Source organism: Serratia sp. A07, from assembly GCF_058725505.1.
On sequence record NZ_JBZXDO010000029.1, the window covers coordinates 1 to 53,384 of the forward strand.

Consider the following 53,384-nt stretch of genomic DNA (forward strand, 5'->3'; position numbering starts at 1 on the left):
GGGCTCTATGAGTCCGAACTTAGAGCGCCCCTCTGGGGCGTAGTCAAAGCCGCCTTCTATGAAGGCGGATTTTTACTTTTTGACGCCCGGCCAAACGTTAATGAAGCGTGTTGTTCCGGCGATAAAAAAGCAACGGTGAGGTTAATATCCTTATGAGTTTGCTGGTTTTAGCCGCGCAGACTGACGATTAAAGCGATAGTTTGCCTTTCGTTATTGAATATGATTGCTATTTGCATTTAAACTTGGCGAACCAGAGGAAACAGAATCATTATGCCGCTAAAAAAGATGTTCCTTAATCGCCGTATATCCGTGCCTTTCGTCTTGTCCGTAGGCCTGCACAGCGCCCTGGTGGCGGGATTGCTTTACGCTTCGGTAAAAGAAGTGGTGGAGCTGCCGAAGCCAGAGGACGCGCCGATCAGCGTCATGATGGTCAACACCGCCGCGATGGCCGAGCCGCCACCACCGGCGCCGGCCGAGCCGGAGCCACCGCAGGTCGAACCTGAGCCGGAGCCAGAACCGGAACCTATCGTGGAGCCGCCGCCGAAGGCGATCGTGAAACCCGAGCCGGTCAAGCCGAAACCGAAGCCTAAGCCGAAGCCGAAGGTCGAAAAACAGGTTAAACCGGAGCCGAAGAAGGTCGAACCGCGCGAGCCGTCGCCGTTCAACAACGATTCACCGGCCAAACCGATCGATAAAGCGCCGGTGAAACAGGCGCCTGCCGCGCCGGTGCAGGGCAACTCGCGCGAGGTCGGGCCAAGACCGATCAGCCGCGCCAATCCGCTCTATCCGCCGCGGGCCCAGGCTTTGCAGATCGAAGGCAACGTGCGGGTACAGTTCGATATCGACAGCGACGGGCGCGTCAGCAACGTGCGCATCTTGTCGGCCGAGCCGCGCAATATGTTCGAGCGTGAAGTGAAGCAGGCGATGCGTAAATGGCGCTATGAGGCCAAAGAAGCGAAAGATCGCACCGTCACCATCCGCTTCAAGCTGAACGGCACGACCGAAGTGAACTGAGTTCGGTCACCACCCAAAAAGAAAGGGTCGCCTCGGCGACCCTTTTTGCATTTGCGGTACAGCCGCCGGCTTATTCTTCGAAGCCGACGCGGAAATTCATTTTGCCCTCAGGCAGCGCGCGCGAGTTGCCTTCCGCATCGACCGCCACATAGGTGAACACCGCTTCGGTCGCCCGGTAGCGCTGGCCGATCGGCGCGGAGGAGACTTTCTTGACCCACACTTCGATATTGATGGTGATCGAGCTGCGCCCGGTGCGGATGCAGTGCGCATAGCAGCAAACCACGTCGCCTACCGCCACCGGTTTCAGGAAGGTCATGCCGTCCACGCGCACGGTCACCACGCGCCCTTCGGCGATCTCTTTGGCCTGGATGGCGCCGCCGATGTCCATTTGCGACATCAGCCAGCCGCCGAAGATATCACCGTTGGCATTGGTATCGGCCGGCATGGCCAGCGTGCGCAGCACCAGCTCGCCGCTGGGTAAAGGTCGTTGTTGTGTCATAGCAGTCTGCTTTTAAAAGGAGGGAATAACATCATACTGCCCGCGGCAAGCGCCGCAGGCATTAACAATTTTGTAACTATTTTTTCTGTTCTTCCGGCATGTGCCGGTAAATATAGATACCGCTGAGGAGGGTGAAGACCAGCGTCAGCACCGTCAGGCCAAAGACTTTGAAATTGACCCAGACGCTTTGCGGCAGCCAGAAGGCGACATAGATGTTCGCCAGGCCGCAGGCCAGGAAGAAGACCGCCCAGGCCAGGTTGAGGTTGCTCCACACTTTGTCCGGCAGCGTCAGCTCTTTGCCCAGCATGCGTTGAACCAGCGGTTTTTTGAGCACCCATTGGCTGATCAGCAGCGCCAGCGCGAACAGCGCGTAAATCACCGTGACCTTCCATTTGATGAACAAATCGTTGTGGAACACCAGCGTCAGGGTGCCGAACACCAGCACCATCAGGAAGGTGATCAGCGTCATCTTCTCGACCTTGCGGTATTTCACCCAGGTGAACACCAGCGCCAGCGCGGTGGCGACAATTAACGCGCCGGAAGCGACGTAAATGTCGTACAGCTTGTAAAAAGCGAAAAAGACAATTAGCGGGAGGAAATCAAGAAACTGCTTCATAAATCAATCCATCATCTGTTCATCGGCCGACTATACCGGATTCGGCGAGCTCTGTGTACCGCCGGGCGTTGCCGATTATCGGCGTTTGGCCGGCGGATTTCTGCCGCGAAAGCAGGAATTTGCATAAACTTACGCAAGAAAGCGCGGGCACATTGCCAGTGCGGGCCGCAGGCCGCATAGTAAGTGTCATAATAACCAGATAATTTACCGCGGAAAACAGCATGCAGTGGAAATCTCTCCAGGCCTTGACGCCGGGTTTGACGCATTTATTGGGGTATCAACGCAGCTGGCTCAAGCCGGATATTCGCGCCGGCCTTTCCGTCGCCGCCGTCGCCTTGCCGGTGGCCATCGCCTATGCCGAGCTGGCCGGGGTCAGCCCGGTGGTGGGGCTCTATTCCTGTATCTTGCCGATGGTGGCCTATGCGCTGTTCGGCTCGTCGCGCCAGCTGATCGTCGGGCCCGACGCCGCCACCTGTGCGGTGATCGCCGCGGTGGTGACGCCGCTGGCGGCGGGTAATATGGAGCGCCATTGGCAGCTGACCATCATGATGACCGCGATGATGGGCGGCTGGTGCCTGCTGGCCAGCCGGTTCAAGCTGGGGGCGCTGGCGGATCTGCTGTCGCGGCCGATCCTCAGCGGGCTGCTGAACGGGGTAGCGATCACCATCATCGTCGATCAGATCGGCAAGGTGTTGGGATTCACGGTGCGCCCGGCGCAGCTGATCGAGCGCATCTACGCGCTGCCCGGCAACCTGCTGCACAGCGACTGGTTGACGATGGCGGTGTCGTTGTTGACGCTGGTGACGCTGCTCGGATTTAAAAAATGGCGGCCTAACTGGCCGGCGCCGCTGTTTGCCATCGTGCTGGCGGCGTTCGTCACTTGGGCCGGCGGCCTGCAGCAGCATGGCGTGGTGACGGTGGGCGGTTTCAGCGGCGTGTTGCCGATCGTCCAGTGGCCGGACTTCCAGCCCGGCTTGCTGCGCGACATGGTGATCCCGGCGCTCAACCTGGCGGTGGTGAGTTTTGTCAGCATGATGCTCACCGCCCGCAGCTTTGCCGCCAAGAACGGTTATGAGGTGAACGCCGACGCCGAGTTTCGTGCGCTGGGGCTGGTGAATATCGTCTCCGCGCTGTCGCAAGGTTTCGCCATCAGCGGTGCGGACTCGCGCACCGCGGTGAATGACGCCAACGGCGGCAAGAGCCAGCTGGTGTCGGTCATCGCCGCTGCGGTCATCGCCTTCGTCTTGCTGTTCCTGATGGCGCCGCTGCAGTTTATTCCGGTGGCAGGATTGGGCGTGGTGCTGATGTATGCGGCCTGGTCGCTGCTGGACATTCGCGGCATCTGGGTTTTGCGCCGCCGCAACGCGCAGGCGTTTCGCCTGGCGCTGTTTACCTTCCTCAGCGTGCTGCTGGTGGGAGTGATCAGCGGCATCGGGCTGGCGGTGTTGCTGGGGCTGATGCAGTTTCTTCGCACCGTCTTCCGGCCGACGGAGCAGCTGCTGGGCGTCAACGACGAAGGCATGATCCACTCCATGGGCAACAACAATGGGGTGAAGGCGGTGCCTGGCGTCATGATGTATCGCTTCAATTCGCCGCTGACCTATTTCAACGTGGCGTACTTCAAACGCCGTATTCTCAATTTGGTCGACGGCACGCCGTTCCAGCCGCGCTGGGTGGTGGTGGATGCGGTAGCCAGTTTTACCCATGCCGATATCAGCGTGCTGGCGGCCATCGACGAGCTGAAACGCGACCTGTTACAGCGTAATGTTAAGCTGGTGCTGGCGGGGCGCCGCACCGAGCTGACGCGCTGGTTCCGCATCAACCGCTTAGGGCGCGACAAAGAGCTGATTTTGGTGCCGGACCTGTATCTGGCACTGAAGCTGATTCAGAGTAAGGAGCAGGCGGAAGCCGCCACGGTGGGGTAAATAAAAAGGGGCGCGCCGAAGCGTGCCCCTTGGGTTTTGGTTGCGTCGGCGTTAGCCGCGCAGCAGCATGTACAGGCGGAACAGGTAGATCAGCAGCAGGGCAGACACCAGGTTGCTCAACGCGGTCAACACCACGCTGGCGACGTTCGGCGTCAGCACCGACAGGTGGCTCACCAAAAACAGCACCAGCAGCTTGGCCGCCAGCCACAGCATCATGGCCGGCACGATCACGCGCGCATTGGCGAAGGCCAACTTGCTGCTCAGCTTGAGCGAAGCGAACACGCCTTTCTTGTCGACGGAGGCGATCACCGGCGCCAGCGCGAAGGCGATCGCCATGAGCACGCCCGGCACCACAAACAGCGTCAGGCCGAGCTGGATCAGCAGGGTGCAGATAAACAGCAGCAGCAGCAGACGCGGCAGATCGGGCGCCGAGGCACCGAGCGCGCGCAGGGCGCTGGTGCGTTCCCCTTGCGACACCAGACGGATCAGCGTCAGCATCCCGCCGACCAGCAGCACGTTGCCGACCAGCGCGGAGAAGGTGGCGGCCGCCGACACTTTCAGCAACACCATCTGCTGTTCCGGCGTCATCTGCTGGATCACTTCCTGAATGCCCATACCGGTAGACGAAGCGAAATCGCTGGTGGTGGCAGCGAGCGTCGCCAACTGTTCGGCATCGGGGCTGAAGGCCTGATTCAGCAGCACGGAGATAAACGCCGCCAACAGCGCCAGCATCAGGATGCTGGCCAGTTGGTTGCGTAAAAAGTTAAAACTGTCACGGTACAAAGCGTTGGCCGTGATAGGCATGCAGACTCCTTGGCGTCGGGAAAACAGAGATAAATCAGTGGGTGATTGTACCCTGTTCCACGCCGCTGTGGCACCCCGCGAATTGCACTACGCCTATTTCTTCAACGATCGTCGTCTCAGGCAGCGAGAGCGGCAGGGGCACCGGCAGGGGCGGCAGCCCGTAGCGTTCCCGGGCGCGATCGCAGGCTTCGTTGCGCAGGCCGTTTTCGCCGGACTGATCGAACTCTCTGCACGGGCTGGGCCGATTGAGGTAGATCGAGCAGGACACGGCTTTGCCTATCTCGCCGTCCAGCGCGTTGCAGCGGGGGGACTTGCTGTTGGTCCCCTGCATGCAGCGCAGGAACGGGCTCAAAGGCTCCGTTAAGGAAAGGGGAACGGTGCCGCCGCCGTCTTCGGCTTCGGCCCAATAGAATGACACTCGAAAATAACCGCAGCATGCGCCGCAGCTGACACAGGGATTAAGGATTTCGCTCATCTTGATTGCCCACCGACTCCTTACGGCACCAACCAAAACCAACACGGAAAATGAAATTACCTCAGCCGCATTTTTCTCCGCAACCGAAATTTGAACATGTAGATAATTTGCAACAAAATCGATTTTTTGATGCAGATCAATCCTTGATTTATTAAGCGGTTAGGTAACCTTGTTTTTAGTGGGATTTTAAATTTTTACACATAAGATGTGATCCCGATGGGATCACAAATACCCGAAAGTAGGTATATTCCCCCTCGAGTGATTAACCACACAAATGGAATGGATAATGAAAAAGACAACTCTGGTGGTATTGGCGACGATGATGGCGCCTATGTTGGCAAGTGCGCATCAGGCCGGTGATTTCCTGTTCCGCGCGGGCACCGCGACGGTGCGTCCAAATGCGGGTTCGGACAACGTATTGGGGTTGGGTTCGCTGGATGCGAAAAACAACACCCAGCTCGGTCTGACCTTCGGATACATGGTGACGGACAACATCGGCGTTGAGTTGTTGGCCGCAACGCCATTCCGCCACAAGGTTACGCTGGGCGGCACCGATCTGGCGACCGTTCACCAATTGCCACCTACGCTGATGGCGCAATACTACTTCGGCGACAAGCAGGACAAACTGCGGCCTTACCTGGGCGTCGGCGTTAACTACACCACCTTCTTCGACGAGAAGTTCAACGACTACGGCAAAAGCGCCGGGTTGAGCAACCTCGACCTGAAAGACTCCTGGGGTGTGGCGGCGCAGGCCGGCCTGGATTACAACCTGGATGAGCACTGGATGCTGAACATGTCGGTGTGGTGGATGAACATCGAAACCAAAACTCGCTTCAACGATGCGAATGGCGGGCACCACAGCTTCGATACGCGTCTGGATCCGTGGGTGTTCATGTTCGGGGCGGGTTATCGCTTCTGATGATGGCCACAAACAGGGAGGCGTTGCGCCTCCCTGTGTCGGTATTATTTAACCTGCATCACGTTTTCAACCGATTTCACGCCGGCCACGCCACGAGTGACCTGCACCGCACGGTTGGCGTCGTCGCTTGACGTCACGAAGCCGCTCAGCTGAACGCGTCCTTTAAAAGTTTCCACGCTGATCTCGCGCGACTTGATGTTTTTATCCGCCAGCAACGCCGATTTCACTTTGGTGGTGACTACGGTGTCATCGATATAACCGCCTGTTCCCTCAGATTTTGCCGTCGGCGCGCAAGCGCTCACCGCGACCGCCACAACGGCTGCCATGCACAAGGCTGAAAGGGTTTTAAACAGCTTCATAAATTACTCTCCATGCAATGTTATGGTTGAAATTCGCTACGGTTTTTCGCCGCAGCGAGCGCATTCCCCAAATCAAACGAAGAAATGCATAGCGAACAAAGTTCATTGTGAGACAAGACCTGAGTTTGTTCAAATTTTTGCTGTAAATAAATGGAATAAACTTTGAGGGGAAACAAGCTGTTAAAGCGAGCGCCGGCGGGGCGCTCGCTGGAGAGGATCACGCCCGGGTGGCGCGCTTCATACTGCTGACGAAGGCCGCCAGCTTGGTCAGCATCTCCGCCGGGTTGGCATGGTGCTGTTCGATGATTTTGACGATTGCCGAGCCGGAGATCGCGCCGGCGGCCCCGGCCTGCAGCGCGGCCTTCACCTGCTCGGGTTCGGAGATGCCGAACCCCTGCAGCGGCGGCGCGGCGTGATACTCGCGCAGCTTGTTCACCAGGTGATGCAGCGGCAGCTGAGCCCGGCTTTCGGTGCCGGTCACCCCGGCGCGCGACAGCAGGTAGGTGTAGCCGCGGCCGTGCGAGGCGATTTCACGCAGCAGATCGTCATCGGCGTTCGGCGGGCAGATGAAGATCGGTGCGATACCGTGGCGCGCGGCGGCCGCGCGGAACGGCGCAGACTCTTCAAAGGGCACGTCGGCGACCAGCACCGAATCCACACCCACTTCGGCGCAGCGCTGGTAAAACGCATCGATGCCTTTATGGAACACCAGGTTGGCGTACATCAGCAGGCCGATGGGAATGGTCGGGTGCTTCTGGCGGATGGCCGCCAACATCTCGAAGCACTGGGTCGGCGTGACGCCGGCGGCGAAGGCGCGCAGCGTCGCGCTTTGGATGGTCGGGCCATCCGCCAGCGGATCGGAGAAGGGGATGCCCAGCTCCAGCGCGTCCGCGCCGGCTTCGATCAGGGTGTCGATAATCTGCAGCGACAGCGCCGGATTAGGATCGCCCAGCGTCACGAACGGGACGAAGGCGCCTTCCTTGCTGCTTTCCAGACGCGTGAACAGTTGCTGATAACGTTCCATCAGATTTCTCCCCGTGCTTTCAAAATGTCGTGGACGGTAAATATGTCTTTGTCGCCGCGGCCGGACAGGTTGACTACCAGGATCTGCTCTTTCTGCGGCGTTTCACGGATCATTTTCAGCGCGTGAGCCAGGGCGTGTGAGGATTCCAGCGCCGGGATGATGCCTTCATGGCGCGACAGTGCCTTGAACGCTTCCAGTGCTTCGTCGTCGGTGATCGACACGTATTCGGCGCGGCCGGTGCTGTTCAGGTAGGCATGCTGCGGCCCGACGGACGGGAAGTCCAGCCCGGCGGAAATCGAATAGGACTCTTCAATCTGGCCTTCGGCGGTCTGCATCATCGGCGCCTTCATGCCGAAGTAGATGCCGACGTGGCCGTGCTTGAGCGGTGCGCCGTGCTGGCCGGTTTCGATGCCCAGACCGGCGGGTTCCACCCCGATCAGCCCAACGTCGACGTCATCGATAAAGTCGGCGAACATGCCGATGGCGTTGGAGCCGCCGCCGACGCAGGCGATAACCGCATCCGGCAGGCGGCCTTCGCGCTCCAGCACCTGCGCTTTGGTTTCTTCGCCGATCATGCGCTGGAATTCACGCACGATGGTGGGGTACGGGTGCGGGCCGGCGGCGGTGCCGAGCATATAGTGCGCGGTTTCATAGCTGCCGGACCAGTCGCGCAGCGCTTCGTTGCAGGCGTCTTTCAGGGTGGCGGAGCCGCTGTGCACCGGGATCACTTCCGCGCCCATCAGCCGCATGCGGAACACGTTCGGCGACTGGCGCTCAACGTCTTTGGCGCCCATATAGATGCGGCACTTCAGGCCGAGCAGCGCGCAGGCCAGCGCCGACGCGACGCCGTGCTGGCCGGCGCCGGTTTCCGCGATGATCTCGGTTTTGCCCATGCGCTTGGCCAGCAACGCCTGGCCCAGCACCTGGTTGGTCTTGTGCGCGCCGCCGTGCAGCAGGTCTTCACGCTTCAGATAAAGCTTGGTGTTGCTGCCGGCGGTGAGGTTTTTGCACAGCGTCAGCGCCGTCGGGCGGCCCGCGTAGTTCTTCAGCAGATCGATAAATTCTGCCTGAAATGCCGGATCGCGCTGGGCGCTGACAAAGGCTTCTTCCAGTTGTTTCAGGGCCGGCATCAGAATTTGCGGCACGTATTGGCCACCAAATTCGCCGAAATAGGGGTTAAGCAGCGTCATGAGAGTTCCCGTTATTATCCGTTATTAATATAGAGCCGTATTCAGTAGGCGCGCAGGGTCTGGAAGACCGAGGCCAGGCGCGCGGGATCTTTGATGCCCGGTTCGCTTTCTACGCCGGAGTTGAAGTCCAGCCCGGCGCAGCCGAGCTTGGCCGCTTCGACGCTGTTGTCGGCGCGCAGGCCGCCCGCCAGCATCACGTTAGTCAGATCTTCGCCTTGCAATACCGACCAGTCGAAGCGTTGGCCGGTGCCGCCCGCGCCGTTGTCGAGCAGATAACGGTCAACATGCTGCAGATCGCGTGCCGGTACCCGATCTTTCACGCTCAGCGCCTTCCAGATGCGGCAATCGGCCGGCAGGCGGGCGCGCAGGGCGCTGATATAGGCCTGGTCTTCCGCGCCGTGCAATTGCACCGCATGCAGCCCGAGGCGCTCAACGGTCAACGCCACGGTATCGACCTGGGCGTCGCAGAACACGCCGACGTACTTCAGCGGCGCGCCGGAGATCACTTCGCGGGCGCGGGTGATGTCCACATAGCGCGGTGAACGCCCAACGAAAATCAGCCCGCCGTAGATGGCGCCGGCCTGATAGGCGGCGGCGGCGTCCTGCGGACGGGTCAGGCCGCACACTTTGTTGTCGCCCAGGATCACGCGGCGCACGGCGGCGCGCAGATCGGCTTCCGACATCAGCGCGCTGCCGATCAGGAAACCGTTGGCGTAATGGCTCAGCTCGCGGATCTGCCCGTAGTTGTTGATGCCCGACTCGCTGATCACCGTCACGCCATGCGGCACGCGCGGCGCCAGTTGACGGGTGCGGTTCAGATCGATGCTCAGATCGCGCAGATCGCGGTTGTTGATGCCGACCACGCGCGCTTCCAGCGCGATCGCGCGCTGCAGCTCTTCTTCACTGATCACTTCGGTCAGCACGCCCATGTTCAGGCTATGAGCCACCGCCGCCAGTTGGCGGTACTGCTCGTCGGTCAACACCGATAGCATCAGCAGGATGGCGTCGGCCTGATAGTAGCGTGCCAGGTAAATCTGATACGGGTCGATGATAAAGTCTTTGCACAACACCGGTTGGCTGACGGTTTTACTGACCAGCGGCAGGAAATCGAAGCTGCCCTGGAAGTATTTCTCGTCGGTCAGCACCGAGATTGCCGAGGCGAAGTCTTTATAGACCGTGGCGATCTCCACCGGATCAAAGTTCTCGCGAATCAGACCCTTGGAAGGCGAGGCCTTCTTGCATTCAAGAATGAAAGCCGTCCGGGTGCCCTGCAGCGCGTGGTAGAAGCTGCGTTCGCTCGGTACGATGTCATTCTGAAAGCCGGCTAGGGGCTGTTGCTGTTGTCGCGCCGCGATCCATTGCGCTTTGTCGCGGACAATCTTGTGTAGCACGGTTTCCTGCATCATTTATCCTCTTGCCGCCAGTGCGATGACACGCTCATAGGCCTGCCCGCTGTTGATCATATCCAGTGCCTGCCGCGCATTTTGGCGCAGGTCTTCATGTCCGAATAACTTCAGAAGCAACGCGACGTTGGCCGCGACCGCCGCGGCGTGCGCCGGCTCGCCTTTACCTTGTAACAGCCGCGCCAAAATGTCACGGTTTTCTTCCGGCGTGCCGCCCAGCAAGGCTTCCAGCGGATAGGTTTCCAATCCGAAGGACTGCGGCGTGAGCTGGTAGCTGCTGATTTCGCCGTTGTTCAATTCCGCCACGTGCGTCGTGGCGTGGATCGCCACCTCGTCCATGCCGCCGCCGTGAACCACCGCCGCACGCTGATAACCCAGCACGCGCAGGGTTTCGGCAATCGGCAGCACCAGTTCCGGGCTGTATACGCCGATCAGCGCCAGCGGCGGACGCGCCGGGTTGATCAGCGGGCCCAGCACGTTGAACAGCGTGCGGGTTTTCAACTGCTGGCGCACCGGCATGGCGTGGCGAAAACCGGTGTGGTACTGCGGCGCGAACAGGAAACACACGCCGAGATCGTCCAGCGCCTTGCGCGCTTCTTCCGCCGGTAGATCCAGACGGATGCCGAACGCCGCGAGCAGATCTGAGGAGCCGGAGCGGCTGGAAACGCTGCGGTTGCCGTGCTTGGCGATCTTCGCGCCGCACGCCGCCGCCACGAAGGCGCTGGCGGTGGAAATATTGATGCTGTTGGTGCCGTCGCCGCCGGTGCCGACGATATCGGCGAACGGGTAGTCAGGACGCGGGAACGGCTGAGCGTCGTCCAGCAGCGCTTTGGCGGCGCCGGCAATCTCTTCCGGGCGCTCGCCGCGGACTTTCATGCTGATCAACGCCGCCGCCAGTTGGCTCGGCTCCAGTTCGCCGCGCACGATGGCGCTGAACAGCTGTTGGCTTTCCTGCTGGCTCATCGACTCGGCGCGGTACAGTTTCTCAAGAATAGGTTGCATCGTCGTGTTCCTTATATTACTTCGCCAGCGCCCAGGCCAGGGTCTGCTCAAGCAGGCGCGCGCCGTGGGTGGTCAGAATCGATTCCGGGTGGAACTGGAAGCCGCACACGCGGCGACGGTCGTCGCGCACCGCCATCACCATCTCGCCGAAACGGGCGTTGACGGTAAGATCGGCCGGGATATTGCTGCCGACCAGCGAGTGGTAGCGCGCCACCGGCAGGGGGTTAGCCATGCCGGCGAACATGCCTGCGCCATCGTGAACGATTGCCGAGGCTTTGCCGTGCAGGATCTCGCCCGCCTGGCCGACCTGGCCGCCGTAGGCTTCGACGATCGCCTGGTGACCGAGGCAGATGCCGATGATCGGCAGCCGGCCGCGCAGGCGCTGCAGCAGTTCCGGCATGCAGCCCGCTTCGGACGGCGTGCCGGGGCCGGGCGACAGCATCAGCACCGGCTGGGTCATGTGTTCCAGGCGTTCGATGATCACCTCGGCGGCGATCTGGTTACGGTAAATCACCACCTGGTGGCCGCTGGCGCGCAGCTGATCGACCAGGTTGTAGGTAAAGGAGTCGACGTTGTCGAGCAACAGGATATCGGCCATCAGAACACCTCCTTGGCATGGTGCGCAGTGGCGATGGCGCGCAGCACGGCACGGGCTTTATTACGGGTTTCGTCGGCTTCTGCCTGCGGGATGGAATCCAGCACCACGCCGGCGCCGGCCTGCACGGTGGCGATGCCGTCTTCAACGTAGGCGGAACGGATGACGATGCAGGTATCCAGATCGCCGGTGGCGGTGAAGTAGCCCACCGCGCCGCCGTAGCTGCCGCGGCGTGTGCCTTCGGAGGCGGCGATCAGCTGCATCGCCCGCACTTTCGGCGCGCCGCTCAGGGTGCCCATGTTCATACAGGCCTGGTAGGCGTGCAGCACGTCGAGATCGGCGCGCAGAGTGCCCACCACCCGGGAAACCAGATGCATGACGAACGAATAGCGGTCCACCTTGGTCAGGTCGGCCACGTAGCGGCTGCCGGCCTGGCAGATGCGCGCCAGATCGTTGCGCGCCAGATCGACCAGCATCAGGTGCTCGGCCAGCTCTTTGTGGTCGGTGCGCATTTCCAGCTCGATGCGGCTGTCGAGATCCAGATCCAGCGAACCGTCCTTACTCCGGCCGCGCGGGCGAGTGCCGGCGATCGGGTAGATTTCGATTTGGCGATTGCCCGCGTCGTATTTCAACGCGCTCTCCGGTGAAGCGCCGAACAGGGTGAAGTCATCATCCTGCATGAAGAACATGTACGGGCTGGGGTTGTTGTCTTTCAAGGTCTGGTAGGCCGCCAGCGGCGCCGGGCACGGCAGGGAGAAGCGGCGCGACGGCACCACCTGGAAAATCTCGCCCTGACGGATAGCCTCTTGCAGCCCGCTGACCACCGCGCCGTACTCTTCGTCGCTCTGGTTGCAGCTCAGCTGCATGTTCTCCAGCGTTTGATGCGGGATCGGCTGCGGGGTTTGTTGCAACTCGGTCTGCAGCTGTTCCAGACGTTGCTGCAAACGCTGCGCTTCACTCGCCTGCTCGCTGAAGACGCTGGCCTGCAGACGGGCCGTACCGCGTTGGTGATCCAGCACCAGCAGGGTTTCCGCCAGATAGAAGCAGAAATCCGGGCAGCGCTGATCCTGGCGCAGCGCCGGCAGGTCTTCGAAACCGGCGACCAAATCGTAGGCGAACAGGCCGCCCAGCATCACGGCTTCGCGCTCGTCCGCCGGGGAGTCCACCAGGGTCAGCAGCGTGCGCAGCGCATCGAACACCGACAGTGAGCGCAAGCGGGCGTCTTCGTCCTGCACCGCGTCGATCGCCGGGAAGGTCAGTTCGCGGCCGTTGGGGCGCGCCTGATTGCGCACCTCGGGCGGCAGCGCTTCGTCCAGCAGCGGCAGCAGCGCTGCGCCGTTGGCGGTCAGCGCCTGCACGCTGACGGTATGACCCAGTGCGGTAATGCGCAGCGCGCTGTCAATCACCAGCAGGCTCTGCAGATTCTGTTTACTGTTGATTTCCGCCGATTCCAGCAGCAGGGTGGCCGGACGGGCACCGCACAGCTGGTGGAAAATGGTGGTGGGGTCGCCCCGGTAGCTGGCTTGCGCCTTCAGCAATGTCAGTTGTGGTTTGGTGTTCATCATCGGTGGTTCCAGTGAATTCTGTCCATAAAAAAGCCCGCATCAGGTGCGGGCTCAGGAAATCTGCATTGTCAGATGACAGCTATGCGCGATTACACCGCCCGCAAGAGGGAGGTACGCCACCAACCGTGAAGAGAAATATAGTTGTTCATTTGCCGACTCTCTCTGTTAACGCTCATCTGACACGGCCGTTGCCGTGAACTTGTGTACTAGTTAACTGGTTCGTGGCGGCAAAGTCAACCCTCTTTTTGCACAATGTTTTAGCGGTCAGCGTGAATTCTATTCATCATCCGCCCGGCGCCTGCGGCCAGGGCAGAATAGATTTCCGTCCGGCCGCCGATCGCAGGTATGATAGAAATCCAAGCCATTGCCGGATAGCCGTTTTGACAGACAGTAACCCCCAATCCACCGCTTTTACTCTGTACGACCTCCACAGCCACACGACCGCCTCCGACGGCTACCTGACGCCGACGCAGCTGGTGCAGCGGGCGGTCGAGATGCGCGTGGGCGTGCTGGCGATCACCGATCACGATACCACCGCCGGGTTGGCCGAGGCCGCCGCCGCCATTGCGGAGCAGGCGTTGCCGCTGCGGTTGGTCAACGGGGTGGAAATCTCGACGCTGTGGGAAAATCATGAGATCCATATCGTTGGATTGGGCATGGACGTCGCGCACCCGGCGCTGGTGGCGCTATTGGCGGAGCAAACCGAACGCCGCAATCGCCGTGCGCAGGAGATCGGCGCGCGTCTGGGTAAGGCGCGCATTCTCGACGCCTATGCCGGCGCCCAGCGGTTGGCGGGGGCCGGTGCGGTGACCCGCGGCCATTTCGCCCGTTACCTGGTGGAGATAGGCGTGGCGGACAACATGGCGCAGGTGTTCAAGAAATACCTGGCCAAGGGCAAAACCGGCTACGTGCCGCCGCAGTGGTGTACAATAGAACAAGCCATTGATGCGATTCATCAATCGGGCGGTCAGGCGGTGATGGCACATCCCGGCCGTTACGATCTGACCGCGAAGTGGTTGAAACGTTTGCTGGCGTATTTCGCCGAACACGGCGGCGACGCCATGGAAGTGGCGCAGTGTCAGCAGGCGCCGCATGAGCGCTCGCAATTGGCGAAATACGCCCAGGACTACCGCCTGTTGGCCTCGCAAGGCTCTGATTTTCATCAGCCTTGTTCGTGGATCGAACTGGGCCGCAAACTGTGGCTGCCGGGCGGCGTCGAGCCGGTGTGGCGCGATTGGCCGCAGCTGGGCGAGGCGGTCTGATTTTACGCGCGTGGCAACGCGCGCGGGCATCATTTTAGGAGCAAGTCATGAGTCAGCTTTTTTATATTCACCCGGACAACCCGCAGCCGCGTTTGATTAACCAGGCGGTTGACGTGCTGCGCAAGGGCGGGGTGATCGTTTATCCCACCGATTCCGGCTATGCGCTGGGTTGCATGCTGGAAGAGAAGGCGGCGATGGAGCGCATTTGCCGCATCCGTCAGCTGGACGGCAACCACAACTTTACCCTGATGTGCCGCGATCTGTCCGAGCTGTCGACCTATGCGCACGTCGATAATACGGCGTTCCGCCTGATCAAAAACAATACGCCGGGCAACTACACCTTCATTCTGAAAGCGACCAAAGAAGTGCCGCGCCGTCTGATGAATGACAAGCGCAAAACCATCGGCCTGCGCGTGCCGTCGAACCCGATCGCATTGGCGCTGCTGGAGGCGCTGAACGAACCGATGATGTCCACCACGCTGATGCTGCCGGGCAATGACTTTGCCGAGTCCGATCCGGAAGAGATCAGCGATCACCTGGGCAAGGTGGTCGATCTGGTGATCCACGGCGGCTTCCTCGGCCAACAGCCGACGACGGTTATCGATCTGACCGAATCCTCGCCGGAAGTGGTGCGTGAAGGGGCGGGTGACGCGGCGCCTTTCCGTTGATGTCAATTGTTGCCACCTTGCCCATTGTCTGAAAATCGGCTGAAGCGACGCTATTTCGCATGAAAGCCGCTATTCTTGAATACTTCAGAATTGATAATGGGCAGGATGCGCAGCAATGATTAAACAGGTTTCTTTTTTAGCGGCCTTATTATTTTCCTCAATGGCAAATGCGGGGTTTTATTCGGGCAGCGGTTTGCTGGCGGAATCCGGCGGTTACGTAAAAAATAAAAGCGGTGAAGCCACCGTGGCCGAAGCGCTGAATGGCGGCATGTTCATGGGATACGTCGCCGGCGTATTCGATACCTACTCCATGCAGGGCAATCGCAATATTTGCCCCGAAGCCGGGATGAGCATCGGCGTAGCCGCCGACGCGGTGATGCAGTATTTGAACGAGCATCCTGAGCAGCTGCATTATTCCGCACCGTCGGTGATCATGCTGGCGTTAAGCGCCGCCTATCCCTGCGTCCGCCATTAAGTTCCTATTCCAATTCGTGCGCATTTTTTCATAAGGTGCGCTCGGACTCTTTCCGCACGAACTTCAATAGATCAATGCCTGCTGCGCTGTCACCTTATCCCCGTCGGTATTTCCCGAACGGGTCGGGGAGAGACGCGCAGGAGGTAATATGACCGCATTTCACAGCGCCAACATGATGCTCGACTATCAGGATATCGGCTCAGGGCCGCTCACGTTGGTGTTGCTGCCCGGCTGGTGCGAGCCGAAAACCGTATTTGAGCCGTTCATCGCTCTGGCCGCCGAACGCTATCGGGTGATCAGCATCGACTGGCGCGGCCACGGCCTGTCGTCAAAAGCGGCGGGGATGTCGCTGGCGGCGGACGATTTGCTGGAAGATGTGCGTCAGCTGCTGACGGTGCTGCGTTTGGACAACGTGATCACCCTGTCGGTGGCGCATGCCAGCTGGCTGGCGGTGGCGTTGGCCGAAGCGTTGCCGCAGCGGATACGGGGCATGGTGTTTCTCGACTGGATCATGACGCAGCCGGAACCGGCGTTCTTTACGGCGGTGAGCCGTATGCAGCAGCCGCAGCAGTGGCTGGCGGCGCGCGACGCCTTGTTCGACTTCTGGCAGGGCGGCATCCGCCACGATCGGGTCAAACGCCATCTGGAGGTCGAGATGGCACAGGAAGATTACCGGCTCTGGCGTGCCGCCGGTGTGGCCATCGAACAGGCCTACCGGCAATTCGGCTCGCCGCTGCAACGCCTGGCGGGAATGAGCGCGCCGCCGCCGTGCCGGCATATTTACTCGTTGGATCGCCGCGACGACTATCTGCGGCAGCAGCAGGCATTTGCCGCCGAGCAGCCGTTTTTCTCCGTGGTACGGTTAGGGGAGGCTCGTACTCACCTCGGCATTCTGGAACGGCCCGACGCGGTGCTGTGGGCGGTGGAGGATTTTTTGTCCATCGCCCTAAAATAACAGGATGGCGCTATTATACTGGCTGTCGAAATCGTTACGGCACCCCTGAATTAAGAGGTCATAATGTCATTGAAAAAGCACTTGGAGCAACTGTTCAATTATAAGCAATGGGCGGATGCGGAGGCCTTCGCCGCCATTCGAAAAGTGGACGCCGATGCTTGGCCTAAGCAGCGTCATTTGATGCTTCGCTTGATGAATCATATCTATGTCGTCGATCAGATTTTTATCGCCAATTTGCAAGGACAACGCCATGGCTATACGGCGTTGAACACCCAAGAAACCCCAACGTTGGAAGCGCTGGAAGAGGCGATGTTGGCCAGCGATCGTCGCTACCTCGCGTATATCGCTTCGCTGAGCGAAGCGCAACTGGATGAGCGCATTCATTTTACCTTCGTCGACGGCGGCCCTGGGGATATGCTGCGACGGGAAATGTTGGCGCACGTTGAACACCATGGCTGCTACCACCGTGGTGCGGTGGGATGGCTGATTACTGAAAGTGCTGTCAAAGCGCCACAGGATGTTTTGACCGTGTTTGTACGCGATGGGGGTGTAGCTTAATCGTCGAACGCTATACCAACATAACGCAGACAGGAGATGCGGTGGCCGAAACCCACCGATAAAGTGGGTTTCAACACCTTAGAAAGCCTGTATAATGCGCTGTTCGATCCTGATAAACGTATTATTACCGTGGTGGCGCTTGGCCGCGGCGGTTATCCCCCCGACGCCTGTGAAGGCGACATTAGAGGTTGCTCAATGAGCGAAAAGTTACAGAAAGTTTTAGCGCGCGCCGGGCATGGCTCGCGTCGTGAAATCGAAACCATGATTGAAGCCGGGCGCGTCAGCGTCGACGGCAAGGTCGCCAAGCTGGGCGATCGCGTTGAAGTGACACCGGCGATGAAAATTCGTCTGGACGGTCATGTCCTGTCGATCAAAGAATCCGAAGAGGTGGTTTGCCGGGTGCTGGCTTACTACAAACCGGAAGGCGAGCTGTGTACCCGCAGCGATCCTGAAGGCCGCCCGACGGTGTTCGATCGCTTGCCGAAGCTGCGCGGTTCGCGCTGGGTGGCGGTAGGGCGACTGGACGTCAACACCTCCGGTCTGCTGCTGTTCACCACCGATGGCGAACTGGCCAACCGTCTGATGCACCCGAGCCGTGAAGTGGAGCGCGAGTACGCGGTACGCGTGTTCGGCCAGGTTGACGATGCGAAAGTGAAGCAGCTGAGCAAGGGTGTGCAGCTGGAAGACGGCCCGGCCGCCTTCCGCACCATCAGCTTCCAGGGCGGAGAAGGCCTCAACCAGTGGTACAACGTGACCCTGACCGAAGGCCGTAACCGTGAAGTGCGTCGCCTGTGGGAAGCGGTGGGTGTGCAGGTGAGCCGCCTGATCCGCGTGCGCTACGGCGACATCGATCTGCCGAAAGGCCTGCCGCGCGGCGGCTGGGCCGAGCTGGATCTGCCGGCGATCAACTACCTGCGCGAGCTGGTGGAATTGAAGCCGGAAACGGTCAGCAAAATGCCGGTGGAGCGTGAACGCCGCCGCGTGAAGGCCAACCAGATCCGCCGCGCGGTCAAGCGCCACTCTCAGGTGGCCGGCAGCGGCCGCCGCAGTGCGCCAGGCAGCAAGCCGGGTAAACCGGGCAAGCCAAGCAAACGCAGCTAATCCCTCATTCTGGCCCCGTTCGGGGCCAGAACTTTTTGTTACCAATCGATCCCCTGTTGCGCCTTCACGCCTGCATCGAACGCGTGTTTCACCGGCCGCATCTCCGTGACCGTATCCGCCAGTTCCAGCAGATCGCGATGGCAACCGCGCCCGGTCAAGATCACCGTTTGGTGCGCAGGGCGCTCCAGCAACGCTGCCTTCAGCTCTTCCAGTTCCAGATAGCCGTAGGTCAGCATGTAGGTTACTTCGTCCAGCAGCACCAGATCCAGGCTGCTGTCGGCCAGCATGCGTTTGCCATGCTGCCACACCGCCTGACAGGCGGCGGTATCACCGGCTTTATTCTGCGTCTCCCAGGTAAAACCGGTGGCCATCACCTGGAATTCAACGCCGTGTTGCTGCAGCAGGTTTTTTTCGCCATTGGGCCACTCGCCCTTGATGAACTGGATCACCCCGGCGCGCATGCCGTGGCCAACCGCCCGGGTGACGGTGCCGAAGGCGGCCGTGGTTTTACCCTTGCCGTTGCCGGTAAACACCAGCAGCAGGCCGCGCGTGTCCTGCGCGGCGGCGATGCGGGCATCGACCTGTTCTTTCAGGCGCTGCTGGCGCTGTTGATGACGATCTTCCGCCATGAAACGCTCCATATTATTCGGCCGCGCCGGGTTTACGGTTCGGCTGCGCGTCGAAGCTCATGCCGGTTTTGCGGCGGCTGTCTTCGCCCATCAGATACAGATACAGCGGCATAATATCGGCCGGGGTTTTCAGCTTGTTCTTGTCTTCGTGCGGGAAGGCAGATGCGCGCATTTTGGTGCGGGTGCCGCCCGGATTGATGCAGTTCACCCGCAAGTTGCGGTTTTTATACTCGTCGGCCAACACCTGCATCATGCCCTCGGTGGCGAACTTCGACACCGCATAGGCACCCCAGTCTGCGCGGCCGGTGCGCCCGACGCTGGAACTGGTGAACACCAGCGAACCGGCGTGGGATTTCAGCAACAGCGGCAACAGCGCCTGAGTCAGCATAAAGGTGGCGTTGACGTTAACCTGCATCACCTCTTGCCACATGGTCATCGACAGGTCGGCCATCGGCGCGATGTCGCCGAGCAGGCCGGCGTTGTGCAGAACGCCGTCAAGGCGGGGGATCTGGCTCGCCAGATCGTCGGCTATCTGCCGGCATCGCTCCGGAGTGGCGTGCAGCAAGTCCAGCGTCACTACCCGGGCCGGGGCGCCGCCCTGGGCCGCTATCTCTTGTTGTACCGCCAGCAGCTTGCTCTCGGTGCGCCCCAGCAGCACCAGCTGAGCGCCGAAGCGCGCGTAGGTCAGCGCCGCTTCACGGCCGATGCCGTCGCCAGCGCCGGTGACCAAAATGATACGTTGTTCGAGCAGATCTTGTTTGGGTTGGTAATGCACGATAAATCCTCGCCTGGGTGGCTGTTCTCCCGCGAATATCGGGGAGCAAGGGTGAAACGCGCGGCCGGGGCGGGAGCGAAGGCTCGACCGTCTGCGGGCCGCGCAGCGAATCCGTCTCATCGTATTGATGAATAATGGGTGTTATATGCCTTAATCCGTGGGCATTTTCAATGCGTAGCAGGCTGAAATGGCATTCTTTTGTAACAAAAGCACGGCGGCGGCGCCTTGGTTCGGCCTTGAATCGTCCCCATAGTGATGATCCGTGCGCAATGAATTTTCATTTAGCCGCGACAGCAGCCGCTGCGGTTGGCTAAAATGGAAAGAAGCATACTAACAACCTGTAAATAAAGGCGGAATCTGTGGAGTTTATATCTGTTTATGGCCTGTTTCTGGCCAAGGTCGCCACGGTGGTGCTCGCCATCGCCGCGTTGGCCATCCTGGCGGTCAGTTTGGGGCAACGCAAGAACCGCCAGAAAGGGGAGCTGCAGCTGACCGATCTCGGTGAACAGTATCGCGAGATGCAGCGTGATATGCGCCTGGCGCGTATGGATACCGCCGAGCAGAAGGTCTGGCTGAAACAGTTCAAGAAGCAGACCAAGGCCGACGACAAGCTGAAGAAGCAGCGCGCCAAGTCCGGCGCGGTGGAAGTGACTAAGCCGTGCCTGTATGTGCTGGACTTCAAGGGCAGCATGGACGCGCACGAGGTGACCTCGCTGCGCGAAGAGATCTCGGCGGTGCTGGCGGTAGCGTCGGCGCAGGATGAAGTTCTGTTGCGCCTGGAAAGCCCGGGCGGGGTGGTGCACGGCTACGGCCTGGCGGCCTCGCAGCTGGAGCGCCTGCGCAAAGGCGGCATTCGCCTGACGGTAGCGGTGGATAAAGTGGCGGCCAGCGGCGGCTACATGATGGCCTGCGTCGCGGATCGCATCGTGGCGGCGCCGTTCGCCATCATCGGCTCCATCGGCGTGGTGGCGCAGATCCCGAACTTCCACCGCCTGCTGAAGAAGAACGACATCGACGTGGAGTTGCACACCGCCGGGCAGTTCAAACGCACGCTGACGCTGTTTGGCGAAAACACCGAACAGGGGCGCGAGAAGTTCCGCGAAGATCTGAACGAAACCCACGAGCTGTTCAAGCGCTTCGTGCATGAGCAGCGCCCGTCGCTGGACATCGACAGCGTCGCCACCGGTGAGCACTGGTTCGGTTCACAGGCGAAAGAGAAGGGGCTGATCGACGCCATCGGCACCAGCGATGACTTGCTGATCGCCGAGCTGGATAACCACGAAGTGATCGCCGTGCGCTATACGCGCCGCAAACGCCTGATGGATCGCTTCACCGGCAGCGCGGCGGAAAGCGTCGATCGCTTGCTGTTGCGCTGGTGGCAGCGTGGTGAAAAGCCGCTGCTGTAACGGCGGCGATAGCGTGAATCAACGGGGGCCAGCTGCCCCCGTTTTCTTTTCTCAATCGACCAGGTGGTATTTTTCCGAAAGCAGATGGGCCAAGTGTTTAAACATATTAAATACCGCGGTGGTTTTGGCGGTGGGCAATCCATCGGCATCCAAAAAGTATTCGCCGCGGAAAACTAAAACGCCGCTTTTTTGTTCAACGTCGGTGGCGATCATGCCGTGCAGATAATCTTCGTGTTGGCGGATGATGTTATTTGCTTCCGCCAGCAGGGCCTCGCGGCCGATAGGGGCAGTATTTGTGCGCATTTATTAGACTCCAAACTAAAAACTCTGCGCATATTCTAACGCCGGTTCGCTTTTATCCGCAAACCGACTAAGGTTTATTTGCCGTCTGGATGGCCATGGGCGGCCGCCGGTTGGCGAAATCGGTCTTTCCGTGCTAATTAGGTTGCGTGACGCTTTTTATCAGGTACAGTGTGGGATTTTGCGGCGTCGGGTGGAAGGTTTTGTTTACGCCATGAATAAAACTCACACAGCCATACTTCTGGGGCATGGGTGAATAGCAGGCAGGATCAACAACTTGCGTTCAGGTTGAGCAGTTGGGCAACCAAAAGAAAAAAATCTGTTGATCTCTTGCCAGACTGCCGCAATATAAAAAAAGAGACACGAATTGCCGCGGCACGGCGAGATAAAAGACTTCTTTTTAGAAGAAATAAATTAGGTAAAGGTAAATATGGGTAAAGCTCTCGTAATAGTTGAGTCCCCGGCAAAAGCCAAAACTATTAATAAATATTTAGGAAGTGACTACGTGGTGAAGTCCAGCGTCGGTCATATCCGTGATTTGCCGACCAGTGGCTCAGCCAGCAAAAAGAGCGCTGACTCAACCGAAGACAAAGCCAAGAAAAAAGTTAAAAAAGATGAGAAGGCGGCGCTGGTAAATCGCATGGGCGTCGACCCTTACCACGGCTGGAAAGCGCATTATGAAATCCTGCCGGGTAAAGAAAAAGTGGTCGCCGAGTTAAAATCGTTGGCGGAAAACGCCGACCACATTTATCTCGCAACCGACCTTGACCGCGAAGGGGAAGCCATCGCCTGGCACCTGCGGGAAGTGATCGGTGGGGATGACAAACGCTTTAGCCGCGTGGTGTTTAACGAAATCACCAAAAACGCGATCCAGCAGGCGTTCAAACAGCCGGGCGAGCTGAACATTGACCGCGTCAACGCGCAGCAGGCGCGCCGGTTCATGGACCGCGTGGTGGGCTATATGGTCACGCCGCTGCTGTGGAAGAAAATCGCCCGCGGCCTGTCCGCCGGCCGCGTGCAGTCGGTGGCGGTGCGCCTGGTGGTCGAGCGCGAACGCGACATCAAGGCCTTCGTGCCGGAAGAGTACTGGGAGCTGCATGCCGATCTGCTGGCGAAGGGCGAAACCGCGCTGCAGATGGAAGTGACCCATGCGCACGACAAACCGTTCAAGCCGGTCAACCGCGAGCAGACTCACGCCGCGGTCAAACTGCTTGAAAAAGCCCGTTACACGGTGCTGGATCGCGAAGACAAACCGACCAGCAGCAAACCGGGCGCGCCTTTCATTACCTCCACGCTGCAACAGGCCGCCAGCACCCGCCTGAGCTTCGGCGTGAAGAAAACCATGATGATGGCGCAACGGCTGTATGAAGCCGGCCACATCACCTATATGCGTACCGATTCCACCAACCTGAGCCAGGATGCGCTCAACATGGTGCGTGGCTATATCGGCGACAACTTCGGCGACAAATACCTGCCGAAGGCGCCAAATCAGTACAGCAGCAAAGAGAATTCGCAGGAAGCGCATGAAGCGATCCGTCCTTCGGACGTGAACTTGCTCGCCGAACAGTTGAAAGACATGGAAGCGGACGCGCAGAAGCTGTATCAGCTGATCTGGCGACAGTTCGTCGCTTGCCAGATGACGCCGGCGCAATACGATTCCACCACGCTGACGGTGAAGGCCGGCGATTATCAGCTGCGCGCCAAGGGCCGTACGCTGCGCTTTGACGGCTGGACCAAGGTGATGCCGGCGCTGCGCAAGGGCGATGAAGATCGCACCCTGCCATACGTCGAAATCGGCAGCGAGCTGGATCTGCAGAAACTGATCCCGAGCCAGCACTTCACCAAGCCGCCGGCGCGCTATAGCGAAGCCTCGTTGGTGAAAGAGCTGGAAAAACGCGGTATCGGCCGTCCGTCCACCTACGCCTCCATCATCTCGACCATTCAGGATCGCGGTTATGTGCGGGTGGAAAGCCGCCGCTTCTATGCCGAGAAAATGGGTGAGATCGTCACCGATCGCCTGGAAGAAAACTTCCGCGAGCTGATGAACTATGACTTCACCGCGCGCATGGAAGACGGCCTCGATGAGGTCGCCAACAACCAGGCCGAGTGGAAAGCGGTGCTGGACGAGTTCTTCGTCGACTTCAGCGAGCAGCTGGAAACGGCGGAGAAAGATCCGGAAGAAGGCGGCATGCGGCCTAACCAGATGGTGATGACCAGCATCGACTGCCCGACCTGCGGCCGCAAGATGGGTATCCGTACTGCCAGCACCGGCGTGTTCCTCGGCTGTTCCGGCTATGCGCTGCCGCCGAAGGAGCGCTGCAAAACCACCATCAATCTGGTGCCGGAAGCGGAAGTGCTCAATATCCTCGAAGGCGACGACGCGGAAACCAACGCGCTGCGCGCCCGCCGTCGCTGCAAGAAATGCGGTACGGCGATGGACAGCTACCTGATCGACAACCAGCGCAAGCTGCACGTTTGCGGTAACAACCCGGCGTGTGACGGCTATGAAATCGAAGAGGGCGAGTTCCGCCTGAAAGGCTACGATGGCCCGGTGGTGGAATGCGACAAGTGCGGCTCGGAAATGCACCTGAAAATGGGGCGTTTCGGCAAGTACATGGGCTGTACCAACGAGAACTGTAAAAACACCCGCAAGATACTGCGTAACGGCGATGTCGCGCCGCCGAAGGAAGATCCGGTGCCGTTGCCGGAGCTGCCGTGCGAGAAGTCCGACGCCTATTTCGTGCTGCGTGACGGCGCTGCCGGCGTGTTCCTGGCGGCCAACACCTTCCCTAAATCGCGCGAGACCCGTGCGCCGCTGGTGGAAGAGCTGGCTCGCTTCAAGGATCGCCTGCCGGAGAAGCTGCGCTATCTGGCCGATGCGCCGGTGGCGGATGCCGAAGGCAATAAAACGCTGGTGCGTTTCAGCCGTAAAACCAAACAGCAGTACGTCTCTTCTGAAAAAGATGGCAAGGCGACCGGTTGGTCCGCGTTCTACGTGGACGGCAAGTGGGTCGAAGGCAAGAAGTAAGGCCGCTGTCCTGCCAGTAAGATGAAAAACCAGCCCCGGCGGCTGGTTTTTTTATTGGTGAAAAGGGACAAACGGATCTATCCTTTGCTGTTTTTATCCCTCCGCCACCGCCGTTTCACGTTGATACCAATGCAAAATAATCGTTATCATAGTGTGACGCGGATCTATACTTGAAGCTGCAACGTGGTATAGTGGTTATATAAAAAGTTTTTTTATTATTAAAGCTTATTAACAACGGCGTTTTCTTCACCATCAGGGTAAAACACGGTGTTTATGGCTTGTGACTTTCAGCATACCGGGGCGACACCGATATACCTGGCTGCGGGTAAGCCGCAGTGTTTAACCTAGGATGGTATAAGATATGAAATTGCAGCAGCTTCGTTACATTGTGGAAGTGGTTAACCACAACCTGAATGTCTCCTCGACGGCAGAAGGGCTCTATACCTCGCAACCCGGCATCAGTAAACAGGTGCGCATGCTCGAAGATGAGCTGGGCATCCAGATTTTCGCCCGCAGCGGCAAACACCTGACCCAGGTCACCCCGGCCGGCCAGGAAATCATTCGCATTGCACGTGAAGTGCTGTCCAAGGTCGACGCCATTAAAGCCGTCGCCGGTGAACACACCTATCCGGACAAAGGCTCGCTGTACGTCGCCACCACGCATACCCAGGCTCGCTATGCTTTGCCTAACGTAATCAAAGGCTTCATCGAGCGTTACCCACGCGTCTCGCTGCACATGCATCAGGGTTCGCCGACGCAGATCGCCGAAGCGGTCTCCAAAGGGACCGCCGATTTCGCCATCGCCACCGAAGCACTGCACCTGTACGACGATCTCATCATGCTGCCGTGCTACCACTGGAACCGCGCGGTAGTCGTGAAGCCCGATCATCCTTTGGCGGGCAAAAGCAGCATCAGCATTGAAGAGCTGGCGGCTTACCCGATCGTCACTTACACCTTCGGCTTTACCGGGCGTTCGGAGTTGGATACCGCCTTCAACCGCGCCGGCCTGACGCCGCGCATTGTCTTTACCGCCACCGACGCCGACGTGATCAAAACCTACGTGCGTCTGGGATTGGGGGTGGGGGTGATCGCCAGCATGGCGGTGGATCCGGTGCAGGATCCGGATCTGGTGACGGTGGATGCGCGTGATATCTTCACCTACAGCACCACCAAGATCGGTTTCCGCCGCAGCACCTTCCTGCGCAGCTACATGTACGACTTCATTCAGCGCTTCGCGCCGCACCTGACGCGCGATGTGGTAGACAGCGCGGTGGCGCTGCGCTCCAACGAAGAGATCGAAGCGATGTTCAAGGACATCAAACTGCCGATTAAGTAACCATCGACGATATCAAATCAATCCCGGTTAGGCGCCTGCCTAACCGGGTTTTTTTAGCCCGGAAATCCGTACTGATTACCGTAAATGCGTGGTATCACGATGAAAAAAAGTCTCTGGATTGTTCTGTTCTTGTTGCTCACCCTTTTGTTGCTGCGCTACCTACCAGACGGCATTTTCGACAGCTTCGTTTCCAACAACATAGAAATTAGCGGTGATGGTGAAATAGGGATGAATAATTTCGACTCGGTTGTCATTGCCATTAAATTGGGTGTCTCTGCCATCATTGCGGCGGTTGTCCTAATAGTCTGTCGCCGCCTGGTGCGTAAACCCCGCTAAAGCCGCGAAATCTTCCCAGCCAAAACGCCGCCTCGTCGCGGCGTTTTTGTTGGCGCATTGCCTAACCCCTTGGCGGCGCTCGCACTTCCTTCCCGCTGATTGTTCCCGCCTATCGTTGTGATCAAATCGTGTTGTTATCAAAACGTTAACTTATCTTTGTGGTATCTTTAAACAAGACCTCACTGATTACCCTGTTTTAGTCACAATAAGAAATGGAGGAGCTATGTCGTCCGATCTTCGTGAAACAAGTCTGGATAAGCTGGTTGCGCTGAATAGCGAGTATTACTACTACAGCCTGCCGCTGGCGGCGAAGCAGCTGGGTGATATCGACCGGTTGCCGAAATCAATGAAAGTGCTGTTGGAGAACCTGCTGCGCCATGTGGATGGCGACACCGTGCAGGTTGACGACCTCAAGGCCATCGTTGCCTGGCTGCAAACCGGCCATGCTGACCGTGAGATCGCCTACCGTCCGGCGCGCGTGCTGATGCAGGATTTTACCGGCGTACCGGCGGTGGTGGATCTGGCGGCGATGCGCGAAGCGGTACGGCGGCTGGGCGGCAACGTCGACCAAGTGAACCCGCTGTCGCCGGTGGATCTGGTGATTGACCACTCGGTTACCGTCGATGAATTTGGCGATGACAACGCCTTTGAAGACAACGTGCGTATCGAAATGCAGCGCAACCACGAGCGCTACACCTTTTTGCGCTGGGGGCAGAAAGCCTTCAACCGCTTCCGCGTAGTGCCGCCGGGCACCGGCATCTGCCACCAGGTTAACCTTGAATACCTTGGCCAAACGGTCTGGCATAGCGACGAAAGCGGCCGCCGCGTGGCTTATCCCGATACGCTGGTGGGCACCGATTCCCACACCACCATGATCAACGGCCTCGGCATCCTCGGCTGGGGCGTCGGCGGCATCGAAGCGGAAGCGGCGATGCTGGGCCAGCCGGTGTCGATGCTGATCCCGGACGTGGTCGGCTTCAAGCTGACGGGCAAGCTCCGCGAGGGCATTACCGCCACCGACCTGGTGTTGACCGTGACCCAAATGCTGCGCAAGCACGGTGTTGTCGGCAAGTTCGTCGAGTTTTACGGCGACGGGCTGGCCGATCTGCCGCTGGCGGACCGGGCAACCATCGCCAACATGTCGCCGGAGTTCGGTGCCACCTGCGGTTTCTTCCCAGTGGATGACGTTACGCTCGGCTATATGAAGCTCAGCGGCCGCAGCGCCGAACAAATCGCACTGGTGGAAGCCTACGCCAAAGCGCAGGGCATGTGGCGTAACCCGGGTGATGAACCGGTCTTCACCAGCTCGCTGGCGCTGGACATGTCAACCGTGGAAGCCAGCCTCGCCGGGCCGAAACGCCCGCAGGATCGCGTTGCGCTGCCGAATGTGCCGCAGGCGTTCAAGGCCGCTACCGAGCTGGATATCGGGGGGCACAAAGCCAATACCGACAGCAAAACCTTTACGCTGGACGGGCAGCAGCACGAACTGCGCGACGGCGCGGTGGTGATCGCGGCGATCACCTCCTGCACCAACACCTCCAACCCGAGCGTGATGATGGCGGCCGGCCTGCTGGCGAAAAATGCCGTCAAGAAAGGGCTGCGTAGCAAACCCTGGGTAAAAACCTCGCTGGCGCCGGGATCCAAAGTGGTAACCGACTACTTCGACAGCGCCAAACTCACCGCCTATCTGGAAGAGCTGGGGTTCAACCTGGTGGGGTATGGCTGCACCACCTGTATCGGTAACTCCGGCCCGCTGCCGGATCCGATCGAGCAGGCGATCAAAGAGGGCGATCTGACCGTGGGCGCGGTGCTGTCGGGCAACCGCAACTTCGAAGGGCGTATTCACCCGCTGGTGAAAACCAACTGGCTGGCCTCGACGCCGCTGGTGGTGGCTTATGCGCTGGCGGGCAGCATGAAGATTGACCTGACCAAAGAGCCGCTGGGCGAGGGCAACGACGGTCAACCGGTCTACCTGAAGGATATCTGGCCGAGCAGTCAGGACATCGCTCAGGCGGTGGAAGAAGTGCGCACCGAGATGTTCCACAAGGAATACGGCGAAGTGTTCGACGGTGACGCCAACTGGCAGGCGATCCAGGTGGCCGGTTCGGCAACCTATCAGTGGCAGGAGGATTCTACCTATATCCGCCATCCGCCGTTCTTCAGCACCATGAAGGTGAAACCGGATCCGGTGCAGGACATCAAAGACGCGCGCATTCTGGCGATTCTGGCTGATTCGGTGACCACCGACCACATCTCGCCGGCGGGCAACATCAAGCGCGACAGCCCGGCGGGGCGCTACCTGAGCGAGCACGGCGTGGCGCCGCAGGATTTCAACTCCTACGGCTCGCGCCGCGGCAACCACGAAGTGATGATGCGCGGCACCTTCGCCAACATCCGCATCCGCAACGAAATGGTGCCGGGCGTGGAAGGCGGTTATACCCGCCATATTCCGTCGCAGCAGCAGCTGTCTATCTACGACGCCGCCATGCAGTATCAGCAGGAGAAGGTGCCGCTGGCGGTGATCGCCGGTAAAGAGTACGGTTCCGGCTCCAGCCGCGACTGGGCGGCGAAAGGGCCGCGCTTGCTGGGCGTGCGGGTGGTGATTGCCGAGTCCTTCGAGCGTATCCACCGCTCCAACCTGATTGGCATGGGGATTTTGCCGCTGGAGTTCCCGCAAGGGGTGACGCGCAAAACCTTGGGGCTGACCGGGGATGAGCAGATCAGCGTCGGCGGCCTGCAGCAGCTGCAGCCGGGCCAGACGGTGCCGGTGCATATCACCTATGCCGACGGGCGTAAGGAAGTGATCGAAACCCGTTGCCGCATCGATACCGGCAATGAGCTGACCTACTACGAAAACGACGGCATCCTGCACTATGTGATCAGGAAAATGCTGTGATTAAGCAATAAAAAAGGGCGCCGCAAGGCGCCCTGATTGTATCCGCCGCGGCGGCGATCACTTCTGGTCGAGCAAATGGCCCATTTTGGCGGCCTTGGTCGCCAGATAGTGTTCGTTCTTCGGGTTGCGGCCGACGATCAGCGGCACGCGCTCGCTGATGTTGATGCCGGCTTCGGTCAGGATCTCGACCTTTTTCGGGTTGTTGGTCAGCAAACGCACCGCGTCGACGCCCAGCAGTTTGAACATGTCGGCGCACAGGGTGAAGTCGCGCTCGTCGGCGGCGAAGCCGAGCTGGTGGTTGGCTTCCACGGTGTCTGCGCCCTTATCCTGCAGGGCATAGGCGCGGATCTTGTTCAACAGGCCGATATTGCGGCCCTCCTGGCGATGATAAAGCAGGATGCCGCGGCCTTCTTCGGCGATCTGCTCCAGCGCGGCTTCCAGTTGAAAACCGCAGTCGCAGCGCAGGCTGAACAGAGCATCGCCGGTCAGACATTCGGAATGCACGCGCGCGAGCACCGGCGCTTCGCCGGAAATATCACCGAATACCAGCGCCAGATGGTCATGCCCGGTCGCCAGTTCTTCGAATCCTACCATCAGGAAATCGCCCCAAGGTGTCGGCAGTTTAGCCTCTGCCACCCGTTTAAGCTGCATGTCACTCTCCACAAAAGCGTACGATTCAATCATTGTCGCGCATCCTAAGTCCGGTTCGGTAAATTGACCAAGACTAAAACGTGCTACGCCGATCTCTATTTCGTTAATTATCGGCTATTTTGCCACAACTTCTTGCCGGGCGGTGCTCAGCAAACCAGCAGATGGCGTTTTCTGGCCACCTATTATTGCGATAGGTTGCCTATCTGTTTAATTTTTCGCGTGTTATCAATATTGCACTCTTGTTACACTGCTGCCTGATTCACGCAGAGGAAGAATAGAATGTATGAGATAGCAAAACGCACGGCGGGCGGCGCACTGCTGCTGCTGTTGATGCCGCTGGCGGTCTGGGTATCCGGTTGGCACTGGCAACCCGGCGGCAATGAGCCGCTGCTCAAAGCGCTGTACTGGGTGACCGAAACCGTGACCTCGCCATGGGGCATTCTGACCAGCGCTATCCTCTGCGGCTGGTTTTTGTGGTGCCTGCGCTTTCGCCTGAAGGCGGCTATCGGTCTGGCGCTCCTGCTTTTCGCCGCGCTGGTGATCGGGCAGGGGGTCAAGTCGTTAATCAAGGATCGGGTGCAGGAACCGCGGCCGTTCGTGGTATGGCTGGAGCAAACCCACGGCGTGGACGGCAAATACTTCTATTCGCTGCATCGCAAAGAGCGCAGCGCGCTGGTGCGCGAGCAATTGCAGGATCAGACGCTGGTGCCGAACTGGCTGCGCAAGCACTGGCAGTTTGAAACCGGCTTCGCTTTCCCGTCGGGGCACACCATGTTCGCCGCCACCTGGGCGCTGTTGGGCGTAGGGCTGCTGTGGCCGCGCCGCCATTATAAAACCGTCGCGCTGCTGATGGTGTGGGCGACCGGCGTGATGGGCAGCCGTCTGCTGTTGGGCATGCACTGGCCGCGCGATCTGGCGATGGCCACGCTGATCAGCTGGCTGCTGGTGGTGGTTACCTGCTGGCTGGCGCAGCGCTGGTTCGGCCCGCTGGCGCCGCTGCCGCAAGAGCAGCAGGAAATCGCGGCGCGCAAGCCGGAATAAGCACGCTTCTCGCAGGCGCCAGTCAGGCGCCTGCCATCAACACCTTCACCCCTACCTTCTCAAAGGCCTGTATGGCGGTATCGCTGATACCGTCGTCGGTAATCAAATAGTCGATATGCTGCCAGTCACAGGGCAATGCGAACATCGACACCTTATCGATCTTGCTAGAGTCGGCAACCACATACACCGTGTTGGCTGCGTTGATCATCGCCATTTTCAGTTTGATGTCGGTTTCGCTTGGGAAACTGAGTCCGTGACGGGGTGAGATACAGGCCGTTGCGAGGAACAGTTTCTGGGCCAGCACGTTTTCGAAGAAGCTGGCGGCTTTATCCCCGGAAGTGGAGAGCGTCGGAAATTTGAACGAGCCGCCGGTCAGCAAAATGTTCACGCCCGGTTCGCCCCCCAGCTGCAGCGCGATATTGACGCCGGTGGTGATAACGGACAGTTTCTTGATGTGGTTCAGGTGATTGGCGATAGCCGTAGTGGTGGTGCCCGAATCAAGAATGATGGTGTCGCCCGGCTCGATAAAACCGGCGGCGAGCTTGCCGATGCGATCCTTGGCGGTCAGGTTGACCTGGCGTTCCAACAGCATGGCATGGGTATTTTGCTTGCCGTCGATCAGGGTTGCGCCACCGTGGAAGCGCTGCACGTAGCCTTGTTGCTGCAGAACCCGCAGGTCGGTACGAATGGTCGCCTCGGTCAGCTTGAAGGTATCGGTAAGCATTTTGACCGTCGCCGAACCGTCTTCGCGGATCATGTCGAGGATCTTTTCGCGCCGTTGCTGCATTTCCGCCAGCTGTTCGCTTTTGCTTTTCAATCGAAAGACTCCTGCACCTGTCAGTTCCCGCCGCGCGGTTTGCCACGGCAATTCCTTAATTGATGTGCTGAATTCTAGCTTGCGATTATTGATAAAGCTACGGATAAACCCAGTCAAATCCTTTTGGTTTTTATTCGAAAATCAATGAGGTCAGTAAAAAAACAGCGGTAAAAACGAACTTAAAGTAGTCTTTTTGTTCATATGTAATTGTTATTTAAATATTTTAATGATTTGCGGTTTTGCCTTTTGAGTGCTTTTGTTTGAAATTTGATCTTGCCCACATTAATTATCGTTTTTGCTGCTTATGATTTCCATTCGAAAATCAAAGGCGAGTTAGCGGATCGGTTTCGATGCGATAACGATAATCAAGGCGCTTAAGCAGAGGTGACGATGGACTTCCAGGCGATTAAAAACACGGCGCGCCAGGCGCGCCGATATGTGGTGACCATGAACCATAAGGCAGGCAAGGGCCATACCGGCGCCGACCTATCGGAAATCGACATCATCTGCACCTTGTATATGGCGGTGATGGATCGCAGCAATGTCCGGCCCGATCAGGATCGGTTTATTTTGTCTAAAGGGCACGGCGCCGGCGGTTTTTACTGCAGCTGCGCGGCGATGGGCCTGCTTGATCCCGCGGTGCTCGATCAGTTCATGGGCGACGACACCTTGCTGGCCGGGCATCCGGTGCGACAGAAACTGCCGGAACTGGTAGAGATTAACTCCGGCGGTTTAGGGCATGGCCTACCGATCGCCGTGGGGCTGGCGCTGGGCAACAAATTGGCCGGGCGCGCACATCGCCGCGCTTTTGTGCTGCTGGGCGACGGTGAGCTGGCGGAGGGATCCAACTGGGAGGCGGCAATGGCGGCCAGCAAATTCAAGCTGGATAACCTGATTGCCATCGTCGATCGCAACCGGCTGCAGTTGGCGGGTAAGACAGAGGCCATCATGCCGCTGGAACCGCTGGCGGAAAAATGGCGCGCTTTCGGTTTCGAAACCCTGGAGTGCGACGGGCACGATCCGGCGGCGCTGGTGGCGGCGATCCAACGCCCGAGCCAGGACAAGCCGCGGGTGATTTTAGCCAATACCGAAAAGGGTCACGGCGTGTCGTTTATGGCTAACGTTGCCGCCTGGCATCACGCGGTACCGGACGAACAACAGCTGGCGCAGGCGCTGGCGGAACTGGAGGGGTGAACATGCAGGATTTACGCGATGCCGTGGTGACGGCGTTGATCGAAGAGCAGCTGGCGGGTGCAGATCTGAGCGTGATGGTCGCGGACTCCACGTCCACGTCGAAAATTGCACCTTTCGAGCAGGCTTATCCAGAGCGGGTGGTGAACGTCGGAATTGCCGAACAGAACATGGTGGGCATGGCCGCCGGCATGGCGCTCAGTGGCCGTACGGTCTTTACCGCCAATGCCGCGCCTTTTCTGTTTGCCCGTTCTAACGAACAGATGAAAAACGATGTTTGCTACACGGAAACCAACGTGAAAATGCTCGGCCTGAATGCCGGATTCGGCTATGGGCCGCTGGGGGCGACGCATCACTGCATGAACGATATCGCCATCGCCCGCACGCTGGGCAATCTCAGCGTCTATGCGCCGGCGGATGCGCGGCAAGCGGCAGAGATTGTCCGCCATGTCATCGCGCAACCCGGCCCGGCCTATATCCGCATGGACAGCGACAAGCTGCCGGTGTTGAACGCGAGCTATCACTTCCGCCCCGGAGAGCCGGAGGTGTTGCATCAGGGCTCTGACAATCTGGTGTTTTGCCTGGGGACGGTGGCTCATGAGGCGATGAAGGTACTGGCGTTGGGCGAAAATCCGACCATCGTCTCGTTGCCTTCGCTCTGGCCACTCAACGAGGCGGCGGTAGTGGCGTTGATGCGTTCGCACCGTCGGGTGCTGACCATGGAGGAGCACGCCCTCAGCGGTGGCCTGGGTACCATCATCGGTGAACTGTTGCTGCGGTATCAGCTGTCGCGGCCGTTTACCGCACTGGGCGTGCCGGCTTACGAATTTACTCACAGCAGCAGCCGGGCGGCGCTGCGGCGTCAATATGCCATCGACGCTGCAGGATTACAGGCTCAGTTAACGCAATAGGGGGAATGCGATGGATCGGAACGAATACGACGTCAATTTACGCTACGGTGTCGATAGCCGGATGTCGCTGGCAGGGAAGGTTACCGTGATCACCGGCGGTCTGGGCGGCATCGCGATGGCCGCCAATCGCCTGCTGTTGGAAAAGGGCGCGCGCCTGGTATTGATGTATCCGGCCTTTGAACAGGACAAGGCCGCGGCAGCGCTGCGAGAGTTGGGGGAAGAACAGGTGTTCTGCCAGGTATGTGACGTGACCGATTCCGACTCGGTGGCTGCCGCCTTCAACGCGGCTCAATCTCGCTTTGGTCGGCTCGATATCCTGGTCAACTGCGCGGGCTACGTCAATTTGCAGCCGGCGACGGAGGTCACGCTCGAGGAGTGGCAGCGCCATCTGGCGGTCAATCTCACCGGGCCCTTCCTGTGCTCGCAGGAACTGGCGCGCCGTGCGATAACCGCCGGCCACGGCGGGAAAATCATCAACATCGCATCACAGGCGGCCTCCATCGCCATTGACGATCACTGCGCTTACACCTCCGCCAAGGCAGGGCTGCTGGGCATGACCAAGGTGATGGCCAAAGAATGGGCGCCGCACGGCATTACGGTCAACACGTTATCGCCCACCGTGGTGCTGACGCCTATGGGAGAGAAAGCCTGGCGCGGCGAGAAGGGCGAGACGATGAAAAAACTGATCCCGCTGGGGCGTTTTGCTTATACCGACGAAATTGCGGCGGCGATCCTGTTTTTTGCCAGCAACGGCAGCGACATGATTACCGGCGCGGACCTGATGATCGACGGCGGTTTTACCATTTGGTAAGCGGCAACCGCAGCGATCGCCAACACCAGACGATGTTCAACACAACGATAAGAGAACACCATCATGAGAAAAATAGCCACTTACCTTACCCTGCTCACCGGTTTTGCCTGCACCTCTGCCATGGCGGCGGAAAAGGGCACGATCGCCATTCTCGTCAATTCGCTGGATAACCCTTATTACTCCGCAGAGGCCAAGGGGGCCGAGACCAAGGCCAAGTCCCTCGGTTACCAGACGCTGGTGTTGTCGCACGGCGAAGACGTTAAGCGCCAGGGGGAGCTGATCAGCTTGGTTATCGGCCGCAAAGTACAGGGCATCATTTTGGATAACGCCGATTCCCAGGCCAGCGTCGCCGCCGTGCAGCAGGCGAAAAACGCCGGTATTCCGGTGGTACTGATCAACCGCGAGATCCCGGTCGATGGCGTAGCGTTGGCGCAGATCACCCATAACAACTTCCAGGCCGGCTCGGACGTCGCCAACCAGTTTGTAGAAAAAATGGGAGAAACCGGCAAATACGCCGAGCTGACCTGCAACCTGGCGGATAATAACTGCGTCACGCGCTCGCAGTCGTTCCACAACGTGATCGACCAATATCCTGAGATGGTCAGCGTGGCGCGTCAGGATGCCAAGGGCAATCTGCTGGAGGGAAAACGCATCATGGACAGTATTCTGCAGGCGCATCCGGACATCAAAGGCGTGATCTGCGGCAACGGCCCGGTGGCGCTGGGGGCAGTGGCGGCGCTGAAGGCCGCCGGCCGGCAGGATGTCACCGTGGTGGGCATCGACGGCAGCAACGATGAACGCGACGCCATTCTCAACGGTAGCCTTTATGCCAGCGTGATGTTGCAGGCGCAGGCGATCGCCGCGCAGGGCGTTGAAATCCTCGACGGCTATTTCCAATCCGGCAGCTATACCGGCAAGGAGCGCGTGATGTTCCGCGGCATCCTGATCGGCAAAGACAATGCGCAACGGGTCAGTGACTTCAACTTCAAACCGTAATCCGCGCTGAGCGGTGTCTTTCATCACCCCGTCCCGGCGGCGGGGTGCGATCGGAGGTGTTGTTATGTCGATGCGCATTGCGCTGGCCGTCACCGTCGTCCTGACGTTGAGCGGTTGCCGTATCGTCTCGGAGAAAAAACTGGCGGAGCTTCGCTCCCCGGTGAATCCGCATGTGGCGCAGGCGGCGGAGATTTACCGCAGCCAAATCGCCCCGCAAGCGATCAAAACGGCGCAGCCGCTGGGCGAGCTGATCGCCCGGATCGCCCAGGCCAAGGATTTTGACAGCGCCTGTGGTCTGCTGGGGTACCGCGCTCAACCGGAGTTTCCTTGTTATTTCAACGTTAAGGTCAGCGGTGAAGTCGCGGCGGTCAACACCCGGTCGCGCAGCGGAAAATTAACGCTCAAACTGACCGATGCGCCGCTCAGCAGCGTGGAGGTGCAGATAGGGCCGGTTTATCGCGGTACGGCGTTGCGCGACAGCTATCGCGGCCTGAGCTACAGCGATTTCAATGACCAAGCGTTGTTCGGTGATTTCGCCAGGGCGATTAATCAGGCTTCGATCGACGAACTGGCCGGATCCCAACCCAAGGTGGGTGACCACATTACCGTGTATGGCGTATTCAGCAGCTGGCAGGCACCTGCCGAGCCGCTGTTGATCACGCCGGTACGCATTCAACCTTAAGGGGGCGTGATGAGCGAACCGGTCATTATTCAAACGCGCAACGTTTCGCGTCTCTATCCCGGCGTCACGGCGTTGGATAGCGTGAATTATCAAGTGATTCGCAATCAGGTCAACGTACTGATCGGCGAAAACGGCGCCGGCAAATCGACCATGATGAAGCTGCTGGCGGGGGTGGAAACCCCGTCCTCCGGCACCATCGAGCTGGAGGGAAAAGCGGTGACGTTAACCTCCACGCAGAAGGCGGAGCGGCTCGGGATCAGCATTATTTTCCAGGAGCTGAATCTGTTCCCCAACCTGTCGGTGATGGACAACATTTTTATGGCCAACGAGTTCTTCCAGCGTGGCCGCATCAATGTGGATTATCAATATCAGCTGGCCAAAGCCTTGCTGCAGCGGCTGGAGTTGGACATCGATCCGCATACGCCGTTGGGCAGCCTCGGTATCGGCCATCAGCAGCTGGTTGAAATTGCTCGCGCGTTGGCGAAGGACACCCGGGTGCTGATCATGGATGAACCAACATCGGCGCTGAGCCAGGCTGAGGTGCGCACGCTGTTTCGGGTGATCGCCGATCTGAAAAAACGCGGCGTCACCATCATCTACATTTCTCACCGTCTGGAAGAGCTGATGGAGATTGGCGATCGCATCACGGTGTTCCGCGATGGGCGTTTTGTTGCCGCCGAGTCGGTCTGCAACGTCAGTATTCCGTGGATCATCGAAAAAATGGTCGGGGAAAAGAGCAAACACTTTGATTATTGCGCGGCAGAGCAAGGGGATGAAGTGCTGAAGGTCGAGCGGTTGACGCTGCCGCGTGAAAGCGGCGGCTATTGCCTCGACGACGTCAGTTTTTCACTGCGCAAAGGGGAAGTGATCGGCATTTATGGCCTGTTGGGCGCCGGCCGCACCGAACTGTTCAAGGTGATCAACGGCGTGATGCGCCAGACCGCCGGCCGCATTCTGCTCAACGGCGAAAGCGTGGAGCGGTTGGGGTTTCGTCAACGCATGGCGTTGGGCATGGCGCTGGTGCCGGAAGACCGGCAGGCGGAGGGGTTGGTGCAGATGATGTCGATCAAGGCCAACATGACCCTGGCCAGCCTGGGGCGCAATGCACTGCGGCCGTTGGCGGCGGCTGGGGAGTGCGCGCTGGTCGATGGCATGATCGAAAAACTGGCGATCAAGGTGAGCGACCGGGAGCTGCCAATCACCAGCCTCAGCGGCGGCAATCAGCAAAAGTGGTGTTGGGCAAGGCGCTGCTGACCGGGCCGCAGGTGGTGTTTCTCGATGAGCCGACGCGCGGAATCGACGTCGGCGCCAAAACGGACGTTTATCACCTGATTGGCGCTATGGCACGCCAGGGGCTGGCGGTGATGTTCTCTTCGTCGGAGCTGGATGAGGTGGTCTCACTGGCCGACCGGGTGATGGTGATGGCGGACGGGAAGCTGACGGCCGATCTGCCGCGCGAACGGGCCGATCGCGAAACGCTGATCCGCGCCTCAACCCCACATGCATAAGGATAAGGCAATGCAAACCAAATATCGGTTGTATATGTATTTGCTGCAGGCGCGCACCTTCATCGCCCTGTTGTTGGTGGTGCTGTTTTTCAGCAGCATGGTGCCGAATTTTCTGACCGTCTCCAATCTGCTGATCATGACGCAGCACGTGGCGATTACCGGGTTGCTGGCGGTTGGTATGACGCTGGTGATCCTCACCGGCGGCATCGATTTGTCGGTCGGCGCGGTGGCGGGCTTGTGCGGGATGATCGCCGGTGCGCTGTTGACCGTCGGTATCCCGCTGTGGGACGGCAACCGGCTGTTTCTCAACGTTTTCGAAGTGATCGGTGCGGTGGCGCTGTTGGGCGTATTGTTGGGGTTGGTCAACGGCACGCTGATTACGCGGCTCGGCGTTGCGCCATTCATTTGTACCCTGGGCGCAATGTACGTGGCGCGTGGGGCGGCGTTGCTGACGGCGGACGGCAAAACCTATCCCAATCTGGTGGGCATGGAAGCGCTGGGCAACACCGGTTTCGCGGCCCTGGGATCTGGCACCTTTCTGGGCATTTACAATCCGATTTGGCTGATGTTGGCCATCGTGTTGTTGGGGATCTATCTCACCAAGAAAACGCCGCTTGGGCGCTATATCTATGCGATTGGCGGCAATGAACCGGCAGCGCGGCTGTCGGGGGTGCCGATCGTCAAAGTGAAAATGTTCGTCTATGCCTTTTCCGGGCTGTGCGCGGCGCTGGTGGGGCTGGTTATCGCTTCACAATTGCAAACCGCGCACCCGATGACCGGCAATATGTTCGAGATGGACGCCATCGGCGCGACGGTACTGGGCGGTACGGCGCTGAGCGGTGGCCGCGGCAGGGTATTCGGTTCGATCATCGGTGCCTTTGTGATCGTTTTTCTGGCGGACGGTTTGGTGATGATGGGCGTCAGCGAGTTCTGGCAAATGGTGATTAAAGGTTTGGTGATCGTCACCGCCGTGGTGATCGATCAGTTCCAGCAGCGTTTGCAAAGCAAGGTCATTTTGATGCAGCGCCAGGAAAAAAAAGCGGCGCAGCCGCTGGCTGAGGTGAGCCATGGTTAAAGCGGATTGCATTGTCGCGTTGGACGAAGGCACCAGCAACGCCAAGGCCGTGGTGGTGGATGTTCAGGGGGCGATCGTTGCCAGGGCCAGCAGGCCGCTGACGCTGCAGACGCCGCAGCCCGGTTGGGTGGAACAGCGGGGCGAGGCCTTACTGGAAGCCTCTCTGGCGGTGCTGCGGGAAGCGATTGCGTTGGCCGGGGCATCCCGTATTGCCGGTATCGCCATCAGCAACCAGCGTGAAACTGCCATCGGTTGGCGACGTTCCGACGGCCAGCCGATCGGGCCGGCCTTAACCTGGCAATGTGCGCGCGCTGCCGATTTTTGTGAACGGCTGCGGCACGATCGGCAGGCCGAAGTGGTGCGTCACGCCACCGGTCTGCCGCTTTCACCGCTGTTCTCGGCGTCGAAAATGCGTTGGTTGCTCGACCATTGCGAAGAGGGGCAACGGATGGCGGAGAACGGGGAGATCTGCCTTGGTACCATCGATGCCTGGCTGCTGTGGCAGTTGAGCGGAGGACAGGCATTCGGTTGTGATACCTCCAATGCCGCTCGTACTCAACTACTGAACCTTGCTTCCGGCGATTGGGACGAGCGGATGCTGGCGCTGTTCAACATTCCCCGTCAGGCGCTGCCGACGATCCACCCTTCCAGTCATCTGTTCGGCACGACGTTGGGATTGGAAGGCATTGCCGACGGCATTCCGATTGGCGCGATGGTGGGCGACTCGCATGCGGCGCTGTACGGCCATGCGCTTGGCCAGGCAGGGCAGGCTAAGGCCACCTATGGCACCGGATCATCGGTGATGGCGCCGATCGCCGAAGCGCTATGCGGTACGAGCGCTTTGGCAACGACCGTCGCCTGGCACGATGGTGGGCGTATGCAGTATGCGCTGGAGGGCAATATTCCCCACACCGGCGACGCCATTGCCTGGATGCTGGATATCACCGCCATACCGCCGGGGGACGAGGCGCTGTTAAGTGAGCTGCCTGTTCGCGTGTCCGACAGCGGCGGCGTTTATTTTGTACCGGCCTTGACCGGGGCCGGTGCGCCCTGGTGGGACGAACAGGCGCGCGGCGTGATCTGCGGGCTCAGTCGCGGCACGCGGCGGGAACATGTGGTGCGGGCCGCTTTTGAAGCGGTGGCTTATCAAATCGCCGATGTGATCGACGTATTGCGGCAACAGCCGGGCTTTGTACTGCAGGGGTTAATGGCCGATGGCGGCCCGAGCCGCAATGACTGGCTGATGCAGTTTCAGGCCGATTTGTTGGGTTGCCCGGTGTGGCGCAGCAACACGGCGGAACTCTCGGCGCTGGGGGCGGCGCTGATGGCGATGCGCAGCCTGTGGGGGACTTCCGATCGGCAACTGGTGGCATTGTTGCCCCAACATGATGAATTTAAACCCGATATGCAGCGCCATCGGCAGCTGCAGGAAAACTACAGCGCCTGGCGGCAGGCGGTACAACGCACCTTGTGGCGGCCGCAAGCGGCTGCATTGATGACAGGAGAACAACCATGAATCGTGATTTCACGGGAAAAACCGTGGTGATTACCGGCGCATGCCGCGGCATTGGCGCGGGTATCGCCGAACGTTTCGCCAGTTTGGGTGCCAATCTGGTGATTGCATCGAATGCGGAACGCATTCTGACCACGGCGGAAACGCTGCGCCAGCGTTATCGGGTGGCGGTTCTGCCGATTATCCTCGACGTGACCGATGAAGCGCAGGTGATTGATTTTTATCGTCAGGCGTGGGAGCGATTCGGCGCGATCGACGTTTCGATTCAAAATGCCGGGGTGATCACTATCGATCGTTTTGACCAGATGCCCAAAAGCGATTTTGAGAAAGTGTTGGCGGTAAATACCACGGCGGTCTGGCTCTGCTGCCGGGAGGCGGCCAAATATATGGTCGGCCAACGCCGGGGGCGGCTGATCAACACCTCTTCCGGTCAGGGACGTAACGGGTTCATTTACACACCGCATTACGCCGCCAGCAAAATGGGCGTGATCGGCATTACGCAGAGTTTAGCGCTGGAACTGGCACCGCATGGCATCACCGTCAATGCATTCTGCCCCGGCATCATTGAAAGCGAGATGTGGGAATATAACGACCGCGTTTGGGGCGAAATTCTCAGTGGCCCGGAAAAAACCTATGGCAAAGGAGAGTTGATGGCCGAGTGGGTGGCGGGGATTCCCCTTAAGCGCGCCGGTCAACCCGAGGACGTGGCGGGCCTCGTGGCTTTCCTTGCCTCGGACGATGCCGACTATATTACCGGCCAGACCATCAATGTGGACGGCGGGTTAATCATGTCCTGACGTGACCATGTCACAAAAAGGTGGCGTCGGATCGGCGCCGCATTAACCGCTTACATTTTCCCGCCATTGCAATCCGCCCGGCCGCCCCCATATCCTTATAAATTCGACGTTTTGAGAAGCTTTCTCATCAATTTGTTCGCTAAGGCCGTTTACTGCCGAATATGCCAGCAGATATGTGGTTTTATCGTGCCGCAGGGTTTCCCTGCCGCAACGGGAAATGCTAACTTAAGGGTTAGGGACGCCACGTTTTGGCATCGTTCATCCGATTCACTCGGCATCGCGGGAAAGAATGTGAAATATTTGCTGATTTTTTTGTTGGTTCTGGTGATCTTCGTGATTTCCGTCACCTTGGGTGCGCATAACGATCAGGTGGTCAATTTTAACTATCTGGTTGCGCAGGGCGATTATCGCGTATCGACCCTGTTGGCCACGCTGTTTGGCGCCGGTTTCGTTCTTGGCTGGATCATTTGCGGTCTGTTCTACCTGCGCACGCGCATTGCGCTGGGCCGCGCCGAGCGCAAGATCAAAAGGCTGGAGCTGCAGCTTGAGCAGCCCGCTGAACCGGCGGCTCAGCCCGTTGTCAGCAAGGAATAATCCTCTATGTTAGAACTGCTGTTTCTGTTGCTGCCCGTGGCTGCCGCGTACGGTTGGTACATGGGGCGCAGAAGCGCTCAGCAGGATAAACAGCAAGAAGCCAACCGCCTGTCGCGTGAATACGTGGCAGGGGTGAACTTTCTGCTTTCCAACCAGCAGGACAAGGCGGTCGATCTGTTCCTCGACATGTTGAAAGAGGACAGCAACACCGTTGAAGCCCACCTGACGCTGGGTAACCTGTTCCGTTCGCGTGGCGAAGTCGACCGCGCCATCCGCATCCATCAGGCCTTGATGGAAAGCGCCTCCCTGACCTTCGAACAGCGTCTGCTGGCGGTACAGCAGCTGGGCCGCGACTATATGGCGGCCGGGCTGTACGATCGTGCGGAAGACATGTTCAGCCAGTTGACTGACGAAGCGGATTTTCGCGTATCGGCGCTGCAGCAACTGCTGGTGATCCATCAGGCCACCAGCGATTGGCAAAAAGCGATCGACGTGGCGGAAAAGTTGGTCAAGCTGGGTAAAGAGAAACAACGCGTCGAGATCGCACACTTCTATTGTGAACTGGCGCTGCAGGCGATGGGCAGCGACGATCTCGATCGGGCGATGAGCCTGCTCAAGCGTGCGGACGCAGCCGATAAACAGTGTGCGCGCGTGTCCATCATGTTCGGCCGCATCTATATGGCGCAAAACGACTACGCCAAAGCCGCCGAGTCGCTGCAACGCGTACTGAGTCAGGATAAAGAGTTGGTCAGCGAAACGCTGCCGATGCTGCAGGAATGCTACACCCATCTGCCGGAACAACAGCACAACTGGGCTGAATTCCTGAAGCGCTGCGTAGAAGAGAACACCGGTGCCACCGCCGATCTGATGCTGGCCGAGATCATCGAGCAGCACGAAGGGCGCGACGTGGTGCAGGTGTATATCAACCGCCAGCTGCAACGCCATCCGACCATGCGGGTATTTTACCGGCTGATGGATTATCACCTGGCGGACGCCGAAGACGGCCGGGCGAAAGAGAGCCTGCTGCTGTTGCGCGATATGGTCGGCGAGCAAATTCGCACCAAACCGCGTTACCGCTGCCACAAATGCGGCTTCACCGCGCACTCGCTCTATTGGCATTGCCCGTCGTGCCGCGCCTGGTCATCGGTTAAACCGATCCGCGGCCTGGATGGGCAATAACGCCGCGGCTCGACAAAATAAAACGGGGCGATTTATCGCCCCGTTTTTTTATGTTTGTCTGTTCGTCGTTTACCTTTTCTTGCCGCCTTTGGCGCCGGTTTTCAACAGCTGGCGGAGTTTCTTCAGCTCTTTCTGGCTCAGAGGCTGTTCAATTTCTTCTTCGGTGCTTTGGTTGTCTATCTCGCCGTGGTGCAGCTCATCCGCCTTTTTGGCCGGTTTTTCTGCCTTGGCGGCGGGCGCGCTGAAGCTGCTTTCCAGGCGCTGGCATACTTCCACGCTCAGCGAAAATTCGTTTTCAGCGGCGGCGGCGCGGATTTTTTCCTTGAGTTCCAGAGGAATTTTAATGGTAAGTGTCGATATCTCGCTCATTTTGAAAGCCTTTCTGCAGGAAGATGCCTTCAAGCTAAGCCACTGGCGATCGGGTGTCTAGTGTGTAATAAAAATTTAATATTTATGTAACAAATGAGGGCGGGGCAAACGCGGGTTTTTTAGGCGAGAAACAGAGGCAGGGCCCGAGTGAGCGGGCCCTGTACCGGAAACATTATTTGTAGATGATCGCGGTGCCGCTCAGCATGTTGTTACCACCGGCGGAGATGATGCGGTAGCTGCTGGCGCCCTGGGCATCCGCTTTAGCGGCCAGCTTTTTCTCCAGGCTGCTGAGGGTGGTCGCGTGACCTGCGGAAACGACGCCGGTGGCAGTCAGGCTATCGGCCTGCTGGCTGCTGATCGGTTCAGCCGCGAAGGTGGCGAAAGAGGTCAGTGCGATAGCGGCAGCGGCCGCAAAATTTTTGATGGTTTTCATAGGTGACTCCAGTCTGTTTATTAAGGAAGGAAGCCGTTCGCTTCCGATGTGGTGAATAATAAAGCATCTGTGCCAATTGAAAATCTGATAATGCTGAGTAAGTGATTCAAAATATCTGATTAACAATTTACGCATCTTTACGGCGTTTTACGCTGCGTGGTTTATTGCTGACGCGCTTTCGTTGACGCGCCATGACAAAGGTGAGAAGTAACATGACAGAGCGCCGGTGCGCGCTGCGGCTGGGATTTCTGGCCCTCGGCATGTAGAATGCGGCGGTCAGTTTCGCGGGTGAGTCCCTGATTATGTCTATTTTAGAGAAGGTAGAAGAAATGAAGTCTGAAAATAAAGCTAATAACAATGACTTAAAATCATCTCCAATCGTTGTGGCGCTAGATTACGCCGATAAGAACGCTGCGCTGGCGTTTGCCGACCGTATCGATCCGCAAGACTGCCGGCTGAAAGTGGGCAAAGAAATGTTCACGCTGTTTGGGCCGCAGCTGGTGCGCGATCTGCATGGGCGTGGCTTCGACGTGTTTCTCGACCTGAAATTCCACGATATTCCCAATACCACCGCGCATGCGGTCGCGGCGGCGGCCGAGCTGGGCGTTTGGATGGTCAACGTCCACGCCAGCGGCGGCGCGCGCATGATGACCGCCGCTAAAGAAGCGCTGGCGTCATTCGGGGCGGATGCGCCGCTGCTGATCGCCGTGACGGTGCTCACCAGCATGGAAGAGGAAGACCTGCGCGGCATCGGCATCGAGGCCAGCCCGGCGGAACACGCCGAGCGCCTGGCGCGCCTGACCCGCGACTGTGGGCTGGACGGCGTGGTGTGTTCGGCACACGAAGCGCAGCGGCTGAAGGCGGCCTGCGGGCAGGCATTCCAGCTGGTTACGCCGGGGATCCGCCCTGAAGGCAGCGCGGCGGGCGATCAGCGCCGTATCATGACGCCGGTGCAGGCACAGGCCGCCGGCGTGGACTACATGGTGATTGGGCGTCCGATCACCCAATCTGCCGATCCGGCCGCGACGCTGCGCGCGATCCGCGCCTCTTTGGCCTGAGGAACTGCCGATGAATGACGATAACAGCCGCCTGGTGTATTCCACGGACACCGGCCGTATCAAGCAGGAAGAGGTTAAACCGCAACGCGCCAAGGGTGACGGCATCGTGCGCATCCAGCGTCAAACCAGCGGCCGCAAGGGGAAGGGCGTGTGCCTGATCGCCGGTATCGATCTGGATGATGCTGCGCTCGACAAACTGGCGGCCGAGCTGAAGAAGAAATGTGGCTGCGGCGGTTCGGTGAAAGACGGGATCATCGAAATCCAGGGTGATAAACGCGATCTGCTCAAGCAGCTGCTGGAAGCCAAAGGCATGAAGGTCAAGCTGGCGGGCGGTTGAGCTGAATCGCCATGCCGCGGTGCAATGCCGCGGCATGGCTTGAGGTTGTTGCTGCCGGGGGTTAGCCCGTTAACGGCAAAAGACCCATAGACTTAAAGTAAAACAGACCTGAAATCATCGTTATTCTGGATAATACGTCAAAGCGCCGAGGCGCTTTTGCCAGCCTGTCGGCCGAGGGCGCTCGGTCAGGTTATTTGCCAACCTGGTGACCGATAATGCCCCCCACCGCAGCCCCACCCAGCGTGCCCAACGCGCTGCCGTCTGTCAGCACTGCGCCGCCGACTGCGCCGGCACCGGCACCGATAGCGGTGTTGCGATCGCGTTTGGACATGTTGGAACAGGCGCTGAGTGAAAACGCCAGAGTCAGTGCCAGAGCGGCGGTGGCGAAACGTTTATTGATAATCATCATAATGACTTCTCCTTAGCATTGGCTATATGGAAGTGCCCTATAAGTATAGGCGCTAACCATAAATCAGGCCTGCCGTTGGTTCCCATACAGTATCGATATAAAAAATGGCATTTTTTGTTAAAAGCCGAATAATTAGCAAGTTACGGCCCAAAAGTTGCCGAAACTGAGTATAGGTTTCTCGGGAAGGATAAACAGGTAAATAGTCTTAAAATCCCGCTGCGCAGGGGGAAAGGCGCGCGGCGTGGCCCGCGCGGCGCGCTTGGTACGATGGCGGCCCGCGTTAGTCGTTGACCAACTCCACCTGTATGCCCTGGCGTTTCAGCTGATGCTGATACTCGAGCGCCAAACGCGAATCGGTGATCACCCGGCTGATCTGGCCCGGCTGCGCCAGCGGGTTGGGCTGGATCTGGCCGAATTTGCTGGAGTCCGTTAGCACGATATTCTCCACGCCCTTGGCCAGCACTGCGCTGACCACGTCGGCGCGCATCATGTCGCGGCCGGTAAAGCCGGTTTCGGCCTGAAAGCCGTCAATGCCGATAAACGCCTTGTTGAAATGCACCTGCTGAATGCACAGCCGCGTGAGTGGGCCGACCACGGTCTCGCTTTTCTTCTGGTACATGCCGCCCAGCACAATCACGTCGCAGTCGGTTTCTTTCAGCAGGTTGGCGATGTAATGGCTGACGGTGATCAGCGTAATGCGCTTGCGTTCGGCGATGTAGCGCGCCAGCAGGGCGTTGGCGCTGCCGCTCTCGATGAAGATCGTCTCGCCGTCGTTGACCTGCGCGGCGGCGTACTGCGCCAGCCGCTGCTTGAGAGTGAAGTTGGACATCATGCGGGCGTCGACGTCGTCGCTCTCCAGCGCCACGGCGGAGCCATGTACCCGCTTCAGGTAGCTGCGCTTTTCCAGCAGGTTGAGATCTTGCCGGATGGTGACTTCCGAGACGCCCGAGGCGCGCGCCAGCTCATTGACGCTGATTCGCCGGCGATCGTTAACCAACTGCAATATGGTCTGTTGTCGTAAATTCATATCGGCCTGATGATGCGGCCGCCAAGGTGCGGCCGCTAAGAGTCAAAGGTTTAAAGAGTATGTTCTGTGCGCGCAATAATATCATCCTGCGCCTCAGGGGATAATGCGGTAAAGAAGGCGGAATAGCCAGCTACGCGAACCACTAAATCACGATATTGGTCAGGGTGTTGCTTCGCTGCCAGCAGCGTTTCGCGCGACACGATGTTGTACTGCACATGCCAGCCGCGATAGCTCTCGAAGAAGGTGCGCAACATCAGCATCAGCTTTTCCCGATCGCGTGGGTTGTCCAGCGTCGTCGGGTTCAGCTTTTGGTTGAGCAACACGCCGCCGAGGATCGCTCCGGTCGGTAGCTTGGCGAGCGAATTGAACACCGCCGTCGGCCCCAGGTGGTCGGTGCCGGACGCCGGGCTGGCGCCTTCCGCCAGCGGCTGGTGCGCCTTACGGCCATCCGGGGTCGCCAGGGTGGCGGCGCCGAAGGGCACGTTGGCTGAGATAGACGACGTACCGGCGTAGTAGCCGCCGCCGATCGGCCCGCGGCCGAAGCGGGTGTTGCGATACTGCTTCAGTTCCTCGATGTAGGTTTGGTAGGCGCGCACCAGCAGCCGATCGACGTCGTCCACGTCGTTGCCGTATTTGGGCGCGGCGTTGAGCAGCCGCTGGCGCAGCTGTTCGCCATCCAACCCGGCGAAGTCGTCGGCCAGCGCCGCCGCCAACTGCTGCTGGCCGATTGTCTCTTGCTCGAACACCAGTTTGCGCACCGCCGCCAGGCTGTTGCCGAGGTTGGCGATGCCGACCTGCAGGCCAGAAACCCAGTCGTACTTGGCGCCGCCTTGCTTGATGCTTTTGCCGCGTTCGATGCAGTCATCCACCAGCGCGGAACAGAGGATATCGTGGGCGTTCTCCTCCAGCACGCTGTCCACCACGCATTCGATCTCAATTGACTTGCGCGTGTAGTAACGGATTTGCCGATCCCATGCCGCCATCACCTGCTCGAAATCGGCGAAGTTCCCTTTGGACAGCGCCTGCTCCTGCGGCAGGAAAATCTGCCCGGAGGTGGCGTCGCGGCCCTGTTCCAGCGCCGCCAGCAGCACGCGGGCGAAGTTGATGAAGCTCATGCCGGTGCAGCGATAGCCCCATTTGCCGCCGACGGCGGTCTCGATGCAGCCGATGGCGGCATAGTCGTAGGCATCCTGCGGCTCAACCCCCAGTTTGATGAACTCGGGAATGACGATTTCGTCGTTGTTGAACGCCGGCATACCAAAGCCGCAGCGGATCACCTGCACGCAGGCGTCGAGGAAATCGGCGCTCATTCCGGCGTGGTAACGCACGCTGAGGTTGGGTTGGGTGGAGCGCAGGCGGCCGCAGGATTCGAGAATGGCGTAGGACAGCGGGTTGACCGCGTCGCACGGCCGGCCGTCGATCAGTTTTTGGCCGCCGATGGTGACGTTCTGGTACAGCGGGCTGCCGGCGGAGGCCTTGGAGTGCGAGCCGGAGCGGATCTTGTTGACCTCCAGCAGCTTCAGCCAGCAGCTGTGCAGCAGCTCGATGGCGTCTTCCCGCGCCAGGTTTTGCTCCAGCTCGACGTCGCGCCGATACCAGGGATAGAGATATTGGTCGAGGCGACCAAAGGAAACCGAATGGCCGTTGGATTCGATCTGCAACGTCAGCTGGATGAAATAGCACAGCTGCAGCGCCTGCCAGAAGGTCCGCGGCGGGCGATGGGCGATCAGATCGCAGTTGTCTGCGATAGCCAGCAGCTCGGTGCGCCGCCAGTCGCGGGTTTCGCGTTGCGCCATGTCGCGCGCCAGGCGGGCGAAGCGCAGGATGTGCTCGCTCAGCGCCGCCAGTACGATGTCGATGGCGTTGAGAAACTGCGCTTTGTGCAGATCTTCCCACTCGGTCAGGTGCAGGCGGCTGCGGCGCGCGTTCACCTTTTCACGCAGGCCGTCGAGGCCTAGCGCCAGCAGCAGCGGGAAGTTGACCGCCAGATGGGCGTCGCCGGAGGTCATGTTGCCCTCGGCCTTGATGATGCCGGTGGCCAGCAGCGCCTTCTGTTCGTCGGTAAACATGCCGTAGCAGCGATCCTGCACCGTTTGGCCGCGCCACCAGGGGCAAAGACGGTGCAAAATCGCCTTGTTCTCTTCGCTGACCGAGAAGCCGGCGCCCGGCCGGTCGGCCAACTGGTCGATCTCGTTTTCTATCCAGCCGACGGTGTATTCGGGGAAGATCGGCGCGGCGCGCAGCTCACTGGCCTGGTTGCCGATGATCAGCTCGTCGTTGGCGATCCAGATACTGCGCTTCGCCAGGTGGTTGGCCAGCGCCAGCGCACGGCGCACCGGCAGCGGCCGATCCTGATGCTGTTGATAGGCTTCGGTATAGTGCTGCGCGCGTTCGGTGCACACCGGCGGTTTGACGATGTGGATCAGCGCGTTCTTATGCGCCTGAATACGGGCGCTGAGGGTGGTCAAATCCAATGTGGTCATGGCGTTATCCTCGCAAAATGGCGGTCAGGCCTTTGGCGCCGGCGTACGCTTCGGCGAAGGCCAGCAGATCGGGCGCGTCCAGCGGCGTGCGGGCGGCGCGGTAGGGCTCGCCGAGCAGGTGATACTTGTTGATGCCCAGCGTGTGGTACGGCAGAAAATGGATCTCCGATACGCCGATCTCGTCGGCGGCGAAGTCGACAATCGTGCGGACAGAGTGGCGATCGGCGTTGAAATCGGGGATCAGCGGCACGCACACGGTCATTGGCACGCCGTGCGCCGCCAGCCGGCGAAAATTGTTCATCACCCGACGGGCGGAGCCGCCGGTCCAGGTTTTGAAGCGCGCTTCATCGGTGTGTTTGAGATCGGCCAACAGCAGATCCAGCCAGGGCAACGAAGGGGCGATGTAGCGCCAGGGAACGTGCAGACAGGATTCGACGGCGGTGTGGATGCCGGCTTCGCGGCCGCGCCGCAGCAGCTCCGCCGCGATTTCCGGCTGCATAAAGGGTTCGCCGCCGGACAGCGTTAAACCGCCGCCGCTGCGCAGGTAGAAAGGCTTATCCCGCATCACCTCGGCCATGATATCGTCGGGGTTGACCGCGCTGCCGCACAGGCTGAGCGCGCCGGTCGGGCAGGCGGCGGCCAGCGCCGCATAGTCGTCTTTGCTGATGACGTCGCGCCGCAGCGTCAATGCTCCCTCGTCACGCCGCAGGCCTTGCGGGCAGCGCTCGGTGCACAGCGTACAGCCGCTCAGGCACAGGCGCTCGTCAAACAGCAGATCCGCGTGGCGCGAGCGGCTTTCCGGGTTCTGACACCAGCGGCAGCTCAGCGGGCACCCTTTTAAAAAGACCACGCTGCGGATGCCAGGGCCATCATGGGTCGAGTAGCGCTGCAGATTGAAGAACATGAGTCACCCGTTTGGTGTTGCTGAATCTTTCGCCATTAAAGATGTTTCGAATGAAAGTTGAATTGATTTTGGTCAAAAGTTGACAGGGTTTTTGCCCTATGATGATCAGAGTTTGAATCCGCCCACAGAACATGACACAGGAGTCCGTGATGGAGCTTTATCTCGATACCGCCGATGTGACTGCGGTAAAACGCCTGGCGCGCATTCTGCCGCTGCACGGCGTCACCACCAACCCGAGCATCGTGGCGAAGGAAGGCAAGCCGATCTGGGAAGTGCTGCCTGCGCTGCGCGACGCCCTCGGCGGCACCGGCAAGCTGTTCGCGCAGGTGATGGCGGCCGATGCCGAGCGCATGGTGGCGGAGGCGGCGCTGCTCAGCCAGCGCGTACCGGGGCTGGTGGTGAAGATCCCGGCAACCGCCGAGGGGCTGGCTGCGATCAAGAAGCTTAAAACGATGTCCATTCCGACGCTGGGCACGGCGGTATACGGCGCCGGGCAGGGGCTGCTGGCGGCCTTGGCCGGGGCGGAATATGTGGCGCCTTACGTCAATCGGCTAGATGCGCAGGGCGGCGACGGTATCGAAATGGTGCACGAGCTGCAGCAGCTGCTGAGCCTGCACGCGCCGTCGGCGCAGGTGCTGGCCGCCAGCTTTAAAACGCCGCGCCAGGCGCTGGAATGCCTGCTGGCGGGCTGCCAGGCCATCACGCTGCCGGTGGATGTGGCGGAGCAGTTCCTCAGCGCGCCAGCGGTGCAGGCCGCGGTCGAGAAGTTCGAGCAGGATTGGCAGGGGGCTTTCGGCTCCACGCTGCTGGGTTAAAGCCTGGCCAGTAAAAAGGGCGCCGCGGCGCCCTTGCTGGATGACTGAAACGCTTAGCTGCGGCCGGTTTCTTCCCTAAGCGCGGCGCTCACCTCATGCGCCGTCGGCTGTTCGGCACGCAGCGCCCGGCGGATCGCGAAGAAGGCGGCGATCAGCATGGTTACCGCCACCAGCATAAAGAACCCGCACAGCGCGGCGTTGATTTGGTTGCTGAACACGATGGTCTCCATGTCTTTCAGCGATTTGGCCGGCGCAATGATCGTGCCTTGCTCAATGCCGGTGGAGAATTTCTTCGCCTGCGCCAGGAAACCGATGCTCGGTTTCTCGTGGAAGATTTTCTGCCAGCCGGCGGTCATGGAGGTCACGAACAGCCAGGCGGTCGGCAGGATGGTAACCCAGGCGTAACGCTGTTTTTTCATCTTGAACAGCACCACGGTGCCGAGGATCAGCGCCATCGATGCCAGCATCTGGTTGCCGATGCCGAACAGCGGCCACAGGGTATTGATGCCGCCGAGCGGATCGACCACGCCTTGATACACGAAGAAGCCCCAGCCGGCTACCGCCACCGTGGTGCCCGCCAGATTGCCGAACCAGGAACGGTTGTTGGCCAGCTGCGGCACCGCCACGCCCACCAGATCCTGCACCATAAAGCGGCAGGCGCGGGTACCGGCGTCGACGGCGGTCAGGATGAACAGCGCTTCGAACAGAATGGCGAAGTGGTACCAGAAGGCCATCATCGCCCGGCTGTTGAACACCTCGCTGATGATGTGCGCCATGCCCACGGCGAAGGTTGGGGCACCGCCGGCGCGCGACAGGATGGAGTTCTCACCTACCTCTTTGGCGATCAGCGCCAGCGTTTCCGGCGTGACGATAAAGCCCCAGCTGTTAATGACCTGCGAAGCATTTTCCACCGTGGTGCCGATCAGCGCCGCCGGTGAGTTCATGGCGAAGTAAACGCCCGGATCCAGCACCGAGGCGCAGATCAACGCCATGATGGCGACGAAAGACTCCATCAGCATGGCGCCGTAACCGATAAAGCGAATGTGGCTTTCGCGTTCCACCAGCTTGGGCGTGGTGCCGCTGGAGACCAGCGCGTGGAAGCCGGAAATGGCGCCGCAGGCGATGGTGATGAACAGGAACGGGAACAGGGCGCCGGCGAACACCGGGCCGCTGCCGTCGATGAAGCGCGAGACCGCCGGCATTTTCATCTCCGGCATGGCGAAGACGATGCCGATGGCCAGGCCGATGATGACGCCGATTTTCATAAAGGTGGAAAGGTAGTCGCGCGGCGCCAGCAGCAGCCACACCGGCAGCACCGAAGCGACGAAGCCGTAGATCACCAGCACCCAGGTCAGGGTGGTGCCGTGCAGCGTGAAGAACGGCCCCCAGTAAGGATCTTGCGCCACGTTGCCGCCGTAAATAATCGCCAGCAGCATCAGCACGAAGCCGATCACCGAGATTTCAGCGATCTTGCCCGGCCGGATAAAGCGCATGTAGATGCCCATGAACAGGGCGATCGGGATGGTGGCGGCGATGGTGAACAGCCCCCACGGGCTGTCGGCCAAGGCTTTTACCACCACCAGCGCCAGCGCCGACAGGATGATGATCATCACCCCCAGCGCGCCGAGCATGGTGATCACCCCGGCGAATGCGCCCAGCTCTTGCTTGGCCATTTCCCCCAGCGAACGTCCGTCGCGGCGTGTGGAGATGAACAGCACCAGGAAATCCTGCACCGCGCCGGCCAGCATAACGCCGACCAGGATCCAGATGGTTCCCGGCAGGAAGCCCATCTGCGCGGCCAGAATCGGCCCCACCAGCGGCCCGGCGCCGGCGATGGCGGCGAAGTGGTGGCCGAACAGCACCCATTTGTTGGTGGGCACGTAGTCCAGGCCGTCGTTGTGGCGTTCTGCCGGGGTCAGACGGCGGTCGTCCAGTTCAAAGACCTTATCGGCAATGAACCGGCTGTAGAAGCGGTAGGCGATGCTGTAGCAGGCGACGGCGGCGACCACCAGCCAGACGGCGTTGACGTGTTCGCCGCGGCTGAGCGCCAGCATGGCGAAGGCGAAGGCGCCGACCAACGCCACCAGCAGCCAGATAAGTCCTGACCTGATGTTTTTCATGAAACAACTCCTTGGCGTACAGAGGTAAAAATCGACGTTGTTATTAGGAATGACGTTTTAACAGTAGAAGTTTTGCCGCCGAACCGCGGCAGGTCGGATGAGAAATGTGAAGCAGGTGGGGTTTTAGTGTAAAATATTGCGCGGCGAAACTTTTGATACAGATTTGCAAATTATTTGATACGAACAAAAATCCATCAATCGCAGTACATTTGATACAACTTTGAAGCGTTATTATAAATTACCCGGCTTCGGATAAGGCTTCGGTGTGAATAATTTGGTGTTGAGCCGTTTACGAGCCTTCTTATTCAAAAAGCGAATGTAACGAAACTGCTGGAACCTATGCACGGTTGCCCGGTCGATATTGGCCCGAAGGTGCTCACCGCGCTTGCCCCCTCTCTTTATGGCATTGAGGGCGATCTCGTGATACCACTCTCCGTCGAGCTCATAGAACCGTGAGAAATGGCTGCCAAAAAACTCAAAATTACTCGCCTGGTACACAACCCCGAAACACCCGCACCGCTCATCCGCGAACGATTGCACCCATTGCA

Annotated in this window: 50 protein-coding genes, 2 pseudogenes and 1 other annotated feature; of the genes and pseudogenes, 29 read left to right on the top strand and 23 right to left on the bottom strand. The window is 59.5% G+C overall.

Translation table 11 applies throughout. The features are described from left to right. Window positions 1–270: 270 nt before the first annotated feature. Window positions 271–1,014 (top strand): TonB system transport protein TonB, encoded by a 744-nt coding sequence (gene tonB / locus AC4PR2_RS21755; protein WP_049271333.1) that lies wholly within the window; start codon window positions 271–273, stop codon window positions 1,012–1,014. A gap of 70 nt (window positions 1,015–1,084) precedes the next feature. Here tonB and yciA read toward each other — a convergent pair whose 3' ends face one another. Further along, window positions 1,085–1,513 carry an acyl-CoA thioester hydrolase YciA gene (yciA, locus tag AC4PR2_RS21760; protein ID WP_004932085.1) on the bottom strand — a complete coding sequence of 143 codons (429 nt, stop codon included), beginning with the start codon at window positions 1,511–1,513 and terminating at the stop codon, window positions 1,085–1,087. Window positions 1,514–1,589: 76 nt separating this feature from the next. Continuing rightward, window positions 1,590–2,129 (bottom strand): septation protein A, encoded by a 540-nt coding sequence (locus AC4PR2_RS21765; RefSeq protein WP_004932082.1) that lies wholly within the window; start codon window positions 2,127–2,129, stop codon window positions 1,590–1,592. A gap of 221 nt (window positions 2,130–2,350) precedes the next feature. Here AC4PR2_RS21765 and AC4PR2_RS21770 point away from each other — a divergent pair, with 221 nt between their 5' ends. Further along, on the top strand, window positions 2,351–4,054 hold the full coding sequence (locus tag AC4PR2_RS21770) for a SulP family inorganic anion transporter (protein ID WP_038877273.1): 1,704 nt from the start codon (window positions 2,351–2,353) through the stop codon (window positions 4,052–4,054). A 51-nt stretch (window positions 4,055–4,105) separates the two neighbouring features. Here the strand turns inward: AC4PR2_RS21770 and AC4PR2_RS21775 are convergent, their stop codons facing one another. Both AC4PR2_RS21775 and AC4PR2_RS21780 read right to left on the bottom strand, forming a co-directional pair. Further along, window positions 4,106–4,858 carry a YciC family protein gene (locus tag AC4PR2_RS21775; RefSeq protein WP_197804159.1) on the bottom strand — a complete coding sequence of 251 codons (753 nt, stop codon included), beginning with the start codon at window positions 4,856–4,858 and terminating at the stop codon, window positions 4,106–4,108. Between the two features lie 34 nt (window positions 4,859–4,892). Continuing rightward, window positions 4,893–5,333 carry a YkgJ family cysteine cluster protein gene (locus tag AC4PR2_RS21780; RefSeq protein ID WP_060423779.1) on the bottom strand — a complete coding sequence of 147 codons (441 nt, stop codon included), beginning with the start codon at window positions 5,331–5,333 and terminating at the stop codon, window positions 4,893–4,895. Window positions 5,334–5,619: 286 nt separating this feature from the next. Between AC4PR2_RS21780 and ompW the strand changes: the two genes are divergently transcribed. Then, window positions 5,620–6,252: an outer membrane protein OmpW gene (gene ompW, locus AC4PR2_RS21785; protein WP_019452715.1), complete on the top strand. Its 633-nt coding sequence runs from the start codon at window positions 5,620–5,622 to the stop codon at window positions 6,250–6,252. A 44-nt stretch (window positions 6,253–6,296) separates the two neighbouring features. On the opposite strand, the gene AC4PR2_RS21790 is transcribed toward ompW, so the two are convergent. The 6 genes and pseudogenes from AC4PR2_RS21790 to AC4PR2_RS21815 form a co-directional block, all read right to left on the bottom strand. Next, entirely contained in the window at window positions 6,297–6,611 is a 315-nt protein-coding gene (locus AC4PR2_RS21790; protein ID WP_016927515.1) for a BON domain-containing protein, read from the bottom strand. A 217-nt stretch (window positions 6,612–6,828) separates the two neighbouring features. Then, window positions 6,829–7,635 (bottom strand): tryptophan synthase subunit alpha, encoded by an 807-nt coding sequence (gene trpA / locus AC4PR2_RS21795; protein ID WP_060439812.1) that lies wholly within the window; start codon window positions 7,633–7,635, stop codon window positions 6,829–6,831. After that, a complete protein-coding gene (gene trpB, locus AC4PR2_RS21800; RefSeq protein ID WP_142110001.1) occupies window positions 7,635–8,825 on the bottom strand; it encodes a tryptophan synthase subunit beta in 1,191 nt (396 codons plus the stop codon). The genes trpA and trpB overlap by 1 nt, the downstream gene beginning before the upstream one ends. 41 nt (window positions 8,826–8,866) lie before the next feature. Continuing rightward, the gene (trpCF, locus tag AC4PR2_RS21805; protein ID WP_492175456.1) at window positions 8,867–10,228 is read right to left on the bottom strand and encodes a bifunctional indole-3-glycerol-phosphate synthase TrpC/phosphoribosylanthranilate isomerase TrpF; all 1,362 of its coding nucleotides are present in this window, start codon (window positions 10,226–10,228) and stop codon (window positions 8,867–8,869) included. 3 nt (window positions 10,229–10,231) lie between these two features. Further along, window positions 10,232–11,828, bottom strand: a pseudogene (gene trpD, locus AC4PR2_RS21810) (bifunctional anthranilate synthase glutamate amidotransferase component TrpG/anthranilate phosphoribosyltransferase TrpD). Then, window positions 11,828–13,390, bottom strand: a complete 1,563-nt coding sequence (locus tag AC4PR2_RS21815) for an anthranilate synthase component 1 (protein ID WP_060423772.1) — start codon at window positions 13,388–13,390, stop codon at window positions 11,828–11,830. Before AC4PR2_RS21815 ends, trpD begins: the two are co-directional and overlap by 1 nt. Before the next feature lie 24 nt (window positions 13,391–13,414). Beyond that, window positions 13,415–13,518 (bottom strand) — a sequence feature (Trp leader region). Between the two features lie 252 nt (window positions 13,519–13,770). Here AC4PR2_RS21815 and rnm point away from each other — a divergent pair. The 6 genes from rnm (at window position 13,771) to rluB (ending at window position 18,409) form a co-directional block, all read left to right on the top strand. Next, the gene (gene rnm / locus AC4PR2_RS21820; protein WP_330112819.1) at window positions 13,771–14,652 is read left to right on the top strand and encodes an RNase RNM; all 882 of its coding nucleotides are present in this window, start codon (window positions 13,771–13,773) and stop codon (window positions 14,650–14,652) included. Window positions 14,653–14,699: 47 nt separating this feature from the next. Then, window positions 14,700–15,320 (top strand): L-threonylcarbamoyladenylate synthase, encoded by a 621-nt coding sequence (locus tag AC4PR2_RS21825; RefSeq protein WP_049232951.1) that lies wholly within the window; start codon window positions 14,700–14,702, stop codon window positions 15,318–15,320. A 115-nt stretch (window positions 15,321–15,435) separates the two neighbouring features. Next, window positions 15,436–15,795: a Rap1a/Tai family immunity protein gene (locus AC4PR2_RS21830; RefSeq protein WP_016927523.1), complete on the top strand. Its 360-nt coding sequence runs from the start codon at window positions 15,436–15,438 to the stop codon at window positions 15,793–15,795. Between the two features lie 148 nt (window positions 15,796–15,943). Further along, window positions 15,944–16,750, top strand: a complete 807-nt coding sequence (locus AC4PR2_RS21835; protein ID WP_100395698.1) for an alpha/beta fold hydrolase — start codon at window positions 15,944–15,946, stop codon at window positions 16,748–16,750. Window positions 16,751–16,813: 63 nt separating this feature from the next. Beyond that, window positions 16,814–17,308, top strand: coding sequence for a DinB family protein (locus AC4PR2_RS21840; RefSeq protein ID WP_060439817.1), 495 nt, complete (start codon window positions 16,814–16,816; stop codon window positions 17,306–17,308). Window positions 17,309–17,503: 195 nt separating this feature from the next. Continuing rightward, window positions 17,504–18,409, top strand: coding sequence for a 23S rRNA pseudouridine(2605) synthase RluB (gene rluB, locus AC4PR2_RS21845; protein WP_025303042.1), 906 nt, complete (start codon window positions 17,504–17,506; stop codon window positions 18,407–18,409). 38 nt (window positions 18,410–18,447) lie between these two features. Here the strand turns inward: rluB and cobO are convergent, their stop codons facing one another. Continuing rightward, window positions 18,448–19,038: a cob(I)yrinic acid a,c-diamide adenosyltransferase gene (cobO, locus tag AC4PR2_RS21850; RefSeq protein ID WP_033647573.1), complete on the bottom strand. Its 591-nt coding sequence runs from the start codon at window positions 19,036–19,038 to the stop codon at window positions 18,448–18,450. Between the two features lie 13 nt (window positions 19,039–19,051). Further along, the gene (locus AC4PR2_RS21855) at window positions 19,052–19,813 is read right to left on the bottom strand and encodes a YciK family oxidoreductase (protein WP_060423763.1); all 762 of its coding nucleotides are present in this window, start codon (window positions 19,811–19,813) and stop codon (window positions 19,052–19,054) included. 359 nt (window positions 19,814–20,172) lie between these two features. On the opposite strand from AC4PR2_RS21855, the gene sohB reads away from it, so the two are divergent. Beyond that, on the top strand, window positions 20,173–21,219 hold the full coding sequence (gene sohB, locus AC4PR2_RS21860; protein ID WP_038877302.1) for a protease SohB: 1,047 nt from the start codon (window positions 20,173–20,175) through the stop codon (window positions 21,217–21,219). Window positions 21,220–21,270: 51 nt separating this feature from the next. Here the strand turns inward: sohB and AC4PR2_RS21865 are convergent, their stop codons facing one another. Continuing rightward, window positions 21,271–21,522, bottom strand: coding sequence for a YciN family protein (locus AC4PR2_RS21865; protein WP_004930700.1), 252 nt, complete (start codon window positions 21,520–21,522; stop codon window positions 21,271–21,273). 427 nt (window positions 21,523–21,949) lie between these two features. Between AC4PR2_RS21865 and topA the strand changes: the two genes are divergently transcribed. From topA to acnA, 4 genes are all read left to right on the top strand, one after another. Next, window positions 21,950–24,547: a type I DNA topoisomerase gene (topA, locus tag AC4PR2_RS21870; protein ID WP_492175451.1), complete on the top strand. Its 2,598-nt coding sequence runs from the start codon at window positions 21,950–21,952 to the stop codon at window positions 24,545–24,547. 361 nt (window positions 24,548–24,908) lie between these two features. Next, complete coding sequence (cysB, locus tag AC4PR2_RS21875; RefSeq protein ID WP_004930690.1) at window positions 24,909–25,883, top strand: HTH-type transcriptional regulator CysB; 975 nt, start codon at window positions 24,909–24,911, stop codon at window positions 25,881–25,883. 99 nt (window positions 25,884–25,982) lie between these two features. Continuing rightward, entirely contained in the window at window positions 25,983–26,219 is a 237-nt protein-coding gene (locus AC4PR2_RS21880; protein WP_060424102.1) for a hypothetical protein, read from the top strand. 223 nt (window positions 26,220–26,442) lie between these two features. After that, window positions 26,443–29,115, top strand: a complete 2,673-nt coding sequence (acnA, locus tag AC4PR2_RS21885; protein WP_492175452.1) for an aconitate hydratase AcnA — start codon at window positions 26,443–26,445, stop codon at window positions 29,113–29,115. A 57-nt stretch (window positions 29,116–29,172) separates the two neighbouring features. On the opposite strand, the gene ribA is transcribed toward acnA, so the two are convergent. Beyond that, entirely contained in the window at window positions 29,173–29,766 is a 594-nt protein-coding gene (gene ribA, locus AC4PR2_RS21890; RefSeq protein ID WP_019452695.1) for a GTP cyclohydrolase II, read from the bottom strand. Between the two features lie 279 nt (window positions 29,767–30,045). Between ribA and pgpB the strand changes: the two genes are divergently transcribed. Further along, window positions 30,046–30,807, top strand: a complete 762-nt coding sequence (pgpB, locus tag AC4PR2_RS21895) for a phosphatidylglycerophosphatase B (RefSeq protein WP_087762718.1) — start codon at window positions 30,046–30,048, stop codon at window positions 30,805–30,807. Window positions 30,808–30,829: 22 nt separating this feature from the next. On the opposite strand, the gene AC4PR2_RS21900 is transcribed toward pgpB, so the two are convergent. After that, a complete protein-coding gene (locus AC4PR2_RS21900) occupies window positions 30,830–31,624 on the bottom strand; it encodes a DeoR family transcriptional regulator (RefSeq protein ID WP_197808239.1) in 795 nt (264 codons plus the stop codon). A 390-nt stretch (window positions 31,625–32,014) separates the two neighbouring features. Between AC4PR2_RS21900 and AC4PR2_RS21905 the strand changes: the two genes are divergently transcribed. The 11 genes and pseudogenes from AC4PR2_RS21905 (at window position 32,015) to lapB (ending at window position 42,881) form a co-directional block, all read left to right on the top strand. After that, window positions 32,015–32,818 carry a transketolase gene (locus AC4PR2_RS21905; protein ID WP_049200074.1) on the top strand — a complete coding sequence of 268 codons (804 nt, stop codon included), beginning with the start codon at window positions 32,015–32,017 and terminating at the stop codon, window positions 32,816–32,818. A 2-nt stretch (window positions 32,819–32,820) separates the two neighbouring features. Then, a complete protein-coding gene (locus AC4PR2_RS21910; RefSeq protein WP_049200073.1) occupies window positions 32,821–33,726 on the top strand; it encodes a transketolase family protein in 906 nt (301 codons plus the stop codon). Between the two features lie 10 nt (window positions 33,727–33,736). Next, window positions 33,737–34,537, top strand: coding sequence for a GolD/DthD family dehydrogenase (locus AC4PR2_RS21915; RefSeq protein WP_197780161.1), 801 nt, complete (start codon window positions 33,737–33,739; stop codon window positions 34,535–34,537). Between the two features lie 63 nt (window positions 34,538–34,600). Further along, window positions 34,601–35,533 (top strand): D-ribose ABC transporter substrate-binding protein, encoded by a 933-nt coding sequence (locus AC4PR2_RS21920; protein ID WP_049195436.1) that lies wholly within the window; start codon window positions 34,601–34,603, stop codon window positions 35,531–35,533. 64 nt (window positions 35,534–35,597) lie between these two features. Continuing rightward, complete coding sequence (locus tag AC4PR2_RS21925) at window positions 35,598–36,215, top strand: DUF2291 family protein (RefSeq protein WP_049200071.1); 618 nt, start codon at window positions 35,598–35,600, stop codon at window positions 36,213–36,215. 9 nt (window positions 36,216–36,224) lie between these two features. Then, a pseudogene (locus tag AC4PR2_RS21930) lies at window positions 36,225–37,723 on the top strand (sugar ABC transporter ATP-binding protein). A 10-nt stretch (window positions 37,724–37,733) separates the two neighbouring features. Beyond that, on the top strand, window positions 37,734–38,798 hold the full coding sequence (locus AC4PR2_RS21935; protein WP_087762719.1) for an ABC transporter permease: 1,065 nt from the start codon (window positions 37,734–37,736) through the stop codon (window positions 38,796–38,798). Continuing rightward, window positions 38,791–40,314: an FGGY family carbohydrate kinase gene (locus AC4PR2_RS21940; RefSeq protein ID WP_060439826.1), complete on the top strand. Its 1,524-nt coding sequence runs from the start codon at window positions 38,791–38,793 to the stop codon at window positions 40,312–40,314. Before AC4PR2_RS21935 ends, AC4PR2_RS21940 begins: the two co-directional genes overlap by 8 nt. Further along, window positions 40,311–41,108 carry an SDR family oxidoreductase gene (locus AC4PR2_RS21945; RefSeq protein ID WP_049271279.1) on the top strand — a complete coding sequence of 266 codons (798 nt, stop codon included), beginning with the start codon at window positions 40,311–40,313 and terminating at the stop codon, window positions 41,106–41,108. Before AC4PR2_RS21940 ends, AC4PR2_RS21945 begins: the two co-directional genes overlap by 4 nt. Window positions 41,109–41,399: 291 nt before the next feature. Then, window positions 41,400–41,702: a LapA family protein gene (locus AC4PR2_RS21950; protein ID WP_004930650.1), complete on the top strand. Its 303-nt coding sequence runs from the start codon at window positions 41,400–41,402 to the stop codon at window positions 41,700–41,702. 6 nt (window positions 41,703–41,708) lie between these two features. Continuing rightward, window positions 41,709–42,881, top strand: a complete 1,173-nt coding sequence (lapB, locus tag AC4PR2_RS21955; protein WP_025303023.1) for a lipopolysaccharide assembly protein LapB — start codon at window positions 41,709–41,711, stop codon at window positions 42,879–42,881. Between the two features lie 69 nt (window positions 42,882–42,950). Here the strand turns inward: lapB and AC4PR2_RS21960 are convergent, their stop codons facing one another. Both AC4PR2_RS21960 and bhsA read right to left on the bottom strand, forming a co-directional pair. Next, window positions 42,951–43,250 carry an Arc family DNA-binding protein gene (locus AC4PR2_RS21960; RefSeq protein ID WP_330112817.1) on the bottom strand — a complete coding sequence of 100 codons (300 nt, stop codon included), beginning with the start codon at window positions 43,248–43,250 and terminating at the stop codon, window positions 42,951–42,953. 172 nt (window positions 43,251–43,422) lie between these two features. Beyond that, window positions 43,423–43,683 carry a multiple stress resistance protein BhsA gene (gene bhsA / locus AC4PR2_RS21965; protein WP_149572564.1) on the bottom strand — a complete coding sequence of 87 codons (261 nt, stop codon included), beginning with the start codon at window positions 43,681–43,683 and terminating at the stop codon, window positions 43,423–43,425. A 329-nt stretch (window positions 43,684–44,012) separates the two neighbouring features. Here bhsA and pyrF point away from each other — a divergent pair, with 329 nt between their 5' ends. Together pyrF and yciH are read left to right on the top strand one after the other, a co-directional pair. Beyond that, window positions 44,013–44,741 (top strand): orotidine-5'-phosphate decarboxylase, encoded by a 729-nt coding sequence (pyrF, locus tag AC4PR2_RS21970; protein WP_330112816.1) that lies wholly within the window; start codon window positions 44,013–44,015, stop codon window positions 44,739–44,741. A 10-nt stretch (window positions 44,742–44,751) separates the two neighbouring features. After that, window positions 44,752–45,078 carry a stress response translation initiation inhibitor YciH gene (gene yciH / locus AC4PR2_RS21975; protein ID WP_038876234.1) on the top strand — a complete coding sequence of 109 codons (327 nt, stop codon included), beginning with the start codon at window positions 44,752–44,754 and terminating at the stop codon, window positions 45,076–45,078. A 190-nt stretch (window positions 45,079–45,268) separates the two neighbouring features. Here the strand turns inward: yciH and osmB are convergent, their stop codons facing one another. The 4 genes from osmB to AC4PR2_RS21995 form a co-directional block, all read right to left on the bottom strand. Further along, on the bottom strand, window positions 45,269–45,487 hold the full coding sequence (gene osmB, locus AC4PR2_RS21980; RefSeq protein ID WP_004945176.1) for an osmotically-inducible lipoprotein OsmB: 219 nt from the start codon (window positions 45,485–45,487) through the stop codon (window positions 45,269–45,271). A 280-nt stretch (window positions 45,488–45,767) separates the two neighbouring features. Continuing rightward, on the bottom strand, window positions 45,768–46,514 hold the full coding sequence (locus AC4PR2_RS21985; protein ID WP_038876236.1) for a DeoR/GlpR family DNA-binding transcription regulator: 747 nt from the start codon (window positions 46,512–46,514) through the stop codon (window positions 45,768–45,770). Window positions 46,515–46,564: 50 nt separating this feature from the next. Next, window positions 46,565–48,997 (bottom strand): formate C-acetyltransferase/glycerol dehydratase family glycyl radical enzyme, encoded by a 2,433-nt coding sequence (locus AC4PR2_RS21990; protein WP_330112815.1) that lies wholly within the window; start codon window positions 48,995–48,997, stop codon window positions 46,565–46,567. A gap of 4 nt (window positions 48,998–49,001) precedes the next feature. Beyond that, entirely contained in the window at window positions 49,002–49,901 is a 900-nt protein-coding gene (locus AC4PR2_RS21995) for a glycyl-radical enzyme activating protein (protein WP_492175454.1), read from the bottom strand. Between the two features lie 149 nt (window positions 49,902–50,050). Here AC4PR2_RS21995 and fsa point away from each other — a divergent pair, with 149 nt between their 5' ends. Further along, a complete protein-coding gene (gene fsa / locus AC4PR2_RS22000) occupies window positions 50,051–50,716 on the top strand; it encodes a fructose-6-phosphate aldolase (RefSeq protein WP_060418544.1) in 666 nt (221 codons plus the stop codon). 53 nt (window positions 50,717–50,769) lie between these two features. Here fsa and AC4PR2_RS22005 read toward each other — a convergent pair whose 3' ends face one another. Next, window positions 50,770–52,836, bottom strand: coding sequence for a carbon starvation CstA family protein (locus AC4PR2_RS22005; protein ID WP_047730578.1), 2,067 nt, complete (start codon window positions 52,834–52,836; stop codon window positions 50,770–50,772). A gap of 231 nt (window positions 52,837–53,067) precedes the next feature. After that, the coding region (locus AC4PR2_RS22010) for a Mom family adenine methylcarbamoylation protein (protein ID WP_492175455.1) at window positions 53,068–53,384 on the bottom strand (317 nt) is incomplete at its 5' end.

Bases quoted from the DNA above. Each gene is read 5' to 3' on its own strand.
- AC4PR2_RS21780 (WP_060423779.1), bottom strand. From the start codon at position 5,333: ATGAGCGAAATCCTTAATCCCTGTGTCAGCTGCGGCGCATGCTGCGGT.
- trpB (WP_142110001.1), bottom strand. From the start codon at position 8,825: ATGACGCTGCTTAACCCCTATTTCGGCGAATTTGGTGGCCAATACGTG.
- AC4PR2_RS21865 (WP_004930700.1), bottom strand. From the start codon at position 21,522: ATGCGCACAAATACTGCCCCTATCGGCCGCGAGGCCCTGCTGGCGGAA.
- tonB (WP_049271333.1), top strand. From the start codon at position 271: ATGCCGCTAAAAAAGATGTTCCTTAATCGCCGTATATCCGTGCCTTTC.
- AC4PR2_RS21840 (WP_060439817.1), top strand. From the start codon at position 16,814: ATGTCATTGAAAAAGCACTTGGAGCAACTGTTCAATTATAAGCAATGG.
- AC4PR2_RS21925 (WP_049200071.1), top strand. From the start codon at position 35,598: ATGTCGATGCGCATTGCGCTGGCCGTCACCGTCGTCCTGACGTTGAGC.
- yciA (WP_004932085.1), bottom strand. From the start codon at position 1,513: ATGACACAACAACGACCTTTACCCAGCGGCGAGCTGGTGCTGCGCACG.
- pyrF (WP_330112816.1), top strand. From the start codon at position 44,013: ATGAAGTCTGAAAATAAAGCTAATAACAATGACTTAAAATCATCTCCA.
- AC4PR2_RS21775 (WP_197804159.1), bottom strand. From the start codon at position 4,858: ATGCCTATCACGGCCAACGCTTTGTACCGTGACAGTTTTAACTTTTTA.
- trpCF (WP_492175456.1), bottom strand. From the start codon at position 10,228: ATGCAGGAAACCGTGCTACACAAGATTGTCCGCGACAAAGCGCAATGG.
- fsa (WP_060418544.1), top strand. From the start codon at position 50,051: ATGGAGCTTTATCTCGATACCGCCGATGTGACTGCGGTAAAACGCCTG.
- AC4PR2_RS21835 (WP_100395698.1), top strand. From the start codon at position 15,944: ATGACCGCATTTCACAGCGCCAACATGATGCTCGACTATCAGGATATC.
- pgpB (WP_087762718.1), top strand. From the start codon at position 30,046: ATGTATGAGATAGCAAAACGCACGGCGGGCGGCGCACTGCTGCTGCTG.
- AC4PR2_RS21985 (WP_038876236.1), bottom strand. From the start codon at position 46,514: ATGAATTTACGACAACAGACCATATTGCAGTTGGTTAACGATCGCCGG.
- AC4PR2_RS21915 (WP_197780161.1), top strand. From the start codon at position 33,737: ATGGATCGGAACGAATACGACGTCAATTTACGCTACGGTGTCGATAGC.
- AC4PR2_RS21830 (WP_016927523.1), top strand. From the start codon at position 15,436: ATGATTAAACAGGTTTCTTTTTTAGCGGCCTTATTATTTTCCTCAATG.
- AC4PR2_RS21960 (WP_330112817.1), bottom strand. From the start codon at position 43,250: ATGAGCGAGATATCGACACTTACCATTAAAATTCCTCTGGAACTCAAG.
- AC4PR2_RS21940 (WP_060439826.1), top strand. From the start codon at position 38,791: ATGGTTAAAGCGGATTGCATTGTCGCGTTGGACGAAGGCACCAGCAAC.
- topA (WP_492175451.1), top strand. From the start codon at position 21,950: ATGGGTAAAGCTCTCGTAATAGTTGAGTCCCCGGCAAAAGCCAAAACT.
- AC4PR2_RS21995 (WP_492175454.1), bottom strand. From the start codon at position 49,901: ATGTTCTTCAATCTGCAGCGCTACTCGACCCATGATGGCCCTGGCATC.
- rluB (WP_025303042.1), top strand. From the start codon at position 17,504: ATGAGCGAAAAGTTACAGAAAGTTTTAGCGCGCGCCGGGCATGGCTCG.
- cobO (WP_033647573.1), bottom strand. From the start codon at position 19,038: ATGGCGGAAGATCGTCATCAACAGCGCCAGCAGCGCCTGAAAGAACAG.
- bhsA (WP_149572564.1), bottom strand. From the start codon at position 43,683: ATGAAAACCATCAAAAATTTTGCGGCCGCTGCCGCTATCGCACTGACC.
- AC4PR2_RS21770 (WP_038877273.1), top strand. From the start codon at position 2,351: ATGCAGTGGAAATCTCTCCAGGCCTTGACGCCGGGTTTGACGCATTTA.
- AC4PR2_RS21920 (WP_049195436.1), top strand. From the start codon at position 34,601: ATGAGAAAAATAGCCACTTACCTTACCCTGCTCACCGGTTTTGCCTGC.
- acnA (WP_492175452.1), top strand. From the start codon at position 26,443: ATGTCGTCCGATCTTCGTGAAACAAGTCTGGATAAGCTGGTTGCGCTG.
- AC4PR2_RS21825 (WP_049232951.1), top strand. From the start codon at position 14,700: ATGAGTCAGCTTTTTTATATTCACCCGGACAACCCGCAGCCGCGTTTG.
- ompW (WP_019452715.1), top strand. From the start codon at position 5,620: ATGAAAAAGACAACTCTGGTGGTATTGGCGACGATGATGGCGCCTATG.
- AC4PR2_RS21910 (WP_049200073.1), top strand. From the start codon at position 32,821: ATGCAGGATTTACGCGATGCCGTGGTGACGGCGTTGATCGAAGAGCAG.
- AC4PR2_RS21815 (WP_060423772.1), bottom strand. From the start codon at position 13,390: ATGATGAACACCAAACCACAACTGACATTGCTGAAGGCGCAAGCCAGC.
- AC4PR2_RS21880 (WP_060424102.1), top strand. From the start codon at position 25,983: ATGAAAAAAAGTCTCTGGATTGTTCTGTTCTTGTTGCTCACCCTTTTG.
- AC4PR2_RS21905 (WP_049200074.1), top strand. From the start codon at position 32,015: ATGGACTTCCAGGCGATTAAAAACACGGCGCGCCAGGCGCGCCGATAT.
- AC4PR2_RS21790 (WP_016927515.1), bottom strand. From the start codon at position 6,611: ATGAAGCTGTTTAAAACCCTTTCAGCCTTGTGCATGGCAGCCGTTGTG.
- cysB (WP_004930690.1), top strand. From the start codon at position 24,909: ATGAAATTGCAGCAGCTTCGTTACATTGTGGAAGTGGTTAACCACAAC.
- yciH (WP_038876234.1), top strand. From the start codon at position 44,752: ATGAATGACGATAACAGCCGCCTGGTGTATTCCACGGACACCGGCCGT.
- AC4PR2_RS21765 (WP_004932082.1), bottom strand. From the start codon at position 2,129: ATGAAGCAGTTTCTTGATTTCCTCCCGCTAATTGTCTTTTTCGCTTTT.
- AC4PR2_RS21990 (WP_330112815.1), bottom strand. From the start codon at position 48,997: ATGACCACATTGGATTTGACCACCCTCAGCGCCCGTATTCAGGCGCAT.
- lapB (WP_025303023.1), top strand. From the start codon at position 41,709: ATGTTAGAACTGCTGTTTCTGTTGCTGCCCGTGGCTGCCGCGTACGGT.
- AC4PR2_RS21935 (WP_087762719.1), top strand. From the start codon at position 37,734: ATGCAAACCAAATATCGGTTGTATATGTATTTGCTGCAGGCGCGCACC.
- ribA (WP_019452695.1), bottom strand. From the start codon at position 29,766: ATGCAGCTTAAACGGGTGGCAGAGGCTAAACTGCCGACACCTTGGGGC.
- osmB (WP_004945176.1), bottom strand. From the start codon at position 45,487: ATGATGATTATCAATAAACGTTTCGCCACCGCCGCTCTGGCACTGACT.
- trpA (WP_060439812.1), bottom strand. From the start codon at position 7,635: ATGGAACGTTATCAGCAACTGTTCACGCGTCTGGAAAGCAGCAAGGAA.
- AC4PR2_RS21945 (WP_049271279.1), top strand. From the start codon at position 40,311: ATGAATCGTGATTTCACGGGAAAAACCGTGGTGATTACCGGCGCATGC.
- AC4PR2_RS22005 (WP_047730578.1), bottom strand. From the start codon at position 52,836: ATGAAAAACATCAGGTCAGGACTTATCTGGCTGCTGGTGGCGTTGGTC.